General features: G+C 69.5%; 45 protein-coding genes (1 of these 45 running past the window's edge). 24 read left to right on the top strand and 21 right to left on the bottom strand.

The window, feature by feature from the left end; all coding sequences use genetic code 11:
• Positions 1-19, top strand: the end of a protein-coding gene (locus ACWGIC_RS18280) for a DUF6801 domain-containing protein (protein ID WP_452077113.1). Its footprint begins 1,433 nt before the window's first position; the window shows 19 of its 1,452 coding nt (coding positions 1,434-1,452); its start codon lies beyond the left edge, outside the window; it ends in the stop codon at positions 17-19.
• A 263-nt stretch (positions 20-282) separates the two neighbouring features.
• Here the strand turns inward: ACWGIC_RS18280 and ACWGIC_RS18275 are convergent, their stop codons facing one another.
• The gene (locus tag ACWGIC_RS18275; protein WP_452077112.1) at positions 283-1,584 is read right to left on the bottom strand and encodes a PucR family transcriptional regulator; all 1,302 of its coding nucleotides are present in this window, start codon (positions 1,582-1,584) and stop codon (positions 283-285) included.
• A 350-nt stretch (positions 1,585-1,934) separates the two neighbouring features.
• Between ACWGIC_RS18275 and ACWGIC_RS18270 the strand changes: the two genes are divergently transcribed.
• Positions 1,935-2,660, top strand: a complete 726-nt coding sequence (locus ACWGIC_RS18270; protein ID WP_452077111.1) for a hypothetical protein — start codon at positions 1,935-1,937, stop codon at positions 2,658-2,660.
• Positions 2,661-3,047, top strand: coding sequence for a GntR family transcriptional regulator (locus ACWGIC_RS18265; RefSeq protein WP_452077110.1), 387 nt, complete (start codon positions 2,661-2,663; stop codon positions 3,045-3,047). It abuts the gene before it with no gap.
• Between the two features lie 146 nt (positions 3,048-3,193).
• On the opposite strand, the gene ACWGIC_RS18260 is transcribed toward ACWGIC_RS18265, so the two are convergent.
• From ACWGIC_RS18260 to ACWGIC_RS18245, 4 genes are all read right to left on the bottom strand, one after another.
• A complete protein-coding gene (locus tag ACWGIC_RS18260; protein ID WP_452077146.1) occupies positions 3,194-3,985 on the bottom strand; it encodes an arginase family protein in 792 nt (263 codons plus the stop codon).
• A 125-nt stretch (positions 3,986-4,110) separates the two neighbouring features.
• Positions 4,111-7,488 (bottom strand): pyruvate carboxylase, encoded by a 3,378-nt coding sequence (locus ACWGIC_RS18255; protein WP_452077109.1) that lies wholly within the window; start codon positions 7,486-7,488, stop codon positions 4,111-4,113.
• 142 nt (positions 7,489-7,630) lie between these two features.
• Positions 7,631-8,563, bottom strand: coding sequence for a S8 family peptidase (locus ACWGIC_RS18250; RefSeq protein WP_452077108.1), 933 nt, complete (start codon positions 8,561-8,563; stop codon positions 7,631-7,633).
• 173 nt (positions 8,564-8,736) lie between these two features.
• Positions 8,737-9,954, bottom strand: a complete 1,218-nt coding sequence (locus ACWGIC_RS18245; RefSeq protein ID WP_452077107.1) for an erythromycin esterase family protein — start codon at positions 9,952-9,954, stop codon at positions 8,737-8,739.
• Positions 9,955-9,985: 31 nt separating this feature from the next.
• Here ACWGIC_RS18245 and ACWGIC_RS18240 point away from each other — a divergent pair, with 31 nt between their 5' ends.
• Both ACWGIC_RS18240 and ileS read left to right on the top strand, forming a co-directional pair.
• Positions 9,986-10,636, top strand: a complete 651-nt coding sequence (locus ACWGIC_RS18240; RefSeq protein ID WP_452077106.1) for a TetR/AcrR family transcriptional regulator — start codon at positions 9,986-9,988, stop codon at positions 10,634-10,636.
• Positions 10,637-11,414: 778 nt separating this feature from the next.
• Positions 11,415-14,555, top strand: coding sequence for an isoleucine--tRNA ligase (ileS, locus tag ACWGIC_RS18235; protein ID WP_452077105.1), 3,141 nt, complete (start codon positions 11,415-11,417; stop codon positions 14,553-14,555).
• Between the two features lie 132 nt (positions 14,556-14,687).
• On the opposite strand, the gene ACWGIC_RS18230 is transcribed toward ileS, so the two are convergent.
• Entirely contained in the window at positions 14,688-15,665 is a 978-nt protein-coding gene (locus ACWGIC_RS18230) for a LuxR C-terminal-related transcriptional regulator (protein ID WP_452077104.1), read from the bottom strand.
• Between the two features lie 384 nt (positions 15,666-16,049).
• Between ACWGIC_RS18230 and ACWGIC_RS18225 the strand changes: the two genes are divergently transcribed.
• From ACWGIC_RS18225 to ACWGIC_RS18185, 9 genes are all read left to right on the top strand, one after another.
• Positions 16,050-16,181 (top strand): hypothetical protein, encoded by a 132-nt coding sequence (locus ACWGIC_RS18225; protein ID WP_452077103.1) that lies wholly within the window; start codon positions 16,050-16,052, stop codon positions 16,179-16,181.
• Between the two features lie 101 nt (positions 16,182-16,282).
• Complete coding sequence (locus ACWGIC_RS18220) at positions 16,283-17,434, top strand: SagB/ThcOx family dehydrogenase (RefSeq protein WP_452077102.1); 1,152 nt, start codon at positions 16,283-16,285, stop codon at positions 17,432-17,434.
• Positions 17,424-18,425, top strand: a complete 1,002-nt coding sequence (locus ACWGIC_RS18215) for a nitroreductase family protein (RefSeq protein ID WP_452077101.1) — start codon at positions 17,424-17,426, stop codon at positions 18,423-18,425. Before ACWGIC_RS18220 ends, ACWGIC_RS18215 begins: the two co-directional genes overlap by 11 nt.
• Positions 18,426-18,427: 2 nt before the next feature.
• Positions 18,428-19,753: an MATE family efflux transporter gene (locus tag ACWGIC_RS18210; RefSeq protein WP_452077100.1), complete on the top strand. Its 1,326-nt coding sequence runs from the start codon at positions 18,428-18,430 to the stop codon at positions 19,751-19,753.
• Complete coding sequence (locus ACWGIC_RS18205) at positions 19,741-21,147, top strand: hypothetical protein (RefSeq protein WP_452077099.1); 1,407 nt, start codon at positions 19,741-19,743, stop codon at positions 21,145-21,147. The genes ACWGIC_RS18210 and ACWGIC_RS18205 overlap by 13 nt, the downstream gene beginning before the upstream one ends.
• A complete protein-coding gene (locus ACWGIC_RS18200) occupies positions 21,140-23,383 on the top strand; it encodes a TOMM precursor leader peptide-binding protein (protein WP_452077098.1) in 2,244 nt (747 codons plus the stop codon). The genes ACWGIC_RS18205 and ACWGIC_RS18200 overlap by 8 nt, the downstream gene beginning before the upstream one ends.
• Before the next feature lie 14 nt (positions 23,384-23,397).
• Entirely contained in the window at positions 23,398-24,642 is a 1,245-nt protein-coding gene (locus ACWGIC_RS18195) for a SagB/ThcOx family dehydrogenase (RefSeq protein WP_452077097.1), read from the top strand.
• Positions 24,639-25,952, top strand: coding sequence for an amidohydrolase (locus tag ACWGIC_RS18190; RefSeq protein WP_452077096.1), 1,314 nt, complete (start codon positions 24,639-24,641; stop codon positions 25,950-25,952). Before ACWGIC_RS18195 ends, ACWGIC_RS18190 begins: the two co-directional genes overlap by 4 nt.
• A 203-nt stretch (positions 25,953-26,155) precedes the next feature.
• A complete protein-coding gene (locus ACWGIC_RS18185) occupies positions 26,156-31,567 on the top strand; it encodes an RHS repeat-associated core domain-containing protein (RefSeq protein WP_452077095.1) in 5,412 nt (1,803 codons plus the stop codon).
• Positions 31,568-31,668: 101 nt separating this feature from the next.
• Here ACWGIC_RS18185 and recG read toward each other — a convergent pair whose 3' ends face one another.
• Positions 31,669-33,822: an ATP-dependent DNA helicase RecG gene (recG, locus tag ACWGIC_RS18180; RefSeq protein WP_452077094.1), complete on the bottom strand. Its 2,154-nt coding sequence runs from the start codon at positions 33,820-33,822 to the stop codon at positions 31,669-31,671.
• Positions 33,823-33,824: 2 nt separating this feature from the next.
• On the bottom strand, positions 33,825-35,411 hold the full coding sequence (locus ACWGIC_RS18175) for a DAK2 domain-containing protein (protein WP_452077093.1): 1,587 nt from the start codon (positions 35,409-35,411) through the stop codon (positions 33,825-33,827).
• Between the two features lie 134 nt (positions 35,412-35,545).
• Between ACWGIC_RS18175 and rpmB the strand changes: the two genes are divergently transcribed.
• A complete protein-coding gene (rpmB, locus tag ACWGIC_RS18170) occupies positions 35,546-35,737 on the top strand; it encodes a 50S ribosomal protein L28 (RefSeq protein ID WP_009074135.1) in 192 nt (63 codons plus the stop codon).
• Positions 35,738-35,950: 213 nt separating this feature from the next.
• Here the strand turns inward: rpmB and ACWGIC_RS18165 are convergent, their stop codons facing one another.
• The 5 genes from ACWGIC_RS18165 to ACWGIC_RS18145 form a co-directional block, all read right to left on the bottom strand.
• Complete coding sequence (locus ACWGIC_RS18165; RefSeq protein ID WP_452077092.1) at positions 35,951-36,739, bottom strand: alpha/beta fold hydrolase; 789 nt, start codon at positions 36,737-36,739, stop codon at positions 35,951-35,953.
• Positions 36,740-36,812: 73 nt separating this feature from the next.
• A complete protein-coding gene (locus tag ACWGIC_RS18160) occupies positions 36,813-37,490 on the bottom strand; it encodes a uracil-DNA glycosylase (RefSeq protein ID WP_182892179.1) in 678 nt (225 codons plus the stop codon).
• A gap of 117 nt (positions 37,491-37,607) precedes the next feature.
• On the bottom strand, positions 37,608-38,129 hold the full coding sequence (locus ACWGIC_RS18155) for a gamma carbonic anhydrase family protein (RefSeq protein ID WP_452077091.1): 522 nt from the start codon (positions 38,127-38,129) through the stop codon (positions 37,608-37,610).
• Positions 38,130-38,142: 13 nt separating this feature from the next.
• The gene (locus tag ACWGIC_RS18150; protein ID WP_452077090.1) at positions 38,143-38,628 is read right to left on the bottom strand and encodes a GNAT family N-acetyltransferase; all 486 of its coding nucleotides are present in this window, start codon (positions 38,626-38,628) and stop codon (positions 38,143-38,145) included.
• Between the two features lie 20 nt (positions 38,629-38,648).
• A complete protein-coding gene (locus ACWGIC_RS18145) occupies positions 38,649-39,608 on the bottom strand; it encodes a thiamine-phosphate kinase (protein ID WP_452077089.1) in 960 nt (319 codons plus the stop codon).
• A 146-nt stretch (positions 39,609-39,754) separates the two neighbouring features.
• On the opposite strand from ACWGIC_RS18145, the gene ACWGIC_RS18140 reads away from it, so the two are divergent.
• Both ACWGIC_RS18140 and ACWGIC_RS18135 read left to right on the top strand, forming a co-directional pair.
• On the top strand, positions 39,755-39,988 hold the full coding sequence (locus tag ACWGIC_RS18140; RefSeq protein WP_009074118.1) for an Lrp/AsnC ligand binding domain-containing protein: 234 nt from the start codon (positions 39,755-39,757) through the stop codon (positions 39,986-39,988).
• Between the two features lie 19 nt (positions 39,989-40,007).
• Entirely contained in the window at positions 40,008-40,547 is a 540-nt protein-coding gene (locus ACWGIC_RS18135) for a DUF3515 domain-containing protein (RefSeq protein ID WP_452077088.1), read from the top strand.
• On the opposite strand, the gene ACWGIC_RS18130 is transcribed toward ACWGIC_RS18135, so the two are convergent.
• From ACWGIC_RS18130 to pdxR, 3 genes are all read right to left on the bottom strand, one after another.
• Positions 40,528-41,868 (bottom strand): MFS transporter, encoded by a 1,341-nt coding sequence (locus ACWGIC_RS18130; RefSeq protein WP_452077087.1) that lies wholly within the window; start codon positions 41,866-41,868, stop codon positions 40,528-40,530. The two genes, ACWGIC_RS18135 and ACWGIC_RS18130, sit on opposite strands and share 20 nt — an antisense overlap.
• A gap of 25 nt (positions 41,869-41,893) precedes the next feature.
• Positions 41,894-42,991 carry a D-alanine--D-alanine ligase family protein gene (locus ACWGIC_RS18125; RefSeq protein WP_452077086.1) on the bottom strand — a complete coding sequence of 366 codons (1,098 nt, stop codon included), beginning with the start codon at positions 42,989-42,991 and terminating at the stop codon, positions 41,894-41,896.
• A gap of 254 nt (positions 42,992-43,245) precedes the next feature.
• Positions 43,246-44,616 (bottom strand): MocR-like pyridoxine biosynthesis transcription factor PdxR, encoded by a 1,371-nt coding sequence (pdxR, locus tag ACWGIC_RS18120; protein WP_452077085.1) that lies wholly within the window; start codon positions 44,614-44,616, stop codon positions 43,246-43,248.
• A gap of 97 nt (positions 44,617-44,713) precedes the next feature.
• On the opposite strand from pdxR, the gene ACWGIC_RS18115 reads away from it, so the two are divergent.
• The gene (locus tag ACWGIC_RS18115) at positions 44,714-45,388 is read left to right on the top strand and encodes a pyridoxamine 5'-phosphate oxidase family protein (protein ID WP_452077084.1); all 675 of its coding nucleotides are present in this window, start codon (positions 44,714-44,716) and stop codon (positions 45,386-45,388) included.
• Here ACWGIC_RS18115 and ACWGIC_RS18110 read toward each other — a convergent pair.
• Positions 45,360-46,811 carry a sensor histidine kinase gene (locus ACWGIC_RS18110; RefSeq protein WP_452077083.1) on the bottom strand — a complete coding sequence of 484 codons (1,452 nt, stop codon included), beginning with the start codon at positions 46,809-46,811 and terminating at the stop codon, positions 45,360-45,362. The genes ACWGIC_RS18115 and ACWGIC_RS18110 overlap by 29 nt on opposite strands.
• Complete coding sequence (locus ACWGIC_RS18105; RefSeq protein ID WP_452077082.1) at positions 46,808-47,509, bottom strand: response regulator transcription factor; 702 nt, start codon at positions 47,507-47,509, stop codon at positions 46,808-46,810. The genes ACWGIC_RS18110 and ACWGIC_RS18105 overlap by 4 nt, the downstream gene beginning before the upstream one ends.
• Positions 47,510-47,647: 138 nt before the next feature.
• Between ACWGIC_RS18105 and ACWGIC_RS18100 the strand changes: the two genes are divergently transcribed.
• The 3 genes from ACWGIC_RS18100 to ACWGIC_RS18090 are packed head-to-tail and all read left to right on the top strand — an operon-like array spanning position 47,648 to position 49,837.
• The gene (locus ACWGIC_RS18100; RefSeq protein ID WP_452077081.1) at positions 47,648-48,022 is read left to right on the top strand and encodes a VOC family protein; all 375 of its coding nucleotides are present in this window, start codon (positions 47,648-47,650) and stop codon (positions 48,020-48,022) included.
• Positions 48,019-48,840, top strand: a complete 822-nt coding sequence (locus ACWGIC_RS18095) for a class I SAM-dependent methyltransferase (protein WP_452077080.1) — start codon at positions 48,019-48,021, stop codon at positions 48,838-48,840. Before ACWGIC_RS18100 ends, ACWGIC_RS18095 begins: the two co-directional genes overlap by 4 nt.
• A 10-nt stretch (positions 48,841-48,850) precedes the next feature.
• A complete protein-coding gene (locus tag ACWGIC_RS18090) occupies positions 48,851-49,837 on the top strand; it encodes an asparaginase (RefSeq protein ID WP_452077079.1) in 987 nt (328 codons plus the stop codon).
• Positions 49,838-49,870: 33 nt separating this feature from the next.
• Here the strand turns inward: ACWGIC_RS18090 and ACWGIC_RS18085 are convergent, their stop codons facing one another.
• The 3 genes from ACWGIC_RS18085 to ACWGIC_RS18075 form a co-directional block, all read right to left on the bottom strand.
• The gene (locus ACWGIC_RS18085; RefSeq protein ID WP_452077078.1) at positions 49,871-50,353 is read right to left on the bottom strand and encodes a cysteine dioxygenase; all 483 of its coding nucleotides are present in this window, start codon (positions 50,351-50,353) and stop codon (positions 49,871-49,873) included.
• A gap of 280 nt (positions 50,354-50,633) precedes the next feature.
• A complete protein-coding gene (locus ACWGIC_RS18080; protein ID WP_452077077.1) occupies positions 50,634-51,659 on the bottom strand; it encodes an NAD(P)H-dependent glycerol-3-phosphate dehydrogenase in 1,026 nt (341 codons plus the stop codon).
• Positions 51,659-52,396, bottom strand: coding sequence for a lysophospholipid acyltransferase family protein (locus ACWGIC_RS18075; RefSeq protein WP_452077145.1), 738 nt, complete (start codon positions 52,394-52,396; stop codon positions 51,659-51,661). The genes ACWGIC_RS18080 and ACWGIC_RS18075 overlap by 1 nt, the downstream gene beginning before the upstream one ends.
• Positions 52,397-52,572: 176 nt before the next feature.
• Between ACWGIC_RS18075 and cofC the strand changes: the two genes are divergently transcribed.
• Genes cofC through ACWGIC_RS18060 form a run of 3 tightly spaced genes read left to right on the top strand, consistent with a single transcriptional unit; the run spans position 52,573 to position 56,631 of the window.
• Positions 52,573-53,205, top strand: a complete 633-nt coding sequence (gene cofC / locus ACWGIC_RS18070; RefSeq protein WP_452077076.1) for a 2-phospho-L-lactate guanylyltransferase — start codon at positions 52,573-52,575, stop codon at positions 53,203-53,205.
• Positions 53,206-53,260: 55 nt separating this feature from the next.
• Positions 53,261-55,687: an RNA degradosome polyphosphate kinase gene (locus ACWGIC_RS18065; protein WP_452077075.1), complete on the top strand. Its 2,427-nt coding sequence runs from the start codon at positions 53,261-53,263 to the stop codon at positions 55,685-55,687.
• On the top strand, positions 55,684-56,631 hold the full coding sequence (locus ACWGIC_RS18060) for an NUDIX hydrolase (protein ID WP_452077074.1): 948 nt from the start codon (positions 55,684-55,686) through the stop codon (positions 56,629-56,631). The genes ACWGIC_RS18065 and ACWGIC_RS18060 overlap by 4 nt, the downstream gene beginning before the upstream one ends.
• Positions 56,632-57,671: the final 1,040 nt, after the last annotated feature.

Below are 57,671 nucleotides of genomic sequence, written 5' to 3'. Positions count from 1 at the left end.
CGACAAGCCGCCCAACTAAACGCGAACACCGGACGAGCTGCCCGGAACGGCTGGGGGTGCGGGGCAGCGAGCACGCCGGTATTCGTTACGCGTGGCTCCGGTCTTCGCGGGAACAACGGCTTTCGCCGGTTAGCGACGAAGCTCTCGCCAGTCGGCGGCGAGGCATTCGCCGGTCAAGGGCGAAGCTTTCGCCGGTTAGCGACCAAGCTCTCGCCAATCGACGGCGAAGCTCTCGCCGTCAGCGACTAAGCTCTCGCCAGTCAGCGGCGAGGCTTTCGCCGATCAACGGCGACTCGGCGAGTCCTCGCAGGAGGCGGGCCGACGGCTGGCCGGCACCACGTTCGCCCCGGTGAGGTGCTGCGGCGGCCAAGGCACTCTCGAACGTGGCCGGTCGTCCGCGGCCGCGCGCAAGACCAGTTCCATTTCGAACCGCGCGGCCGGATCGCGCAGCAGCTCGCCAAACGTCGCCTGCAATTGGCGCATGCGGTACCGCACAGTCTGCGGATGGACTTGCAGGCGCTCGGCGATTTCGACCACGTTCGCCTGACTGTCGAGCCAGGCGCGCAGGGTTTCGAGCAGCCGGTCCTGTTGTTTGTCGGTCATGTCCGCCAGCGGGGCGAAAAGCCGGGTGCGAAGAAGCTCGGTCAGCGCGCCGTCCGAATGCACCAGCAAAGCAGCGAGGTGTTCCTCCGCGCGGAGCACCCGCCCAGCAGGGATTCGCCCCCTATCGGCGAGAACCAGTGTGCGGCGAGCCCAGCGCAGGGAATCGGCGAGGCTCGCCAGCGGCACACACGGCCCGACGGACAACCGGCAATTCGGCAGCGCGGCCTGGAGGGTCGCGAGCCGCGCGCCGTTGACCTCGCCGGGTACGACGATGCACGGCTCGGCGGAGTCCAGTTCCGCCAGAACGTCCGAGTCCAACGTCGCGTGGCGGCGGGCCCTGCCGTTCAGCGGCGATTGGACGGCGATCGGCGACGCCTGCTCCGGCACCTCCCAGCCGGTGAGCTGCGCCAGCTCCGCGATCGCTTTCGGCGGAGCGGCCGGCACCTCCAGCAAGACGCCGAGCAGCCGTCGCCGCCAAGTGTCCAATGCACCGGCGGTGCGGGCTTTCGCCTCCAAGTAGCCATCCAGCGCGACAGACGCCAATTCGTCCATAAACGCCAACATGGCGTCAGCCAGCTGCGACATCACCGCCGACGAAAGGCCAGCTCGCCGTCCGACGCGCATGATCCGGCGCCACGACACGCGCGCGCCGACCCGGTAGGCCGACTGCAGGGTGTCGAGGCTCCGTCCTTCCCGCATCTCGTTCTGGCCGAGCCGATGGTGCACCTCGTGCGACTGCTCCTTCGACACCCGCGGGTCGGCGATCTGCGCGACGAACAGCGTGATCGCGTACTCGACACCCGCGCGGATCGATCTGCCGTACGGACCGTCGAGCGGCCGCGCGTAGGCGGGAATCGTCGCGCGGATTTCGTCGACGATCTCGGCGGACAGGCTCGCCAGCTCGGGCCGCAGGATCTCGGCGAGTTTGCGCGGCAGCGCAGCCGACGGCACAGCGTGATCGAGTCCCCGCTCCACCGACATCGCAGCTCCTTCGCTCCGCCCCGGTTCCCCGGCCGCGCCACAGCGCGGCCGGAAGCCCCCGCATCCGTTGAGGGGTGACACCCGACACATCGAAAAACCAACGCCAAATGTGTCACCACTCCGCGAAGAAACCGATTTCTTGTCACGTTCGTGACAAGTTCACGAGGTCAGAGCAGCACATCGCGACAACACACCACCAGGCGCGCTACGCCCTGCATACAAACGGGCGAACCCGGATGCCTGCCTTCAGCGGCGGCCCAGCGGGCACCGAAAACGACCACAGAGCGTCACCCGGCAGAGTCGCTCGCCCTCTTGTAGCATGCACTTGATACAAGAGGGAGGGGTCCACGATGCAACTCGACTCGGCGCTCGCCGTCGCGGGCATCACCGGCCTGTTCGGCCTGATCATCCTCGTCGCGTTGTGGCCAGGCGAGAAGCAAGGTGCCCGGCTGCTCGCGAAATGGGGCGTGCGGAACCCGACCGCCGACCAGGTGCCGGTGGCCGTGCGCTACCTGCGCCGTCGGCGATTCTGGTATCCGTGGCTGTTCCTCGGCCTCCCGCTCATCCCGGGCGCGGCGAATCTCGTCGGCGAACGGAACGCGAACTCGCTGGTGTTCGTGGTGCTGCTCGGCGGGCTCGCCGCCGAAATCCTCGCTCAGCGCCCCTCGCGGGAACCCCGCAGGGAAGCCGTGCTCGCACCGCGCGGCGTGCTCGATTTCGCTCCGTTGTGGACGATCGTCGTCTCCGGGCTGGCCACCGTCGCCGCTGTCGTGCATCTCGCCGTTGTGCGGCAATGGGGCCCGCTGGCGGTGACCGTCGGCGCGGCCGCGGTGTCGTGGATCATCGTGCTCCTCGCGGTGCGGCGTCCGGCCGCCGGCGACCCGGAGGTCGACCTGGCGCTGCGCGTTCGCAGCGCCCGCGTCGCACTCGGGCTCGGCACCGGAACGGCTGCCACGCTCGGCTGGACTGTCGGAGACCTCACCTCGTTCCTCGCGTTCGTGGTCACCGTCGCCGCGTTCCTCGCGATCGTCGGCCCGCCGTCGAAGCAGCGCGCGACAACCACGGCAGCGCGGTAGATGCCGCTGCGAGTAGTGGTCGACGCCGAAAGCGGGGTTCCGCCCTGGCGTCAGGTGCACGACCAGATAGTCCGCGCGATCACGACCGGCTCCCTTGCCCGGGACGCCCGTCTGCCGCCGATCCGTCAGCTTTCGAGGGACCTCGGGCTCGCCTCCGGGACCGTCGCCCGCGTGTACCGCGAGCTTGAGGCCGCCGGCTGGGTCACCACCGCACGAGCACGCGGGACCGTCGTGACCGGCCCGGCCGATCGGCCGGATGCGAGCACGCTGCTTCGCAACGCGGCCGCCGAATACGCCCGGCACAGCCGGGAACTCGGGGTCGCGCCAGACGAAGCCGTCGACGCCGTGCGCGTGGCATTGGCGAGCCTGGACGCACCGTCGCAGTGAATCCGGGTTTTCGTCCGGCCGGCGCGGTAATCGCCGTTCTGTGAACCGTCTTCCGCACGGTCTCGGGCACACCTCCTTCTTGCCCGTGCGTTCCCCTGGTCCACTCATCGGACGAGGCGCGGATCTCCCTGCCTCGACGCGGAGGTTCAGCCCTCCATCAGCACCCTCCCCACCGCGGCCAGCACGGGTTCCAGCGCGGCGACTTCCGCGCCGACGCATTCCGTGATGCCCGCACCGACGACCTCCATTCCGGAAAGCCCGTCGATTGCTTCGGCCAATTCTGCGATCGTGAGCCCGCCGGGCTCCGGATAATTCACTCCGGGAAACTCTTCGGGATCAAGAATGTCCAAATCCACATGCAGATAGACGCGGTCGGCTCCCGCGGCGGTCAACGCTCCGGCGACGTCGTCGGAGCGCACGGCGAGACCCGCGGCGATGGCTTCCTCTTCCGCGGGGTCGAGCGAGCGGGCGCCGTACAGCACCGCCCGGCCTCGTTCGATGGCCGGGCTCGCGGCGAAATCCTTGTCGCCCTCGCCGAGCAGCGACCGCAGCACCATGCCGTGAAACGCGCCCGACGGCGAGGAATCCGCCGTGTTCAAGTCCGCGTGCGCGTCGAACCACGCGACCCCAAGCGTTGCGCCGTAACGGAAACGCGCGACGCCGACCGGGACCAGCTCGACGCCGCAGTCGCCGCCGATCGTGAGCACCGGGCCTTCCGGCGCTTCGAGCGCAGCGAGCTGCAGCTGCCGGTTCGTGCCCGTGAGCACGGCCCGGTTGGCTATCCCGGTGACGACGCCGGACGTCGCGGCGTCCTGGCGTACGTGGTGCACCGGCTTGCCGAGCACGTGCCCGGCCAGTTCGGAAAGTGCGCGGCAGCCCTCGACCAGCCCCTTGGCTCGGGGACTGATCGCGCCCTGCCATTGCGGCACCGCGTTTATCCCCCTCCCCCCCCGCCAGCGCGAACCCCCCGGAAAAAGCGAGCAGTAAATAGTGCGAGGGGTCCCCTCGCTCCTATTCGGAGCGAGGGGACCCCTCGTGCGGTAAAAAGTGGCGCGAACGCGGGCTATTCGAGCACGATAAGAAGGTCTCCGCCCTCGACCTGCTGAACGGAGGTGATTGCCAGCCGCCCGACTTTGCCCGCCGCCGAAGCGGTGATCGACGCTTCCATCTTCATGGCCTCGATCGTCGCCACGGTCGCCCCTGCCGCCACCTCGTCGCCCTCGGCCACCTGCAGCGTCACCACGCCCGCGAACGGCGCGGCGATCTGCTTCGGGTTGCCCTTCTCGGCCTTTTCGGTGGCCGGGATGTCCGAGGCGATGGAACGGTCCCGGATCTGGATCGGCCGGAGCTGGCCGTTGAGCGTGGACATGACGGTCCGCATGCCGCGTTCGTCGGCCTCGCCGATGGCTTCCAGCTCGATGAGCAGCCGGACGCCGGGTTCGAGGTCCACCGAGTACTCCTCGCCCGGGCGCAGACCGTAGAAGAAGTCCTTGCTCGGGAGCACGCTGGTGTCGCCGTAGGCGTCGCGGTGCGCGAGGAATTCCTTGGTGGGCCCGGGGAACAGCAGCCGGTTCAGCGCGCCGCGGCGGTTGTCGGCGAGTTCCTTGTGGTCCTCTTCGGACAGTTCGGCGACCGGTTTGGCCGCCGAACGGCCTTCGAGCGCCTTGGTGCGGAACGGTTCCGGCCAGCCGCCGGGCGGGTCGCCCAGTTCGCCGCGCAGGAAGCCGATCACCGAGTCGGGGATGTCGAACTTGTTCGGCTCCGCCTCGAAGTCCTCCGGGGAAACACCGGCGCCGACGAGGTGCAGCGCGAGGTCGCCGACCACTTTGGACGAAGGCGTGACCTTCACGAGGTGGCCGAGGATCTTGTCCGCCGCGGCGTACATGGCCTCGATGTCCTCGAACCGGTCGCCGAGGCCCAGCGCGATCGCCTGCGTGCGCAGGTTGGAAAGCTGGCCGCCGGGGATCTCGTGGTCGTAGACGCGCCCGGTGGGCGACGCGAGACCGGCCTCGAACGGGGCGTAGATCTTGCGAACGCTCTCCCAGTACGGCTCCAGGTCGCCGATCGCGTGCAGGTCGAGACCGGTGCTGCGGTCGGAGTGGTCGGTGGCCGCGACGATCGAGCCGAGCGACGGCTGCGACGTGGTGCCCGCCATCGAGGACACCGCGCCGTCCACCGCGTCGGCGCCGGCCTGGATGGCGGCCAGGTAGGTGGCGAGCTGACCGCCCGCTGTGTCGTGCGTGTGGATGTGCACCGGAAGGTCGAATTCCTTGCGCAGCGCGGTCACCAGCCGAGCCGCGGCGGGCGCACGGAGAAGGCCGGCCATGTCCTTGATCGCGAGGACGTGCGCCCCGGCTCCGACGATCTGCTCGGCGAGCTTGAGGTAGTAGTCGAGCGTGTAGAGCTTTTCGTTCGGATCGGACAGATCGGAGGTGTAGCAGAGCGCGACCTCGGCGACCGCGGTGCCGGTGGCGCGGACGGCTTCGATGGCCGGCCGCATCTGCTCGACGTCGTTGAGCGCGTCGAAAATGCGGAAGATGTCGATGCCGGTCGCGGTGGCCTCCTCGACGAAGGCCGTGGTGACCTCGGTCGGATAAGGCGTGTAGCCCACGGTGTTGCGACCGCGCAGCAGCATCTGCAGGCAGATGTTCGGCACGGCCTTGCGCAGCTGCTCCAGCCGTTCCCACGGGTCCTCGGCGAGGAAGCGCAGCGCGACGTCGTAAGTCGCGCCGCCCCAGCACTCCAGGGACAGCAGCTGCGGCACAGTCGCGGCGACAACCGGGGCGACCGCGAGCAGATCCTTCGTCCGCACCCGCGTCGCGAGCAGCGACTGGTGTGCGTCGCGGAAGGTGGTGTCCGTGACGCCGAGCTGCGGCGTTTCCCGCAGCCAGCGCGCGAATCCCTCCGGGCCGAGTTCGGTCAGCTTCTGCTTGGAGCCGTCCGGAGGAACGAGATCCGCGGGCAGCTTCGGCAGTTTCGTCGCGGCCTCGGGCGTGCGCGGACGCTCGCCGTGCGGACGGTTCACCGTCTGGTCGGCGAGATAGGTGAGCAGGCGCGTGCCGCGGTCGGCGGAGTGGCGCGCGGTCAGCAGATGCGGCCGCTGCTCGATGAACGACGTGGTGACGTTGCCCTCGCGGAAGTCCGGGTCGTCCAGCACCGCCTGGAGGAACGGGATGTTCGTCGCCACCCCGCGGATGCGGAACTCGGCGACCGCGCGGCGGGCGCGGCCGACCGCGGTGCGGAAATCACGGCCGCGGCAGGTGAGTTTCACCAGCAGCGAGTCGAAGTGGGCGCTGATCTCGGTGCCGGAGAACGCGGTTCCGCCGTCGAGCCGGATGCCCGAGCCGCCCGGCGAGCGGTAGGCGCTGATCATGCCGATGTCCGGGCGGAAACCGTTGGCCGGGTCCTCGGTCGTGATGCGGCACTGGAGCGCGGCCCCGCGCAGGTAGATCTTGTCCTGGGAAAGGCCGAGGTCGGCGAGAGTTTCCCCGGAGGCGATCCGCAGCTGGGACTGCACGAGGTCGACGTCGGTGACCTCTTCGGTGACCGTGTGCTCGACCTGGATGCGCGGGTTCATCTCGATGAACACGTGCTTGCCCTCGCGGTCCAGCAGGAATTCGACGGTGCCCGCGTTGCGGTAGCCGATCTGCCGGGCGAATTTCACGGCGTCGGCGCAGATCCGGTCGCGCAGTTCGGGGTCGAGGTTCGGCGCGGGCGCCAGTTCGACGACCTTCTGGTGGCGGCGCTGCACCGAACAGTCGCGCTCGAAGAGGTGGATCACGTTGCCCTCGCCGTCGGCGAGGATCTGGACCTCGATGTGCCGCGGTTCGACGACGGCCTTCTCCAGGAACACTGTCGGGTCGCCGAACGCGGACTCGGCCTCGCGCGCGGCGGCCTCGATCGACTCGCGCAGCGAAGCCGGGTTCTCGACGCGGCGCATGCCGCGGCCGCCGCCGCCGGCGACTGCCTTGACGAACACCGGGAAGCCGAGTTCGTCGGCCGCCGCGACCAGTTCGTCGACGTTGCTGGACGGCTGCGACGAACCGAGCACCGGGACGCCTGCCTCGCGCGCCGCCTTGACCGCGCGCGCCTTGTTGCCGGTCAGTTCGAGGATTTCGGCGCTCGGGCCGACGAAGGTGATCCCCGCTTCTTCGCAGGCCATGGCCAGGTCGGGGTTCTCCGACAGGAAGCCGTAACCCGGATAGACCGCGTCCGCACCCGCCTTCTTGGCGGCCTTGACGATCTCCTCAACCGAGAGGTAGGCGCGGACCGGATGACCCGGTTCGCCGATCTCGTAGGCCTCGTCGGCCTTCAGCCGGTGCAGCGAGTTGCGGTCTTCGTGCGGAAACACGGCGACTGTGCCCGCGCCCAGTTCGTAGCCTGCGCGGAACGCCCGGATCGCGATTTCGCCGCGATTGGCCACCAGCACTTTGCGGAACATGCCCGGTCCTTCCCTTTTCGGATCGGTATCGAAGGCACGTTACCCGGTTCGTCCCGCGGTGCGGGAGCCGTAGTCCAGGTGATGGACATCATGCACGCCGACCTGCATGCATGATGCTGGCCGGGGCATCCTTCCGCAACCGTCAGGGCGTTCCCGCAGGCAGTGTGCACAGCAGCCTATTCGCGGTTCCGGAGGGCGCATTCTTGACCACGTTCTGCGTTGCGTCCTGCACAATTGCTTCGCTGACCGCATTGGGTGCGGTATCGGGGTGCGCGGACCGGTAGAGCGTCGCCGCGCCAGCGGTCACCGCAGCTGCCATCGCGGTGCCCGACAGCGTCCCGACCTCCGCGGTCCCGGCGATCGGCGCGGGGATGTCGACGCCTGGTGCGTACAGGTCGAGCGAAGTGCCGAAGTTCGAGAAGGGCGCGACCTGGTCCTGGACGTCAGTCGCGCCCACGGTGAGCGCTTCGGGAACTCGGGCGGGCGAGGTCTGGCTGGCGTCAGTGCTGCCCTCTCCCGCCGGAATCACGATCGGCATCACCGCGGCGACGCCTTTGACCGCGTTGTCGAGCTGCTCGTTCGGCACCCCGCCGATGCCCAGCACCGCGACCGCCGGCTGGTGCGCGTTCTGGGCGACCCAGTTCAGGCCGGCGATGATCGTGTCGGTCGCGCCGCCGCCGGCTTTGTCGAGCACCCGGACCGGGAAGATCTGCGCGCCTTTGGCGACGCCGTAGCTGTGTCCCGCGACGATTCCCGCGACCCGGGTGCCGTGGCCGTTGGTGTCGGCCGTGTCCGGGCCGGTGGTGAGGAAATCCTTGCCCGGCACCACCCGGCCTTGCAGATCCGGGTGTTTGGCGTCAACGCCGCTGTCGATCACGTAGACGGTGACGCCCGAGCCGTCGGAGTCGTAGTGGTACTTCTGGTCGAGGCCGGTTCGCTGGTCGATCCGGTCGAGCGCCCAGCTCGGCGGATTGGCCTGAATCCCGCTCGCCGCCAGCGCGGCCGGTTGGACACCGGCGACCAGCAGAAATGTCAGTGTTGCCGAAAAAAGACCACGCGCCGCTCGGTTCCGCATGCCTGCGGTCGTATCCCGGTCGCCGAGCAGCGGCAACTCGGCGTCACACGATGGGCTGGTCCCTGTCCCGGTGCGCGGCCATCGGACTCACTAGCAAGCGGCTGGCTAGGAGGACGATGACCTGCACTTTCGATGTTTCGCCACTGCGCGGCCAACCGTTGACCGGCTGACAATTACTTCGCGGCCGGGACGTGCGCGCTCACCGACATCGTCGGCAAGTAGACGAGCGCGTCGAAGGCTTGCACCACGTCGACCTTCGTGAACATGTGCGCGTGCCGGAGGCTCGACGGTCCGGTCAGGCCCTGCTCCCGGTCTCGCCGCAAATCGACCACACACGGATCCGAGCCCGCCAAAGCCGCTTCGACACTGCCCTCGGCGGGCGGCTCCAGCTCCTGTTCGTAGACACGGAACCCGAGCCGCTCGGTCTCGTCCGGTTCGAGGCCGGTGGTCGTGCCGATGCCCGCGGTGAGGCCGAGAGCGAAGTAGTCGTCGCCAAACTCCGCTGCGAGGTGCGTGCCCGCGGAAGGGAACGTCATGGTCGGCAAAGCGGCGAAGGGCACTCGCTGCAGATGTCCGTTGTGGACCATCACCACGATCTTCTCGCCTTCGCCGTACAGCCGGCGAAGCAGCTTCACGGTCGCGGCCATGTACGTGTCGCGAGAGGACCCCTGGAGCGACGGTGCGGTTCCGGACATCATCGCGCTGAGTTCGCGCAAGTACATGTCGACGCGAAGCGCGCCGACAGCGTGGTGCTCGGCGATGGCGTACCGGGCTGGCTCACTCCGTTGCCGATAAACCGGCGAAAGGGAACGAAGGTGCGCTACGAGAGTCGTCAACGCAGCGGTCGCCGCATCCCGTTCCGCGACGGACATCGCCGCATAACGGCCAGGCGCGACCGCGCTGCTGACCGCCGAATACGGCTCGGACGCGGTGATCGCGGCGTCGACCAGCGGAAGAACCTCCGGGTCGGCTTCTTCCACGAAGCTGCGGACGACCCGCAACGCCGGCTGCGGCGAACCGGCCGAGCTGGGCAAGTCGAGTCCGGCGAAGCGGACTCCGCCGTGCTTGCGCATCCAGGTCAGCATTTCGTGCACCTCGGCCGAGTCGCCGAGGGAAAAGGTGAACCCGTCTCGCCCCGCATCGGCGACGGTGCCGGGACCGCCGCTCAGCCACTGCTGCACCAACTCGCCCTCGGCGAACCCGGATTCGAAGCCGACCACCGTGAACCCGTGGTCCTCGACAAGACTGCGGAGCAACCGGGCGCGAAGTTCGCCGAACTCGCGGATGTGGTGGTTGTTCTCGCCGATAGCGACGATGCGCGCGTCGCCGATCAGACCGGTGATCGAGGAGACGTCGCCATCCAGCGGCGAACGGGTGCTCAGCGGTGTCATACTGAGGACACTAATGCAACAGGGGTAGCAATTGGCAACCGAGTCACCAGGGACCAGCCGGCCGGGCGGGCGCACGGAACGCACGCGCGTCGCCGTTTTGCGGGCGACGCTCGATCTCCTCGCGGAGGTCGGGTTCGCCGACCTGACGGTCGAGGCCGTCGCCGAGCGATCCGGCGTGCACAAGACGACGGTCTATCGGCGATGGGAATCGCGCGAAGGACTGGTCGCGGCCGCGTTGAGGTTCGGCACAGCCGAACCGTGGAGCCCGGCGGACACCGGTTCGCTTGTTGCCGATTTGAGGCAACTGGCGTCGGACGTGGTGGAGGCGTTGACTTCTCCGGGGCAACGCGAGCTGCCGACAGCCGCGGTGCTGGCGGCCTTCCATTCGGAACAGGCGGCCGAGGCGCTGCGGGAGTTCTATCAGGACCGGCACGCCCGGGCGGCGGTGATCGTGGAGCGGGCGGTCGCGCGCGGAGAGGTCCCGGCCGGCACCGATCCGGATGAGGTGACGCGGACGGTGTGCGGGCCGGTGTTCTATCGGTTGTTCGTGTCGCGGGAGCCGGTGTCGGAGGAGACGGCGGAGGTCGTGGCGGAGGCGGCGGCTGCGGCGGCACGGGCGGGGGCGTTGCGGCGACGGGTGCCTCCGGAAGGCGACGGGACTCAGGTCGAGTCAGCCCGCTGACTGCACGGGCGAAGCGTGGCGTGACGGAAGAAATCGCGGCAGTCCGTCAGCCGGGCGAACGACCAGCTGACGAGGACCGCACCTGACAATCAGCGAACCGCAACCAGACTGGCACAGATGGCCGACAAGGCGAATTCCTGACGGGCGAGCAGCCGGACTCCGCGATACGCCCCCCAGCACAGACTCACGCAGGCGGCGGGCAAGGCGAATTCCCGACAAGCGAACAGCCGGACTCCGCGATACGCCCCCCAGCACGGCAGGAGACAGCAATCATGCTGGGCGACAGAACAACTCAGCACGCACGAACGACCGCGGGGTCTATCCGGACGGGGCTTCCCGCAACGACCTCAGGGACTAAAGGACACGCAGGCCCGCCCACGCCTCTTTCGCCGCGACGACCGCCAATCTGTTTCCTGTCCAGGTTACAGAACTCAGGCGGATCTCGGACAAGAAGACGAAATCAGACCGCCAAGACACCTCGAACTCGCCGCGGATCCAGCGTCGAATCACGATGATCGGGCATTCCGCTCGGGCAAGCCGCGCTGCGGTATCATGGGCCGCGCAAGGCGTTGACGGGGACAAGTATCGGCGAACGCAGCTGGCAGCGACCTGGGGGCGGTGGGAGCCCGGGAGCGTGCGCGGCGGGAAATCACCCCTGAGCCGTCGGAAGAACAGCCTCCGGCCCAGTAGAACCGACAGCACACAATGAGCGGGTCCGCGGCGTGCCGCTGGCCAAGGAGGGTGGTACCGCGGGGCACAGCCTCGTCCCTCCGTTGAGGTGAAACCCGACGGAGGACAGCTGATGTACAACCCGGTGCCCGCGCAGGTCGACTTGCCTGCCCTCGATCACGAGGTGCTCGACTTCTGGCGGGACAACAACGTCTTCGCGCGCAGTCTGTCCGAGCGCGAGGGCCGCCCGGACTGGATCTTCTACGAGGGACCGCCGACCGCTAACGGCATGCCCGGGACGCACCACATCGAAAGCCGGGTCTTCAAAGACGTTTTCCCGCGCTACAAAACGATGAAGGGCTTCCACGTAGCCCGCAAAGCGGGATGGGACTGCCACGGCCTGCCCGTCGAACTGGCTGTCGAGAAAGAGCTGGGCCTGACCGGCAAACCCGACATCGAGAAGTACGGGATCGCCGAGTTCACCGCCCGCTGCCGGGAGTCGGTCACCCGGCACACCGACGCGTTCGCCGAGCTGACCGAGCGCATGGGCTACTGGGTGGACCTGGATTCCGCTTATCGCACCATGGATCCCGAGTACGTCGAATCCGTGTGGTGGTCGCTCAAGCAGATCTTCGACAAAGGCCTGCTGGTCGAGGACTTCCGGGTCGCACCGTGGTGTCCCCGGGACCAGACCGCGCTGTCGGACCACGAATTGGCGCAGGGCTACGAGCTGGACACCGACCCGTCGGTCTACGTGCGCTTCCCGCTGACGTCCGGACCGCTCGCCGGCACCGCCTCGCTGCTGATCTGGACGACGACCCCGTGGACGCTGGTGTCGAACACCGCGGTCGCGGTGCACCCCGACGTCACCTATGCCGTCGTCAGCGACGGAAACGAACGCCTTGTCGTCGCCGACGAACTCGTCGAACCGGCGCTGGGCGAAGGATGGACGCGCACCGGCGAGACCTTCCTCGGCCGGGAGCTCGAACGCTGGACCTACCGTCGCCCGTTCGACCTGGTCGACGTGCCGGACGCGCACATCGTCATCCTCGCCGACTACGTCACGACACAGAGCGGCACCGGCCTGGTGCACCAGTCCCCCGCTTTCGGCGCCGACGACCTCGCCAGTTGCCGCGCCTACGGACTGCCCATGGTCAACCCGGTCCGTCCGGACGGCACCTTCGATTCCGAAGTGCCGCTGGTCGGCGGGATGTTCTTCAAAACGGCGGACAAGACGCTCGTCGACGACCTGCGCAACCGCGAGCTGTTGTTCCGGGAACAACCCTACGAGCACAGCTACCCGCATTGCTGGCGCTGCCACACAGCGTTGATCTACTACGCCCAGCCTTCGTGGTACGTGCGCACCACCGCGGTGCGGGACAAAATGCTTCGCGAGAACGAACGCACCGCCTGGCATCCGGAGACGATCAAACACGGCCGTTACGGCGACTGGCTGAACAACAACGTCGACTGGGCGCTCTCCCGGTCGCGGTACTGGGGCACCCCGCTGCCCATCTGGCGCTGCGAGGAAAACCATCTGACGTGCGTCGGCTCGCTGGCCGAACTCGGCGAGCACGCCGGTCGCGATCTGTCCGGTCTCGACCCGCACCGGCCTTACATCGACGAAGTCGTTTTCCCGTGCCACTGCGGCAACACTGCCAAGCGGGTGCCGGAGGTCATCGACGCGTGGTACGACTCCGGGTCGATGCCGTTCGCGCAGTTCGGCTACCCCCACCAGAACAAAGACCTGTTCGAGCGCAGCTATCCGGCGCAGTTCATCTGCGAGGCCATCGACCAGACCCGGGGCTGGTTCTACACGCTGATGTCGGTCGGCACGCTGGTGTTCGACCGTTCCTCGTACGAGAACGTCGTGTGTCTCGGGCACATCGTCGCGGAAGACGGCCGCAAGATGTCCAAGCATCTCGGCAACATCCTCGAGCCGATCCCGTTGCTCGAACGGCACGGCGCGGACGCGGTGCGCTGGTTCATGGCGGCAGTGGGCTCGCCGTGGGCGAATCGCCGGGTCGGCGACAACACGCTGCAGGAAGCTGTCCGGAAGACTCTGTTGACGTACTGGAACACAGTCGCGTTCCAAGCCCTCTACGGCCGCACCGCGAATTGGGCTCCTTCCGCCGCTGACCCGGCTCCTGCCGAACGGCCCGTGCTCGACCGCTGGCTGCTCTCGGAACTGCACGACCTCGTCCGGCGGACCGACGCGGCGATGGAAGCGTTCGACTTGCAGGAAGCCGGCAAGCTGCTGGCGTCCTTCGTCGACGACCTGTCCAATTGGTACGTACGACGCAGCCGCCGCCGCTTCTGGCGCGGAGACCCCGCGGCGCTGGCGACGCTCCACGAAGCCGTGCGGACGTTGACCCAGCTGCTCGCACCGATCACGCCGTTCATCACCGAACGCGTGTGGCAGGACCTGGTGGTGCCCGCGGAGCCCGCCGCACCGCTGTCGGTGCATCTGGCCGCCTACCCGACGGCCGACGAAAACCTCATCGACGCCGGGCTGAGCGAGCAAATGGCCCTGGCGCGGCGTTTGGTGGAACTCGGCCGGACCGCACGGGCCGAATCCGGGATGAAGATCCGGCAGCCGCTGTCCCGCGCTCTCGCGTCGGCGCAGGGGTTCGGCGAGCTGAGCCCCGAACTGCTTTCCGAGATCGCTGCCGAGCTGAATGTCGGGGCCGTGCTCAGCGTTACCGAGGCAGGCGGGCCGCTGGTCGACATCACCGCGAAAGCCAACTTCCGGCCGCTCGGCAAGCGTTTCGGCAAAGGCGTCCAGGCAGTCGCCAAGGCGATCGCCGCCGCCGACGCGACTGCGTTGCGGGACGCCCTCGCCCAAGGCACTGCGACCGTGATCGTCGACGGGGAAACCGTGTCGCTGTCGCCGGAAGAGGTCATCGTGACCGAAACTCCGCGAGAGGGCTGGGCTGCGGTCGCCGAAGCGGGAGCGACACTCGCGCTCGACTTGTCTTTGACGCCGGAACTTCGCCGCGCGGGGCTGGCCCGGGACGCGATCCGGCTCATCCAGGATGCCAGGAAGTCCAGTGGTCTGGACATCTCCGACCGGATCGAACTGCGGTATCTGACCTCCGATGACGAGACCGGCGAAGCTCTCGCCGAACACCGAGACCTCGTAGCCGAGGAGGTCTTGGCCACCGTGTTCGAGACCGGCGAACCGGGCTGGGACGCGAAACCGCACAACGAACCCAGCCTCGGTCTCACCTTCTGGCTGCGCCGGAACTGACCCCGCGCCCCGGCGGCCGGAGACACCGGCTGCCGGGGCGCTGTTCCGGCACCACCCGCGGTGCCAGGACGGCATAGTGGTGGCCAGCCGCGCTTTCGCGGACACGACTCCACGGGTTCGCCGCCGCGGCGTTTAGTCGAGCCAGCCCAGTTCGGCGACTCGAAGACCGGCCTCGAAGCGGCTGCGCGCGCCCAGACGGTCCATCAGGTCCGCCATCATCCGGCGCACAGTGCGCAGGGACACGCCGAGGCGTTTCGCCACGGCGTCATCGGTCGTTCCGCGCGCGAGCAGCTTGAGCATTTCCCGTTCCTGACCGCTCAGCCCGCGGCTGTCGACGGGAAGCCGGGCGCAGAACGGCACTGCTCCCGACCACAGCTGCTCGAAAAACGCAATGAGCGCGGACACCACAGCCGCGCCGCTGAGATACACCGCGCTGGACCACGACAGCTCAGGGTTGGACGAGACGAGCGCGGCACGACGATCGCCGACGACCATCCGGACCGGCACCACCGGAGCCGTGCGGAGTTCGGCTCCGATTTCCGTCAGTTCGGCCGCGTGCGCGGCGGTCGGCTGGTCGTTGCGTGCGCTGTCGATGTAGATGCTGCGCACCTTCGTGCCCCTGGCCAGCGCCTCCTGGCACAGTTCCGCTCCCGCCACGATCGCCGCCGGAGTTCCCATCCTGCCCGGAATGAGGGAAAGGCACTCTTCCTCTGACTCCCGGGCCACGATGGCGAGCCGATGGTGCACTTCGTCCAGCCCGGTCAGCTGCTCGACCTCGGCCCGGTGCCCGGTCGGAGGCAGGTCCGCCAGCAGCCCGGCCACCGCCGCCTGCGTCGCGAGGAACTCCTCCTGCTTTTTCAGCAGGAGCTCCTGCTGCGACCGCAAAAGCGAATGCAATCCGATCTCCGGATCGACGATGCGGAGCGAACCCGGTGTTTCTTTCGACCTGCGGACGAGGTCGAGCCGCTCAAGCTTGCCGATCGCGACCGCGACGTCCGCACGAGGCAATTCGAGGTTTCCGCTCAGCTCGTTCATGCCCCAGTCGCGGTTTTCGACCATGGAGCGATAGATACGCTCGGACACGGCGTCCAGCCCGAGTTGCCTCAGCACGATCCCCCCTCGGAATCCTCAGTGCTGTGCACGCCATGCGTCGCCACACGGCATCACCATACGTGCACTCAGAGTACGCTAGCACGCCCGCAGGCCGTCGCCAAGCTCGACAAGTACCCAGCTCACGGCGCTTTCCCAGGCGACGGGCACCCCTGGCGCGAAGGGTCGGCAAGACGGTCCTCCTCCGATCGCGGACCCCTCGGAGCCCGGCATGAAGGTGCCAGACACTTTGCTGCCAGCCGCTCCCCCTTCCCGGCGGCCCGCTTTCCCGACAAGATCGTCCTTGTTCCGGAAAATCAGTCCGGAATCCCGGGGAAATAACCCCGGAAACAATCGGAACTCGTCGGCCGACATCCGAATGGCAAAAAACAAGAGGGGAAACATATGAACGAGGAGATCGACATCGAAAAGGAAGCGCTGGAGAACGCGGCGCCGAGCATCGACGCTTTCACCGTGGTGGAAGCCGAGGAACTGCCCGCCGCCCTGATCCAGTACTCGGGCCAGATGAGCTACTGACCGGATGAGTCCGCCGGTGGCGCCGGCGGGACCGCCGGCGCCACCGGTCATCCGGGCAGCGAAAGCACCTTCCGCGAACGATCTCGGCGACTGGACATCCCATGACTGACCCTGACCTGCTCGAAAGCAGCTGGCGGATCAACCCTCTTCTGCGACTGACCCCGCCGGGAGCGATGGGCGACGCGCACTGGGCGGCCGTTCACCTGCTCCGCAAGAAGAAACTCGTCCTCGGCAAGCACGGAGCCGCCATGTGCTTGCTGGCGACGAACCCGGTCACCGGCGGCGAGCTGGTGAACCTGATCCATCACCGCAGCGGCGCCGACAAGCACCGTCTCGAAGAACAGCTCCGCGGTCTGGTCGGCCAGGACGCGCTCGTCGAAGCCGGCGCGGCCTGCGGATGGGCGGAAGAGCTCCTGACGCGGTGGCGCGACCGCGGCTGGATCGAAGCCGCGGACCACCACCTCATGACCTTCGATTACGACTTCTTCGACTACAGCACGGTGGGGTGGAAGAAGGACCTCGAGATCATGCGGGAGTACCGGGCGGAGCAACCGGACCTGATGCGGTTCAAGCCTCCTTCGGCCGGATGCCGGACGATCCGCGGACCGGCCACGCTCACCGCGCTGGCCGGTCTCGATGCCGATTTCGAAGCCTCCGTCCGCGGCCCGGTGGCCGCGCGGCAGCTTGACCGGGCAGCACTTCTCAACGTCCTCGCGGCGGTCTTCGGCGTCACGATGACCGTTCGTGGCAACGACCGCTACGCGCCGCCGATCAGGCGGACCAGTCCTTCCGGCGGCTCCCGGCACCCCTCCGAAGGCTACGTCTGCGTCTTCGACGTTCCCGGCCTCGACGCGGGCTGGTACCACTTCTCGTGCGGAAGCAATGTCCTCGCCAAGACGGCGGGCCTGGACTCAGACGAGGCGGCCGCGGCACTCTACGGCGCGTTTCGGGCCGGCTTCCCCGTCGGCGCGGTCATCGTGATCACAAGCCAGTTCGAGCGAAACATGTACCGGTACCGCGAACCCCGTACGTTCCGGACGCTCTTCATGGACGTCGGGCACCTGCTCGCGACCACTGAACTGGTCGCCCGTTCGCTCGGGCTCGAGCTGTACGGCCAGCACGGCATCGACGACACCTACGTCGAACACGTCTTGGGCCTCAACGAATTCGAAGAAGGCGTCTTGTATTCGATCGCACTGGGCGACGGCGTCGCCGCCCCCGCCGCGGAAGGAGCGGTAAGCCGTGCCAGCTGACCTGACGATCGTCCGCGGGGTTCCGCCTCGCGCGCGCGACTACGACCGGACCGTACCCGTCGAACTGGTCCAACCCGCGCGGGGAAAACGCCTGCGGCTTTCCCGCACCGCCGTGCTCGACTACATCTACGGCGGCGGCAACGAGGACGTCCTGAACGAAGCTCTGAGCGCCGAAACACCGCCGGACAGCCGGATCCAGCACTGGTTGGAACGCAACTGGAGCTGGGCGGCCCCGTACTATCTCGCGTCCAAACGCGTTCGCGTCGCCGACCGCGACGACCCGGACGGCACGACCCGGCGCGAAACGCTGAAGAACTACCTCGAGGAATCGGCCCCGCCCGCTCCCCGGCTGCCGGACGGCGACCGCATTCCGCTCCCCGCGGCGTCCGCGAAGGGAACGCGATCCGTCGGCGATGTGCTGGTGAGCCGGCGAACCGGTCCGCGCCCGGGACTCCGGACGCTCAAGCTGAGCGAACTCGGAGAGGTTCTCGACACCGGGACAGACCTGCTCCGGCGATCGGTGCGGTACGCCTCCGAATACGAGGAGGAACCCCTCCGTTTGCTGAACAGCCTCGGCTGCGCGCTGGACGTCTACGTCGTCGCCTACGACGTCGAGGGGGTGCCTTCCGGTCTGCACCGGTACCTGCTCGGCGACCACGCGCTCGTCACGATGCGCGCCCACGAGGACACCGATGCGCTGCGCGAGGAGATGCAGCGCATCCTGGTCGGGCAACCGGCGCCGCGCACCGCGGCGGCGACGATCGTCCTCGTCGCCGATTTCGACCGCTACCAGTGGCGATACCGCCACGAACGGGCGATGCGCCACCTGTATGTCGACGCCGGCCACGTCGCGGGCTATTTGCTGCTGGCCGCGACTTCGCGGAACAAGCAAGCGCACATCAGCCCGGCGTCCTCGGACACCCGCGGGCTGCGGTTCCTCGAGCGTGACCCGGCGAAGGACCAGATCGTGTACTCGATCAGCTTCTCGTGACGATGACCGGCGCCGAAACGAGCGTGCGGTCGGTCGTCCGGCTGGCGATCCCAGTGGTCCTCAGCGGGATCACCGCGATGCTGTCCAGCGCGATCGATTTGGCCGTGATCAGCCACTACAGCGAAGCCGGGGTCACCTCGGTGGCCGCGGGCGGAGCGATCGTCGACGTCGCCGCCAACGTCCTCGGAGCGGGCCTGGTGGGGTTCCGGATCCTCTGCAACCGCGCGGTGGGCGCGGGCGACGACGCGGAAGCGGCCACGCTGACGAGGGTGACGGCCCGGGCGAGCGCAGTCGTCGCCCTCGCGGTCAGCGCAGCGCTCATCGCCGGCGGTCACGGGCTGCTGACCTTGACGACAGGTTCCGCGGAAGCCGCCGGCGAGGCGTACGGCTACCTCGTTTTGCGGGCGGTCACGCTCGTTCCGCTTCTGCTGACCGGGATCATCACGTCGGCCGCCGCGGCTCGCCGCCGGACGTCGCTTGGGCTGGCAGCGGCCACGACGACGGCCGGGTTGAACCTCGCGCTCGACTGGGTGCTCGTTTTCGGCGTCGGCCCGGCTCCTCGGCTCGGCGTGCTCGGCGACGGGATCTCCACGCTGATCGCTACCAGCGCCGGTTTGGCCGTCGCGTACGTCTTGTCGAGGAAATGGCTGCCCGGGCTGCGAGCGACCCGGCCGGCCACCGCCCGCACCTCCCGCACCGCGGGGGCGATCGCGCGGCTGTCCTGGCCGCCGGCGCTTTCGGCCCTGCTCGACTACGTGGTCAGCCTGGTCCTGGTCGCGCTGGTCGCCCGGCTCGGCACCGCCGAACTCGCCGCTGTCCGCGTGACGCTCGAGGTGCACAACATCGTGTTCACTCTGTTGACCGGTTTCTCTGTCGCGGCCATGGTCACGCTCGGCCGCCTTTCCGGAAACGGCGGACTGTCCGCGGTCGCCGCGGCGCGTGCCTCGACACTCCGCGTCTTGGCGCTCGCCGGACTGCTGCTCGCGGCACTGGTCTTCGCGGCCTCGAAGCCGCTCTCCGAACTCTTTCTCGGCGATCTTCCCTCCGCGGGCCCCGCGGCTGCCGGGATCCGCTGGATCGCCCTCGCTTGCCCGATCGCAGGACTGACGCTGTTCTGGACCGCCCGCCTGCGGGTCGCGAAAGGAACGCGGCACGAGATGGCCGCGAACCTGACGGCCATCGTCCTCGTCCAACTGCCTCTCGGCGTCCTCGGGTACGCGTTCGACCAGATCGGCTTCTTCTTCACCGGCATCTGCGGCTATTGGCTGTGCCGATGCGTGCTCACCGTTTTCTTCGCGAGGAGGGTTGAAGCGCTGTGCCCGACCTGATCGTGCATCCCCAGGTGCTCGTCCTCGCACAGCAGTGCCTGGACTGGCTCATGCGCTTCCGCCCGTTCGAGGCGTGGTTTGAAGGAGCCGAACCGGACGAGCGCGCGACGCAAGGCTGGTCCCGCGACGACGGAAGCATTGCGCTCCAACCTCTTATCGGCGGCATTGCCCACTTGGCGGTCAGGCCCGTCCTCTCCTCGCGCGACCGGGCCGTGCTCGGACAGCTCTCCGACTGGTGCGCCAGGCAACAACGTTGGACAACCCAAGTGCGGAGTTCGCCGCGCGTCTTCGCTCAAACTGTGCTTCAAGCCTGTGTCTACCTGGAGGAGGCCGACGACGGACTGAGCGCGCACACGGTCGACCGGATCCTCCGTGATCTCCACGCTGCTGCTTCTTTCGACCCGGTATCCGAACGCGAGCATCTGAGCCATTCGGCAGAGTTGAGGCACCTGCTCAAGACAAACCGTCTCACCTCGTTCTCCGCCGCCCTGGACAACGCGCAACCATGCTCGGCACGACCTGCGAACCGCGAGCACGCAGCCGAGGCAGCGTCGCTGGTTTCCCCGGAGACGGCAGAGCGAGCTTTGCTGGCCGCCGCCCGGGAATACGAGTCCAGCGTCCGGCAAGAGCTGCCTTCCGCTCTCGACGCCAGGTGGTGCGCGACGAGCGTCGAAGCGATCGTAGAAGACCTCGTGGGCTGCTTCGGCAGCGCAGTGTCCACAATGGAATTCACGGCACCGGTGATCCGGCGCAGTGGTTCAGCGGCAGCGCGCCTTGGCCCGCACGCGTTCTTTCGGCCGGGCAGCGGCGGCGGAGAACTCTTTTGCGGACCGCTGGTTCTGGCTCCGGCAGACTCGCCCGACCCCAGCGAAACGCTGGCCAGGGTGCTGGCGATCGCGCACGAAACGGTCCCCGGGCACAGCTTCCACCATTGTGCCGCCGACCCGGCACTGCGTCCTGTCGCTCCGGTGCTCAAGGACCGCCTCGGCGCCGAGGGGTGGGCAGTGTGGGCGGAAGGTCTGTTGCCCGCGCTGCACCCTGGGCTGACGGCGACGAGCCTGTGGTTCCGGATCAAGCGGCTGCTCCCGTTCTCGATCGCCCGCGTCAAACGCGACGACGGACCCGAGGCGGCACAACGCCTGCTCGACGACGTGTTCGCCGCCGCGCCCTCGCTGGCCGGAGCAGGACCCGCCAGTCATCAACTCCGAACAGTCAACCGCGCCTACGCGGAGGGCTATCTCGAAACTGTGGCCGCGATCGGAGCCGAGCCGGGAGCCGGACACGACTGGCAGCAGGTAGCGGCACCGTATCTCGCAGCCACAGCGATGAGACCGCATCGCGCAGCTTTGTTCGCGACCGCGGTCGTCAGGGGCGAAGGGAATGATCATGACTGAACCCGTCCTCAGGTTCAGGGCGAATTGCCGGCCGTCGGTCGTCGAGGGCGACGCCGTGTATTTGCACGCCGAAGCCGCTCCGGTAGTGCGTCTGACGGGACAGCTGGCTGCTCGCCTCGCCGATGAAGTCGGAACGGGGCGGGCCAAGGCCGACGTGCTGGATCGCTTGTCTGGCGATTTCGGCGAACAACCCGTCCTCGATGCGCTCGACAAGCTCGTCAAGGCCGGATTCCTCGTCGAAGCCGACCTTGACGAGGACAGTTTCGCTGCCGGGTATTGGGAAAGCGCCGGGCTCTCCGCCGCGACGGTGGCCGAAACCTTGCTGGCGAACCCCGTCGAGGTCCGCGCGGCGGGCGAAATCGACGCGCGGCAATTCGTCTCCGCCGCGGAACGCCTCGGACTGCGGATCACCACCTCCGACGCGGCGCTGACGGTCCTGCTCACCGACGACTACCTGCGGCCTGAGGTCGGCGAGTTCAACGCCGAAGCAGTGCGAGACAAGCGGCCTTGGTTCCTGTGCCGGCCGATCGGGACGACGCTGTGGCTGGGCCCGCGGTACTCGCCTGGTTCCAGCGCCTGCCACGCGTGCCTGACGAGCCGGCTCTCCCGCAAAGATCCGGTGGCTTCGTACTTGCGGGCGAACGGCGTCCCCGGAGACTCCTCGCTGGGCGCGACGGCCTGGCTCCCGGCAGCTGCCGAAATCGGCTTCCGGCTCGCGGCGATCGAAGTGGCCCGCTGGATCGCGGGGATCGGAAACGGCCCGGCGGAGTCTCCTCCGGAGCAGGCGATCGAAGTGCGCACACTCGACACCCTGGACTTGCGGGTCCGCCGCCATCGGCTGGAACCCCGCCCGCAGTGCCCGGTCTGCGGCACGCCCTCCCGCCAGACTCGCCGGGCGGCTCGGCCGGTACGGCTGTCTTCGGCCTCGGAGGCCGCGAACCCGGCGGAGTCTCCGGAGGAATTCGTCGCCCGCAATAAGCATTTGGTCAGCCCGGTCACCGGGATCGTCAACCGGCTGGAACGAGTTGTCGCCGAGGACGGCGCGCAGGTGTACCTCGCGGACCAGAACTTCGCGATGCCGATGAGTTCGCGGGCCGACCTGCAGACCGCATTGCGGAGCATCAGCACCGGCAAGGGAAGGACCCGCGGGGAAGCCAAAGCAAGCGCTTTGGGGGAAGCGATCGAACGCTACTCCGGGATGTTCCACGGGGACGAACCTCGGGTCATGGCCTCGTTCGAGGAACTCGACGAACAAGCGATCGACCCCAACGACGTCCATTTGTACAGCGAGCGGCAAATCGTCCGCCGCGCCGAGCACAACGCCCGGGGAATCCGCTCGCAGGCGGTCGACGAACCGCTGGACCCCCTCGCCAGGCTGGAGTGGACGCCGGTCTGGTCGATGACCAGGGGCTGCCGCCGATACCTCCCCACTTCCATCCTTTACTACGGCTACGACGGCGGTCGTCTCTACCGCGGCCACGCGAACTCCAACGGCTGCGCGGCCGGGGCCACTTTGGCGGATGCCGTGCTCCGAGGATTCTTCGAACTGGTCGAGCGAGACGCCGTAGCCGTGTGGTGGTACAACCGCGTCCGCCGGCCCGCCGTCGACCTCGACAGCTTTCAAGAACCCGGGTTCAGCCGCTGGCGAGCAGTCCACGAGGCGCGGGGACGACGCGTAGCTGTTCTCGACCTCACCAACGACCTCGAAGTGCCGGTAATGGCCGCGGTCTCGTGGCGCGGCGACAGCCGGTCCGAAATCGCGATGGGATTCGGCGCTCATTTCGACATTCGCACCGCGCTGGAACGAGCGATGTCGGAATCGAACCAATTCCTCCACGCGGCGGCCCCTATCCGGCCCGGCGGCAGCAGGCCCGTCGGAGATCCGCTCCAGGAGGAGTGGCTTCGGTCGGCCACGCTGCGCACCGAATCCCACCTGGTCCCCGCACCCGGCCCGGCGCGCACCGCAGCGGAATTTCCCGCGCCCGGGAGCAGCGACGTGCTCGACCAAGTGCGGCGCGCGCAGCGTGTGGTGGAGAAACAGGGACTCGAGATGCTCGTACTCGACCAGACCCGGCTCGATGTCGGCGTACCGGTCGCCCGGGTCGTGGTGCCGGGTCTCCGGCACTTCTGGCCGAGATTCGCGCCGGGACGGTTGTACGACGTTCCGGTCAAGCTGGGGTGGCTCGACGCCCGGACCCCCGAACGACGCCTGAACCCCCAGCCGATGTTCCTCTGATCCGGAGGCAGTTCATGTCCTTTCGAAAGACGTTCCTCGTCAACGGGAACCGGCTGCTCACGCGGGTGGGCCCGGCCGACGCGCCGGCCGGAGGCGCCGCGTTCGCGGGAAAAGCACGGTTGTCGCCGGAAGTATTGCTGAGAGTGGAGGACGGGGAATGGCTCGTCGAGTCCTCCCGGAGCCCTTGGCGCGTAGTGCTCCACGACCATCGTCTGATTCAGCTGGTCGGGTTGCTCTCGACCGGGCGAACCGCCGGCGATCTGGTCTCGGATCTCCTTTCCCCGGAACTCGTGGAGACTGTGCTGGGCGTCCTGCACGAAGCGGGATTCCTTTCCCCGGACGCCGTGCTCGCCACTCCGCCCGGACCCCGGTGGGAGGTCCACGACCGGTACTTCCACGCTCGAAGCCGAGGCGGGTGCACGCCGGACCACGTCGGCGGCACCTTCCGCGGCAGTCTCGGCCGCACCCCGTTACCCGCCAGCAAATCCCCGCTGCCGGGCGAGCGCATCCCGCTCGCGCGACCGACCTGGGAAGCGATGGCGCGGGAGGACCCCACTCTCGCAGTGGCGATGGAAGCCCGCACCTCCGTCCGAGGAAAGGCCCCGGTGCCGCTGAGCGCCGACGAGATCGGCGAGTTCCTTTACCGGGTCGCACGGATCCGGAGCCGCCAGCCGGAACCGACCGGCCCGGGACTCGGCTACGCCCGGTCGGACCGCCCTTTCCCTTCGGGCGGGGCGACGTACGAACTCGAGATCTACCTCACCGTGGCGCGTTGCCGCGGCCTCGATCCGGGCAGCTACCACTACGACGCCGCGGAACACGTGCTCCGGCCGATCGACGCGGACCCGGACGACCGCTCGGCGCTGCTGCACGTCGCGAGATCCGCGACCGGGGGCCAAGCCGACCCCGACGTCCTGTTCACGATCGCCGCCCGATTCGGGCGCGTCACCTGGAAGTACGAGTCGATGGCCTATGCACTGACCCTGAAGCACGTCGGCGTGCTCTACCAGACGATGTACTTGGTGGCCACCGCGATGAGGCTCTCGCCGTGCGCTCTCGGGAGCGGGGACAGCGTTGTCGCGGCCCAAGCTCTCCAGCTGGATCCGATCAAAGAGCCGACGGTAGGCGAATTTCTCCTGAGCGGATCGCCCGCGGCGGCGCCAGAGGCCCGGCGCGGCGACGAGTGGGAACCAGCGCAGGATCTCCAGTGGAAAGAGGCCGCGTTGCAAGCGCTCTGGTCGCCTCCGGTCGCCGGATGAGCGCCGAAACAACGCACACCGACCTGGCTTTCCTGAGGCAGGGGCGGGCAGCGCGTGCCGTGCTGACCGGATTGAGCGGCGCGGTGCGGTCGGCGGTCGCGTTCTACAAGGAGCTTCACCGCGACCCGGAACTCTCCGGGGAAGAGGAGATCACTGCCGCGCGTTTCGCTCGCCGTCTGCACGACTGCGGATTCGCCGTGACAACGGGGCTCGGCGGCCACGGAGTCGCCGGGCTGCTGCGCAACGGGCCGGGGCCGATGGTCGGGTTCCGGGCCGAGCTCGACGGGCTGCCGATCGAAGAGCGAACTGGGCTGAGCTACGCGTGCCCGCCTCATCGGTCCCGGATGCACGCGTGCGGGCACGACGCGCACCTGGCCGCCGCTGCGGGAAGCGCGGCGTTGCTCGCCGGAGCGAAAGAACGCTGGCAAGGTTCCCTGCTGGTGATCGGCCAACCGGCCGAGGAGACGCTGAGCGGAGCGCGGGCGATGCTCGACGACGGCCTCTACCGCCGTCTGGGCACTCCGGATGTCCTGCTGGCCCAGCACGTCGGGCCGTTGCCCTGCGGCACTGTCGCCCACAGCGGCACCGAGGTGATGGCTGCCGTCGCGGAATTGCGGATCACCATCCGCGGCCCGGGAGGCCACGGCGGCAGCCGTTCTTTGGCGAACGACGTTCTTTCCGCCGCGGCACGGCTCGTCCTGCTGGTCGAGGCCGCGCGAAGTCTCGGCACGGAACCGAATGCGCCCCTTGTTTCCGTCGGTGCCGTGCTCGCAGGCGAATCCGCCAACGTCATCCCCGCCGAAGCCGAGCTCAAGCTCAGCGTCCGCGCGCGTTCCGCGGCGGAGGTCGACCGCTGCGTCAACCGGGTCCGAGAGCTCGTGCACACGGCATGCGGAAAGCACGACGGCTCTCTTTCCGCCGAGTGCACAGTGGTCCGTCGTGGACCTGCTCTCCTCAACGATCCCGCAGCCGCCCTGCGGGTCCGTCGCTTGCACCGCTCGATGCTCGGCGATCGACGGGTCTTGTCCGTGCTCCCCGCGACTTCCGGAGAAGATTTCGGGCATTTCTCCTCATTCGCACGGAATCCGCGTCCCTCCGCGGGCGTTTCGACTGTCTACTGGTTCGTGGGCGCGACCGGCGCGGAACGATGGCGCGGCGCCCCCGGGTCCACATCCGACAAGCTGGCCGCGCTTCCCGGGTGCCACTCCCCGTACTTCGCGCCGGATCCGGAGCCGACCCTGGCCACCGCGATCACCGCGCTCGTTTCCGGAGCTTTCGCCTATCTCGAACCACGCGACGCTTCGGGCTGACGCCGGGCGAAAGGATCCTGCGACACCATCCCCGGCCGTCTCGCCGAAGCCGCGAAGTGCGTTCGGGCAAGGGTTCCGGGAGTTCAGGCAGCACGGCGGCTCCGCGGCGGCACCGCGCGGACCCAGTCGATAATCTCGGCGGACCGGCGGATCAGGCTCCGCTTTTTCGTCCTGCCCGTGCGCACCAGGAAATGGGACAACCGATGACCAACCCGTTGATCGCCCCGGTGAAGGAAACCTCGGCGATGGCCGGGGTTCCGTTGCTGGAGGACGCGACGGGGCTCAAGGAAGCGATCGAGAGCAAGAACTGGGCGGCCGTCGCGATCGGCGCGGTCGGGACCGCGATCGACGTGCTCACCGCGGTGATGGATCCGTTCGGCGCGATCTTCGCCGCCGGGGTCGGCTGGCTGATGGAGCACGTCGGGCCGCTCAAGGAGGCTCTCGACGCGCTCACCGGCAACGCCGACGAGATCAAAGCGCAGGCCGAGACCTGGACGAATGTCGCCAAGGAACTCGAGGGCGTCTCGGCGGAGCTGACCCAGCTGGTCAAAAAGGATCTGCAGGACTGGCACGGCGAAGCGGCCGATTCGTACCGGAAGAAAGCGGACGACACCTCGGCGCTGATCGCCAGTGCGCAGAAGGGTTCCGAGGGCGCGGCCAGCGGGGTCAAGACCGCGGGCGAGATCGTGGCGGCCGTCCGGTCGCTGGTGCGGGACACCATCGCGGATCTGGTGGGGCACCTGATCTCGTGGGCGTTGCAGGTGCTGTTCACCGCCGGGATCGGGATGGCCTGGGTGGTGCCGCAGGTCGTGTCGGCGGTGGCGAAAACCGCTTCGAAGATCACGCAGGTCACGACGAGGCTCGTCAAGGCGCTCAAGGCGCTGATCCCGTTGCTGAAGAAGGCCGGGACGCTGTTCGGGGACGCCGGCAAGGCGTTGAAGGGGCTCAAGAGCGGCAAATCGGCCCCGACGCACACTCCCAAGGACATCAACGTCAAATCCGGGGGCGGCACCAGGTCTCACCCCGGCGGTGACGACGGCACGCACACCTCCGGCGCGGAAGGCGGCGGCGGGCACCACGGCGACACCGGGAACACCCCCAAGAGCGGCAGCCCGGACGGCGGCGGCAACCACGGCGGCGAGCATCCGGGCGGCGGGCAGGACGGCCACACGTCGGCCTCCGGCAGTTCGTCGCCGGACAAGCCAAGGGGCAACAGCGACACCTCCCGCTCGCTGGACAAACAGGGCGAGAATTCGCGCACCCTCGACAACATCTGCACCACCGGCGACCCGATCGACGTCGCGAGCGGCCAGATGGTGCTGACCGAGATCGACGCGACCTTCCGCAGCTCGCTGCCGATGGTCTTCGAGCGCACGCACTTCTCGTCGTTCCGCGCGGGCGGCTGGCTCGGCTCCGCCTGGGTGTCCACATTGGACGAGCGGGTCGAGGTGCACCGCGACCAGGTGTGGTTCGCCGGTGCGGACGGGATCGTCCAGGTCTTCCCCCGGCCGGCCGGCGACCAGTGGGTCGCGGCCGAGCACGGGCCCGCGCGGTACCTGGCCGAGGAACCCGGCGGCGGGTTCGTCATCGAGGACCGCGAACGCGAGCGGGTGCTGACCTTCGAACGCGGCACCGGCACGGTCCGGCCGATCCGGTCGATCAGCGACCGCGGCGAGGAGCACATCCACTTCCAGCGCGACCAGCACGGCACGCCGACCGCGATCCGGCACAGCGGCGGCCAGATCATCCGGATCACCGCCGAAAACGGCCTCGTGACCGGGCTGTCCACCGTCACCGGGGACGGCACCGAGGTGCCGCTGGTCCGCTACGGCTACACGAACGGCGAACTGACCGAGATCACGAACGAATCCGGTCTCCCGTTCCGCTACGCCTACGACGCCATGGGCCGGATCGTCGAGTGGACCGACCGCAACGGCGAGTGGTACCGCTTCCACTACGACCGCGAGGGCCGGGTCGTGCGCACCGAAGGCTCCGGCGACTGCCTCACCGTCACCATGGAATACGGCGACCGGGTCACCCACGTCGTCGACTCGCTGGGCCGCCGCAGCGCCTACCACCTGAACGAAACCGGCAGGGTCGTGCGCGAGGTCGACCCTGCCGGTGCGACGCGCTCCTACGAATGGGACGCACTGGACCGGCTGGTCCGCGAAACCGACGAACTCGGCAGGCAGCGGGCCTACCGCTACGACGAGATGAACAACCTGGTCGCCCTCCGGCGGCCGGACGGCACCGAACTGACCATCGAGCGCAACGACTTCGGCCAGGCGGTCCGCATGGTCGAGGCTCCGGGCGTCGAAACCCGGTGGGAATACGACGACCGCGGCAATCTGACCCGCGTCGTGGAACCGGGCGGCGGGGCCACCGACTACACCTACGACGAGTGGGGGCACGTCGCGTCGGTCCGCGATCCGAACGGCTTGACGCTGACCGTGGTGTCCGACGACTCCGGCAACCCGATCACCGTCACCGACTCCCGCGGCGCGACGACTGCCTACACCTACGACTGCTTCGGCAGGCTCGCCACCATCGTCGATCCGAACGGCGCGGCCGAGGAATTCGGCTACACCGTCGACGGCGCGCTCGCCTGGCACCGCCGTCCGGACGGGTCGCTGGAGGAATGGCGCTACGACGGCGAAGGCAACAACCGCCTGCACGCCGACGCCTCCTCGGCGATCACCCAGCACGAAGTGACGCACTTCGACCTGGTCTCGGCCGAGATCCGGCCGGACGGCACCCGGCTCGAATACGCCTACGACACCGAACTGCGGCTCATCGCGGTGACCAACGAGCAGGGCCAGGTCTGGCGCTACGAGTACGACCTGGCGGGCAACCTCGCGCGGGAGACCGATTTCGGCGGGGCTTCCTCGTCCTACGGCTACAACGCCGCCGGGCAACTGACCGAAATCCGCAACGAGGCGGGCGACGTCGTCACCCTGCGCCGCGACGTCCGCGGCAACATCGTCGAGGAGATCGTCGATGGACCGTCCGGGACGCTGCGCACCCGCTTCGAGTACGACGTCCTCGGCGAACTCATCGCCCTCGACGACGGGACGACCCGCATCGAGTACACCAGGGACGCGGCGAGCCGGATCGTCGGCGAAACGGTCAACGGGCGGACCGTCCGCTCCGAATTCGACGCCGCGGGCAACCAGATCCGGCGGCAGACGCCGTCCGGGGCGGAAAGCGCCTGGGAATACGGCGAAGCTGGCGTCCCGGCCGCGATGCGCGCCGCGGGCCGCACCACCCGGTTCGAGTACGACCGGGCCGGCCGCGAAACCCTCCGCACGTTCGGGCAAGGCGCGGCGATCGCCCGCGGCTGGAACCCGGCGGGACGGCTCGCCAGGCAGGCGGTGCGGTCGGCGACCGGCGAACTGGGCCAGGACCGGCAGTACCACTACCGGCCCGACGGCCTGCCCGCCCGGATCGACGACGGGTCGGCCGGATCGCGCTGGCTCGCCATGGACGTCCGCGGCCGGGTGATCTCGGTGCGCGCCAAGGGCTGGAACGAGCAGTACGCCTACGACCCGACCGGACGGCTCGTCGACGCCGACTGGCCGGCTCCCGAGGAAGAGGACCGGCGCGGCAGGCGATCCGGACCCGCGTCGGTGATCACCGAGGCGGGCGGGGCCCGCTACACCTACGACCAGGCCGGCCGGATGCGCACCCGCCAGCACGAGGACGGGCGGACCTGGACCTACACCTGGGGTCCGCTGAACCGGCTCGCCGCGGTCGAGGTCCCGGACGGCACGACCTGGCGCTACACCTACGACCCGCTGGGCCGCCGGATCCGCAAGGAACACTTCGCCGCCGACGGGACGACGTCGCTCGAACGCGTCGACTTCGCGTGGGACGGCGAAACCCTGGCCGAGGCGACCCGTTCCGGCCCCGGCGCCGCCGAAACCACGGTCTGGGACTACGAACCGGGCACTTTCGTGCCGCTGCTGCAGCGTCGGCGCACTGGTTCCGCCGACCAGGACCGGATCGACGAGCAGTTCTTCGCCATCGTCGCCGAACCGTCCGGCACGCCGACCGAACTGATCGACGACCGCGGCGAAATCGCCTGGCAGGCCCGCAGCAGCCTGTTCGGCGTCGTGGTCGACGAGTCCGGCGGCGAGGGGACGCCGCTGCGGTTCCAGGGCCAGTATTTCGACGAGGAAACCGGGCTGCACTACAACTTCCACCGGTACTACGACCCGGTGCTCGCCCGGTACCTCAGCCCGGACCCGCTCGGGCTCGGCGGCGGACTGGACCCGCACGCCTACGTCAGCAACCCGCACGTCTCGGTCGACCCGCTCGGCCTTGTCGGGGGCTCCTGCAGCAAACCCCGGGGCTCCGGCGACGGGCATGGCTCCGGCGGCTCCCAGCGCGGCCGGGGCCGCACCCGCTCGCCCAGCCCCGGCCCGAACGGGGAACGGCGGATGCGTTCCCCCGGCGGCCGGGTCTACCAGGAGGGCCCGCCCACGGTCGCGGCCGGGGCGCGCAGGCGCGAGCACTACGGCTACAAGAACCTGTCGCACCAGCACTCCAAGATGCGGCCGCTGTTCGAGCGGAACGCGGTTTCGCCGCCGCCGAAGTTCCGCAAGCGCGGCGAAGACACGAAGTGGTACATGGACCCGAAGCGGCGCTACCAGACGCACGACTACCTGGGCAATCCCACCGGCATCGTCCGCGGCCACAGCAATGTCGTGATGGGCCACAACCCGTCGGCCGGAACCCACTTCAACCGGACCGGCATCCACCAGACGCCCGACCAGAACTTCGCGCACAACTCCGACGTCAGCATCTTCAAGCACCTCGAACCGAAGAAAGCGTCCGCCGCGAGCGGATCCCAGGAACCCAGGTTCGACGCCCCGACCCCGAAGCGCGGCAACCGGGTCTACTGGGACCCGAACCATCCCGGCTACGTCGGCAACCCGGACGCCGACTGGAACCTGGTGCCTCCGAAGCCGAGCAGGTCCTCCGGCGGACACGGCGGCAGTTACGGCGGCGGTTCCAGCAGTTACGGCGGCGGATACAGCGGTGGTTCCAGCAGCCACGGCGGCGGGTACGGCGGCGGATACGGCGGCGGCTCCAGCAGCCACAGCGGTGGCTACGGCAGCGGCGGTTACAGCAGCCACAGTGGCGGCTACAGCGGCGGCGGGTACAGCAGCGGCGGATACGGCGGCAGCAGCCACGGCGGATACAGCGGCGGCAGTTACGGCGGCAGCAGCAGCCACGGCGGCGGTTACAGCGGCAGCCATGGCGGCGGGTACAGCAGCCATGGCGGCGGGTACAGCGGCGGATACGGGGGCAGCAGCAGCCACGGCGGCGGCTATAGCGGCAGCTACGGCAGCGGCGGATACAGCAGCCACGGTGGCGGGTACAGCGGCAGCTATGGCAGCGGCGGCTACAGCGGCGGTGGTTACGGCGGAGGCAGCAGCAGCCACGGCGGCGGATACAGCGGCGGATACGGCGGCAGCAGTAGCCACGGTGGCGGGTACAGCGGCAGCTACGGCGGCGGCGGTTACAGCGGCGGCGGCAGCTACGGCGGCGGACACAGCGGCAGTGGCAGGAACCACGGCTACGACTCCGACGACGACATCTACGACGCCTGACCCCGCAAGGAAACCCGCAGCGGCGACTCAGCAAGAAAGGCGTGGGCCGGAAAACACCCGGGCCACGCCTCCCAAGGGCACCACGCCAAGCAGAACGCCGCTCAGCTCTTCTCGAGGTACTCCGCGCGTTCCAGGTCCACCACGTCGGCCACCATCTGCTTCAACCCGCCGGACGAGGCCAGCGACGGATCCCGCTCCACGATCTCCTGAGCCTGCGCCCGCGCCGTCGTGATCACGTCCTCGTCGCGCAGCAGCGACAACAACTTCAGCCCGGACCGCTTGCCGGACTGGGCCGCACCAAGAATGTCGCCTTCCCGGCGCAGTTCCAAGTCCAACCGGGACAGTTCGAAACCGTCCGTTGTGGACTCGACGGCCGCCAGCCGTTCCCGGGTGGAGGTGCCGTCCAAGGTTTCCGTGACCAGCAAGCACAATCCGGGCACGCTTCCCCGCCCGACGCGGCCGCGCAGCTGGTGCAGCTGGCTCACGCCGAAGCGGTCGGCGTCGAGGATGACCATCGCCGTCGCGTTGGGGACGTTCACGCCGACCTCGACCACGGTCGTCGCGACCAATACGTCGATCTTCCCGTCGCCGAACGCCCGCATGACGGCGTCCTTCTCGTCGGTCGGCATCCGGCCGTGCAGTGCGGCGATCTTCAACCCCTTCAACGCGCCGTTGGCGAGATCCGGCGCGACGTCCAGCACCGCGAGCGGCGGCCGTTTGTCGCTCTTGTCCGAGGGCGGTTCGTCGCCGATCCGCGGGCACACGACGTAGGCCTGGTGTCCCTTGCCGACTTCCTCGCTGACCCGCTGCCACACCCGGTCGAACCACGCGGGTTTCTCCGCGACCGGCACGACCGTCGTCTTGATCGGCGAGCGGCCGACTGGCATTTCGCGCAGCGCTGAGATTTCCAGGTCGCCGTAGACCGTCATGGCGACCGTGCGCGGGATCGGCGTCGCCGTCATGACCAGGACGTGCGGGCTGGTCGAGTCGGAGCCGCGCGAGCGCAGCGCGTCCCGTTGCTCGACGCCGAACCGGTGCTGCTCGTCCACGACCACCAGGCCAAGATCGGCGAACTGCACGGTGTCCTGGATCAGCGCGTGCGTGCCGACGACGATGCCCGCCTCGCCGCTTACCGTCTCCAGCAACGCTTTCTTGCGTTCTTTCGCGCCCATCGACCCGGTCAGCAGGGTGATCCGCGTGGCGTTCTCGGCCGCGCCCAGTTCGCCCGCCATCCCAATGTCGCCGAGCATTTCGCGCAGCGAGCGCGCGTGCTGTGCGGCCAGTACCTCGGTGGGCGCGAGCATCGCCGCCTGCCGCCCGGAATCGACGATCTGCAGCATCGCCCGCAGCGCGACCACCGTCTTGCCGGACCCGACTTCGCCCTGCAGCAACCGGTTCATCGGGTGCTCGGTCGAGAGGTCAGCCGCGATCTCGTCGCCGATCGCGCGCTGGCCAGCGGTGAGGTCGAACGGCAGCCGCTTGTCGAACGCGTCGAGCAGACCGCCGTCGACGTGCGGGCTCGCCTTCGCCGGACGCGACACCGCGGAATGCCGTCGCTGCGCGAAAATCAGCTGCACGGCCATCGCTTCGTCCCACTTGAGCCGGTGCCTCGACGTCTCCAGGTGCGCCCAGTCCTCCGGGCGGTGGATGCCGCGCAGCGCGCGTTCGAGACCGGGCAGCCCGTGCCGCTTGCGCAGTTCCTCGGGCATCGGGTCCTCGCCGACCTCCAGCACGTCCAGCACCTGCCGCACGCATTTGGCGATCGACCAGGTCGGCATGCCTTGCGCCGCCGGGTAAACCGGGATGATCTCGGCGAGGAAGCTGTCGACCGCCTCGGCCTCGCGTTCGGCGTCGAGCAGCTCGTACTCCGGGTTGGCCAGCTGCAGCGTGTCCCGGAACGCGGTGACCTTGCCCGCGAACAGCCCGGTCTTGCCGGGGACCAGTTCCTTCTCGCGCCACGCCTGGTTGAAGAACGCGCACGCGAGCCGTCGTTTGCCGTCGGTGATCACCATGTCGAGGATGGTGCCGTTGCGGGATTTCATCCGGCGCTTGCTGATCTTCTCGATCCGCGCGAGCACGGTCGCGTGCTCGCCGAGCTCCAGCCCGGCGATGTCGGTCAGCTCGCCGCGTTCGGCGTAGCGGCGCGGGTAGTGGCGCAGCAGATCGGAAACCGTCTCGATGTCGAGCGCGCTCGAGAGCGCCTTCGCGGTTTTCGCGCCCAGCAGCAGCGGGAGTTTGTCGCGAAGCCCGGCCATGATTATTCGACCCCCATCAGCAGCACAGCGTCGCTTTGACCGCCGGCGTAACTCGTCAACTCCACCTCGGGGTGCTCCAGCCGCAGTTGCTCGGCGAGTTCCGCGGCCACCCTCGGCGGGGCGTCCGCGCCGCTCAGTACGGTGACCAGCTCGCCGCCGAGCGCCAGCATCCGGTTCAGCACGCTGACCGCGGCCGCGACGAGGTTCGTCGCCGACGCCGGGGCGGGTTCGATCAGCACCACCTCGTCGTCGACCAGACCGATCACGTCGCCGGACTGGGCCCGGCCCACCCAGGTTAGCGACTCCTCGCGGGCGATCCGCAGCTCGCCACGCCTGGTCGCGGCCGCCGCCTCGGCCATCGCGACGACGTCGTCGTTGACCCGGCGGCCGCCGTCGTGCACCGCGAGCGCGGCCAGCACCTGCACCGGCGACGAGCACGGGATCACCACGACGTCGCGCTCGCCCGCCATCGGATGCCCGGCCGCGGTGTCGGCGGCCGCGGTGAGGTCCGGCCCGCCCGGCAGCACGCTCAGATGCTGGCCCGCCGCCTCGTTGAACAGCCCGATCATGTCCTCGACGCTGGGCAACTCGCCGTCCGGCACCGCCAGCACGGCGACGCCCTCCGCCCGCAGCAGCTCGGCGAGCCCGCCGCCGCGCACCACCGCGACCACGGACCGGTCGATGCCGCCACCGGGTTCGATCGGCGTCGGCGTGATCAGCGGTTCGACCCGGATCCGCCGCGGCCTGCCCAGCTGCAGCCCGGCCTCGATGGCCGCGCCGATGTCCGCGCAATGAACATGCACCGCGTGACTGCCCGAACCGTCGCCGGCCACGGTCACGCTGTCGCCGAACCCGCTCAGCTCCTTCCGCAACGCGGGCAACCGGGCCTCGTCGACCTCGTCCAGCAGGTACATGACCTCCCACGCGTACGGCACCTGCTCCGGCAGCGAAGCCACGGCCTGCAGGTCATGCCCGGGTTCCTCGGTTTCGCCGGTGATCACGCCAGCCAGCGCGTCGAGCACCGCGACCAGACCCCGGCCCCCAGCGTCGACGACTCCAGCCTTGGCCAGCGCGGGCAGCTGCTTGGGCGTCTCCTCCAGCGCTGCCGCCGCCACGGTGACGACCTCGCGCGCGACCTCAGACAACGTCCGCTTCGTCCCTCGGACGGCTGCGGCGACGGTGTGCAGGACGGTCAGCATCGTCCCGGCGACCGGCCTGCTGACCGCGCCCGTCGCGACCTGGTCCGCCCGCCCGAGCGCGGCAGCGAGACCGGCGCCGTCGAGGTCGCCGCCGTCTCCCGCCCAGTCCGCCATCCCCCGCACGACCTGGGACAGGATCACGCCCGAGTTGCCCCGCGCGTGCGCCACCGCCCCGCGCGCCAGGACGGCCAGCGCCTCAGCCGCGTCCGCCGGTTCCGCCCCGGCGAGCGCCTCGTGCGCGCCGGTCATCGTGTACAGCAGGTTGGAGCCGGTATCGGAGTCCGCGACCGGGTAGACGTTGATGCCGTCGATAGCCGTGCGCAGCCTGTCCAAGCTGCGCACAGAAGCCGCCGCCCAGCCCGACACCGCCGCCGCGTCCAGCACCCGCACCCCGTAACCTCCTAGCCGGTCCCCGCGAGGGTAACGACCCCGCGGCAAGGCCCCCGAAACCACTCGTTACTATGGTCGAGTTGCCCGGCACGTTCGGGCGCGCATTCTTTGTCCCATATCCAGAGGAGTTCGACGTGGCTGCCGTGTGCGACGTCTGTGGCAAGGGACCCGGCTTCGGCAAGTCGGTCTCGCACTCCCACCGGCGTACCAACCGCCGGTGGAACCCGAACATCCAGGTTGTGCACGCGAAGGTCGGCGTGTCCCAGCGCAAGCGCCTCAACGCCTGCACCTCGTGCATCAAGGCTGGCAAGGTCGTCCGCGGGTAGCGACAACTTTAAGGTGGCGAGTGCTCGTGGAGAGCACTCGCCATTTTTTTGTCGCTATGTGCCTTCTGGGGGTCGAACCCCCGGGCCCCCGCCAGGGGGCAAGCCCCCTGGACCCCCGCGTTGGGTCGCCTCGGGCCTTGCCCCTCGGGTTTGGCCTGGGACTTGGCCCTCGGAGCTAAAGGGGCGAGTGCTTCGGCACCCGCCCCTTTTTCGTCACCTCAGGAAGTTCGCCAGCACGTCCCGCAGGGTCTCCGGCGCGTTCAGCACCCCGTGGTCCTGCCCCGGGATCTCCTCGTACCGCCCGTGCGCGACAGCAGCCGCCACAGCCTTCGCCGACGACGTCATCCACGCCTCCCCGGCACCGCCCGACAGGGACAGCACCGGCACGGTGACCGCGGCCAGCCGGTCCGTCGGCAGGTGGTTGCCGCGACCGCAGATCGTCAGGTCGTACGGCAGCGTGTGCGCCAGGCCGACGAACCAGCCCCACACCGGCGCGGACTTCATCGACTCCACGATCTCCGCCGGGGTTCCGGTCCCCTCGACCAGGAACAGCTCGACCGCGCCGTCCCGGTCGCCGTCGGCGAGGCGGGCGCTCACCCGGTCGACCAGATCCTCGGCGGGACGCGGGCGGTCGTCGCCGACGAACGGCGGTTCGTACACCGCCACCTTCGTGACCGGCAGGCCGCGCGCCGCCGCTTCCAGGGCCAGGATCGCGCCGGACGAATGGCCGAACAGCGCGGCCGAACCGCCGACAGCCTCGATCAGCACCTCAAGGTCGTCGATCTCGCGCTCGACCGCGTAGACCTGCGCGTCGCCGCTGTCGCCGCGGCCTCTCCGGTCGTAAGCGACCGCGGTGAAGCCCGCGTCGGCCAGCACCGCGGCGAGCCCGGCGACGGTCGTCCGGTCGTTCACCGCGCCGCCGACCAGCAGCACCGGCGAACCCGAGCCGTAAGTGTCGAAGGCGATCGGGGTGCCGTCGGCGGACGTGATGGTGGCGGTCATGGCTTTCCTCCAGGGTTTTCGGTCGTTCTCACCCTGGTGGTCGGAGCGGGCCGCCGGAACTGGACACGCCGCGTCAGGGAAGTTTCCAGTCGAGCGGTTCCGCGCCCTGCTGGACCAGCAGCTGGTTCGCCCGGCTGAACGGACGCGACCCGAAGAAGCCGTTGCGCGCCGAGAGCGGGCTCGGATGCGCCGATTCGATGCACGGCACGTCGCCGAGCATCGGCCGCAGGTTCCGCGCGTTGCGGCCCCACAGGATCGCCACCAGCGGCCCGCCGCGCGCGGCGAGTGCCTTGATCGCCTGCTCGGTGACCTGTTCCCAGCCCTTGCCCTGGTGCGAGTTGGACTTGTGCGGCTGCACGGTGAGCGACCGGTTCAGCAGCAGCACGCCCTGTTCGGCCCACGGCGTCAGGTCGCCGTTGGACGGCGTCGGGTGGCCGAGGTCCTCGCAGTACTCCTGGTAGATGTTGATCAGGCTCTTCGGGATCGGCCGCACGTCCGGGGCCACCGAGAAGCTCAGGCCGACCGCGTGCCCGGGAGTCGGGTACGGGTCCTGGCCGACGATCAGCACGCGGACGTCGTCGAACGGCTGCTTGAACGCGCGCAGCACGTGCTCGCCCGCGGGAAGATAGGTGCGGCCCGCGGCGATCTCGGCGCGGAGGAACTCCCCCATCGCGGCGACCTGCGGGGCCACTGGTTCAAGGGCTTTCGCCCAGCCGGCTTCGACGATTTCGTCCAGCGGTCGTCCAGTCACGGCCCGCGAGCCTAGCGGCACGTGCCCGGGGTCACTGTGGCGGGTCCACCCTCTGGCGAGATGTCCGTGAAGGGCTCCTTGAGGGAATCTGATTCCCTCAAGGAGCCCTTCACGGACTTAGTCCAGCCTGCGCAGCTCGGCCCGGAACCGCGCCCCGCGCCGGACGTAGGAATCCACCACCGCGGCGATCTGGTCTTCCGAAAACGACTTGTTCGGCCGCGTTTTCGCCGGAACCCCGAGCGCGATCTCGCCGGTGCCGACCCTCGATTCGTACGACAGCACCGCGCCCGCGCCGACCATCCCGCCGTCCTCGATCACGCTTCCGTTCAGCACCACCGAACCCGAGGCGATCAGGCAGCCGGTGCCGATCGTCGCGCCCTCGACGTGCACCGCGTGCCCGACCGCCGACGACGGGCCCAGGATCGTCGGATGCCGCGCGGTGCAGTGGACGACGCAGCCGTCCTGCACGTTCGAACGTTCGCCGATCTCGATGTACCCGTGGTCGCCGCGCAGCACCGTCTGCGGCCAGACCGACGCGCGCGCCCCGATCCGGACGTCGCCGATCACGGTGGCGTCGGGATGGACGTAGGCGTCCGGGTGGATGGTCGGGACCAGGTCGCCGAGCGCGTAGATGGCCAATGCCGCCTCCGGGTCAGGGTCGGTCGTGGGCGAGATCCTTGCCGTAATACCGGCTTTCGGGCATATCGCCGTAATAACCGAAGGCCGGGACCTCGACGTAACCCGACGAACGGTAGAGGGCGATCGCTTCCGGTTGTTCGGTGCCCGTCTCCAGCACGACCCGGCGCCGTCCGGCGGCGATCGCGGTGCGTTCCAGTTCGGCGAGCATCGCGCGGGCGAAACCGCGGCCCCGCGCGGATTCGACCACGTACATCCGTTTCAGCTCGACGTCGCCGGGCCGGAACGTCGGCTCGGGACCGTCGTGCGCGCGCCACGCGCCGGACGCCACCGGCACGTTGTCCAGGTACCCGACCAGAAACAGGCCCCGCGGCGGTGCGAACTCCGCGGGGTCCATCGGGGTCTCGTCCTCGGAGCCGTAGCGGCGCACGTACTCCAGCTGCACCTCGGCCATCAGCTTCACGGCGTCGGGATGGTCGAAGGCGACGACACGGATGTCCACGCCGTCAGCCTAATAAAGGATTACTGCTGCCAGTGCTCCCAGCCGCCTTGCTGGTCGTACTCGCTGCCGTCCACAGTGACCCCGGAGCCGGGCATGGTGACCACGCCGATTTTGCGCCAGCCATCGGGCAGGTCGTCGAACGGCGGGAACGTCGCGACCAGCGCGTGGTCCTCGCCGCCGGTCAGCACCCACTGCAGCGGGTCCGCGCCCAGCGCGCTGCCGACCTCCTTCAGCCGCGTCGAAACCTCCAGCAACGCGGTCTGCACGTCGAGCCCGACGTCGGACGCGGCGGCCAGGTGCGCGAGATCGGCGAGCAGCCCGTCGGAGACGTCCATCATCGCCGTCGCGCCGGCGCGCGCGGCTTGCGGACCGGCCGCGTACGGCGGTTCCGGGCAGCGCTGCGCGTTCACCACTCCGACCGGCGACCGGAATCCCCGGCGCAGCACCGCGAGCCCGGCCGCGGCCCAGCCGAGCCGTCCGCACACCGCGAGCACGTCGCCGGGGCGCGCGCCGGACCGGGTCACCGGTTCGCGATCTTCGAGATCGCCTAACGCGGTGACGCTGATCACGAGCTGATCCGCGCTCACGAGATCCCCGCCGGACACGCCGATGCCCGCCGTGCCCGCCTCGGCCCACATGCCGTCCATGATCTCGGTCACGACCCGCGACGGGGTGTCGGCCGGGCAGGCGAGCCCGACGACCACCGAAGTCGGTTTCGCTCCCATCGCGGCGATGTCGGACAGATTCACCGCGACCGCCTTGCGCCCCGCCTGCTCCGGGCTCGACCAGTCGAGCCGGAAGTGCACGCCGTGGACCAGCACGTCGGTCGTCACGACCACGCGGCCGTCCGGCGCGGCGAGAACCGCCGCGTCGTCGCCCGGGCCCAGCAGTGTCGACGGCGGCTGCGCGCGTCCTTCGGTGACCCGCCGGATCAGGCCGAACTCGCCTGTCGCGGCCACCGAGTGCTCTTCCGGTGACACCGGTCACCTCCTGTTTCCCTCGCCTGTGTCGGATCGGCCACCGACAATCGGATCCCCTAGGTTTTTCCCAGGGCTGGCGCTACGTTTCCTACACCGTCTACACCGTTCCTACCTCGACTAGACCGCCACCGACGAAAGGGCACGCCGTGGTCCACGCATACATCCTCATCCAGACCGAGGTCGGCAAGGCCGCCGCGGTGGCTGCGGAGATCGCCGGGGTCCCGGGCGTGACCAGCTCCGAGGACGTCACCGGCCCCTACGACGTGATCGTGCGCGCCGCCGCGGACACTGTGGACCAGCTCGGCCAGCTCGTCGTCGCCCGCGTGCAGAACGTGGAAGGGATCACGCGCACGCTGACCTGCCCGGTCGTCCATCTCTGAGCCGTGGTCCACTGAGGCGGTGGCAGACACCGACACCGGGGCTCCTCCGAAGGTCGTCCTCGTCACCGCGTCGTTGCTCGTGGCCGCGCTGGCGGTCGCGGTCGCGGTCGTCGCGCTGACGAAAAGCTCCTCCGGACAATCCGACCCGAACCAGCCGCTCGCGCTCGTTTCCGTTCCCGCGCCGCAGGCCGGGTCGCCCGACTGCGCGAAGCTGATCGCCGGGGTCCCGGGCACCCTCACGTCGAACGGCAAGGAACTTTCGCCGCGCACGCTCGCCGAGCCCGCGCCGAAGGCCACCGTCGCGTGGGGCGAACCGGATCCGGTCGTGCTGCGCTGCGGCCTCGAACGCCCGCCGGAGCTCACCCAGACCTCACCGCTGCGCGTGGTCGACAAGGTGCAGTGGCTGCAGATCGAGCAGGGCGGTTCGGCCACCTGGTACGCGGTCGACCGGCCGGTCTACGTCGCGCTGACCGTCCCGGCGAGCGCCGGAACGGGCCCGCTGCAGGCCATTTCGGACGTGATCGCGGCGAAGCTGCCGGTCAAACCGCTGAAGTTCTAGCCGCGATCTTCTCCAGCGATTCGCCGGTGGTGCGCGGCCCGAGCACGGCCACGTCGACCATCAGCAGCACCATCGCGCCCGCGACCACGGCGAACATCGTCGTCGCGCCCGCCGAATGCAGGATCGGCAGCAGCACGAACGGCATCGCGGCCGTCGCGAGCCGGGACAGCGCGTAAGCCGAACCGGCCGCGGTGCCGCGCAACGACGTCGGGAACAGCTCACCCTGATAGGTGTGGAACGCGTTGGAGAACACGTTGCTCACGGCGGTGTAGCAGAACCCGAACACCGCGATCAGCACGCCGGACGTCGCGTAGCCGAAGGCCAGGCCGAACACCGCCATCGCCGCCGCGCTCGCGACGATCAGCCATTTGCGTTCCAGCCGTTCGATGATCGGAATGGACAGCGCGGAGCCGATCGGATAGCCGAGGAAGGTGAGCGCGCTGAACGTCAGCGACGTGACGAGGCTGAAACCCTTGGCAGCGAGCACAATCGGCACCAGCGAGCCGAAACCGTAGTAGCCGAACGACTGCAACAGCTGGAAGACGTACAGCATCGCCGTGCGGCGGAACCACGGCGGACGCAGCAACGCCGACGCGCGTACCGGTTCCGGCGCGGGCGGTTCCGGCTCCGGCTCGGGCAACGGCTGCGGCGCGCTCTCTTCGAGCTTGCGCACGACCTCGTCCGCTTCGCCGAGTCTTCCTTGTGCTGCAAGCCAACGCGGTGATTCCGGCAGCGTGAACCGCAGCGCCCACACGACCGCCGCGCCCAGCGCGCCGATCACGAACAGCCAGCGCCAGCCGTCGATGCCCAGCGGCGCGTGCCCGACGAGCGCGCGGGCAAGAAAACCAGCGGCCGGGACGCCGCAGAAGCCGATCGTGTAAGCCCAGGCTGTCGCGCGGCCGCGAGAGCGGGCGGGCAGCAGGTCGGCCAGATAGGCGTCGGCCACCGGCAGTTCCGCGCCGATGCCGATCCCGGCGATGAAGCGGCAGATCACCAGCATCCACACGTCGGTGCTGAACGCGCCGAGCAGCGTGAACACCGAGTACAGGCCCAGCGTGAGCAGGAAAGCGCGCCGCCTGCCGAGGCGGTCGGCCAGCCTGCCGAGGAACACCGCGCCCACGAACGCGCCGACGAACGCCGACGCCAGGACGTACTTCAGCGTCGTCGGGGTGACGCCGAACTCCTTGGTGAGGACGGTGCTGATGGTCGCGGCGAGGAACAGGTCGTAGAGGTCGAAGAAGGTGGCGATGCCGACCACTGCGACGAAGTACCGGTGCCGCCGGGTGACCGGGAGCCGGTCGAGCCGGGACGCGATCTGCACGCGCGGGGGTTCCTTCCGGTCGCGGTCAGCGCAGGCCGGTGCCCCGGGCGAGCGCGGTGTCGATCAGCGTCGACAGCAGCGTCGGGTAGTCCACCCCGGTCACCTCCCACATCTTCGGGTAGGCGGACTTCGTGGTGAAGCCGGGCATCGTGTTGACCTCGTTGATCACCAGGTCGCCCTCCTCGGTCACGAAGAAGTCGACGCGGGCGAGGCCCTGGCAGTCGAGCGCGCGGAACGCCTCGACGGCCATCGCGCGCAGCCGGTCGCTGAGCGCGTCGTCCAGTTTGGCCGGGATGTCCAGCTCGGCGTCCTCGCCGAGGTATTTGGTTTCGAAGTCGTACCAGGCGTCCTCGCCCTCGGCGAGCACCCGGATCTCCGCCGGGAGCGACGCCTCGACGCGGCCGTCCGGGAATTCCAGCACGCCGCATTCGACCTCGCGCCCGCGCACGGCGGCCTCCACGAGCACCTTCGGATCGGTGCGGCGGGCCAGCTCGATCGCGTCGTCCAGCCGCGCCCAGTCGGCGACCCGGGAGATCCCGACCGACGAACCGGCGCGGGAGGGCTTCACGAACACCGGCAGGCCAAGGCGTTCGCGGTCCTGTTCGGCCAATGTGGACTGTCCGCGGCGCAGCGCGGCGTAGGTGCCGACCGGCAGTCCTTCCGCGGCGAGCAGCTTCTTCGCGTATTCCTTGTCCATCGCCGCCGCGCTGGCGAACACGCCGGGGCCGACGTACGGGATGTCGGCGAGTTCGAGCAGGCCCTGGATGGTGCCGTCCTCGCCGAAGGCCCCGTGCAGCACCGGGAAGACGACGTCGACAGTGCCGAGCACCTCGGTGGCCTCGCCCGGGTCGACCGTGCGCAGCTCGCGGCTGGTCGGGTCGCCGGCGAGCACGAGCGCGCGGCCGGACTCGACCGAGGGCAGCTCGCGGCCCCGGATGCTGAGCTGTTCCGGGTCGCCGGTGCCGAGCACCCAGCCGCCGCTCGGCGTGACGCCGACCGGGAGCACCTCGAAGCGGTCCGGATCCAGGTTCGAGATCACGCTGCCCGCGGACAGGCACGAGATGGTGTGCTCGCTGCTGCGCCCGCCGAACACGACCGCGACCCGGATCTTTTCAGCACTCATAGCCGGTCACCGTACCGGGTGAGCATCGCCGGCAGCGCGCGCCGGGGGTGTCTGCGCTGGTCGCCGCGGGGGTGCAGGCGAGCGCCGCCTGCCACCCGCCGCCCGCTTCGGCCGGGAACGCCCCAATGCCACATTGGGTGCATCTCACGCACCCAATGTGGCGTTCGGTGCGTCCCACGCACCCAATGTGGCATTGGGGCGCTAGCGGCGGCACGGACTAGAGGCGAGTGCCCGGCGGCGAGACCTCAGCGGAGTCAGCGGAGGAGATCGACCAGCGTCGGCACCGCGGCCATCAACGCTTCCCGCGAGCAGCCCGCGTACCCCAGCGCGATCCCGTGCACCGTCGGCGTTCCGGCGAAATGGCGCGCCAGCCCGTCGAGCCGGATCGCGTGCCGTTCCGCGGCGGCGATCAGCTGCGCCTCGGCCTCGGCGCTTTCCGCGGGCACCACCAGGTGCGCACCGGCGTCGTCGCCGACGAACGGGATCCCGGCGTTCGACAGCGCGGCCACCAGGACCGATCGCCGTTCGGCCATTTCCCGGCGCAGTTTCCGCAGGTGCCGGCCCAGATCGCCGGTCCGGGCCAGTTCGACCAGCACCCGCTGTCCCGCCGGGGACGGCCGGGTGCCGGTGAGATCCCGGTACGCCAGCACGGAATCCGCGACCGCGGCGGGTGCGACGAGCCAGCCCGCGCCGAGTGTCGGGGTGAGGATTTTGCTGGTGGTCCCGAGGTGCACGACGACGTCCGGGGCGAGCGCGGCCAGCATCGGCAGCGGGGCGACGTCGAAGCGCAGTTCGCCGTCGTAGTCGTCTTCGATGACCAGCATGCTTTCCGCGCGAGCGCGTTCCACGAGCTGCACGCGCCGGGCCGCGCTCATCCGGCTGCCCATCGGGTATTGGTGCGCGGGCGAGCAGTAAACCGCGCGCGCCCCCGCGGGAATCGCGTCGGGACGTAGTCCTTCCTCGTCCACCGGCACGCCCACGACGGTGAGCCCGGCTTGCCGGAAGGCTTGCACCGCACGCTGATAACCCGGTTCCTCGAAGGCGACGACCGCACCTCGGCGCAACACCGCGGCGGCGAGTTCCACGACCGCTGCGGTGGTACCGCCGGTCGCGAGCACCGAGCCCGCGGCCAGACCACGGTGGCGCAGCAGGTGTTCCGAGACAGTCGCGCGGTACTCGGGCAGCCCGGCGCGGTGTGCGCGAGTGAGCGGCTCGGGATCGGCAGCCGCCCGCCACGCACGCCGCCACGCCGCGCGGTCGAGCCCGCCCGCCCACGGCGCGCCTGGCGTGAGGTCGAGCACCGGGGCCGATTCCGTCTCGGCGAGCAGCGAACCGGGCACGGTGACGGACGCGGCGGCGCGGGTCGGCGGGGTGGTCACGTAGGTGCCGGAGCCGTGCCGTCCGGCGATCCAGCCCTCCGCGTGAAGTTGCTCGTACGCGGCGGAAGTGACCGTGCGCGAGACGCCGAGCCGTTCGGCCAGCGCGCGTGTGGACGGCAGCCGGTCGCCGCCGCGGAGGTGTCCGCCGGCCGCGGCTTCGCGCAGCGCGTCGGCCAGCTGCACGGCCAGCGGAGTGGCCGCTTCGCGGTCGAGACTGACCGGCAGGGCGGTGTCGGCGTAGGACACGGCAGACCTCCATCACGGCACAGCAGCCAAGTGGACTTCTCAAGTGTAGAAGAAGTGGACATTCAACGTAGCCACTTGCCCGCCGCACACTGAACGCATGAGCAGCCTTTCGCCCACCGAACGCACCACGCTCGGCCGCAAACGCCACCGCGCCGCCAGCGAGCGCGAGGCGCTGTACGCCGTGCTCGACGAGGCGCTGATCTGCCACCTCGGCGTGGTCCGCGACGGCGTCCCGCTGGTGCTGCCCACCGGATACGGCCGCGACGGCGACACCCTCTACTTGCATGGTTCCACGGGCGCGGCCAGTCTGCGAGCCGCTGCCGGGGAAACCGACGTCTGCGTGACGGTCACCCTGCTCGACGGGATCGTCTATTGCCGCTCAGTGAACAACCACTCGGTGAACTACCGCAGCGCGGTCATCCTCGGCCGGGCCCGGCTGGTGACCGACCCGGACGAGAAGATGCGCGGCCTGCACGTGCTCACAGACCACCTCTCCCCCGGTTCGTGGGAGCACGCCCGCCCGGTGAACAAGAAGGAGTTCGCCGCCGTTTCGGTGATCGCGCTCGACCTCGCCGAAGCGTCCGTGAAGCTCCGCGCCGAAGGGCCGGACGACGAACCCGAAGATGTCGCCGCGAACGCCGCCTGGGCCGGAGTGCTGCCGGTGCGCACGATCTTCGGCGAGCCGGAGCCGTCCGCCGACCTGCCCTCGGACTGGACCGTGCCCGAGCACGTCGCGGAGCGGGTCACGAAGACAACGGCAACCGCACGGTGAACACCGTCCGCCCGGGGCGGCTGTCCAGCGAGACCGTTCCGCCGTGTTCGACCACCAGCGAATGCACCACCGACAACCCCAGCCCGGTGCCGCCGGCGGCCCGGGTGCGGGAGTTGTCGACGCGATAAAACCGGTCGAAAATCCGCTGCTGGTCTTCGCCGGAAATCCCCGGCCCGGCATCAGCGACAGTGGTGACCGCCATGCCGTCCGCAACCGTCACCGCCAGCTCCACCGGAGTTCCCTCCGCGGTGTGCACGGCCGCGTTCGCGAGCAGGTTGTCCAAGACTTGCCGCAGCCGCGCCGGATCCGCGTGCAGCAGCACCGGTTCCTCCGGAATCGACACCGTCAGCGGATATCCGGGACGACCGGCGCGGAACGCGTCCGCGGCAGCCGCGGCGATCTCGGTGAGATCCATTCGCTGCGGACGCACCGGCGGTTCGACGTCGCGCGCGTCGAGGCGGGCGAGCAGCAGAAGATCGTCTACCAGCACGCTCATCCGCGCGGTCTCGGCCCGGATTTTCTCCAGGTGCGCCTCGCGTTCCCCAGGCTCGTTCGCGGCGGCGTAACGGAAAAGATCGGCGTAGCCGCGAATCGACGTCAACGGGGTGCGCAGTTCGTGCGAAGCGTCGGCGACAAACCGGCGCAGCCGATCGTTCGCTTCGGTGCGCGCGGCCAGCGAGGATTCGATGTGGCTCAACATCAAGTTGAATGCCGTCCGCAGCTCCTCGACCTCCGCACCGCCGCCAGTACCGGACGCGCGCACCGGCAAATTCGCAGTGGCGGTGAGATCGTGCGAAGCGATGTCGTGCGCTGTGCCCGCCATGTCCGACAGCGGCCGCAATCCGCGCCGCAGCACGACCCGGCCGGCGACGACAAGAATCGCCAACGCGATCAGGAAGGCGATCACCTCGATCAACATCAGCTGCTGCACCGTGTTGTCGAGGTCGGACTGCGGGGCGGCACTCAACAGCACGGTGCCGGTCCCGTTCGGCGAAGTCTCCACCGGACACGCCCGCACGCGGTAGGAACCCTGGCCGGGCAAGGCGATCGTGCGGAAAAGGTCGCCGCCGGACGCCTCTTCGGCGACCCGCGCCAGCGGCCGCACGTCGTCCGGCAACGTGCTGCCCGGCTGCGGCGTGGCGTGTCCCTCCCGCACCTCGAAGACCGCGGAATACCAGGAGTAGACGGTTTCCGGATTGTCCTTCGACTCGCGCAGATGCGGCACCTGCGCGACCTGGCTGCTCCTGAGCTGTTCGTCGAGCCGCCGGTTGAGGTAGTCGTGCATCAGCTCGACGGTCAGCGCGCCGACGATCGCGAACACCACCAGCGACAGCGCGCCCAGCCCGAACGCCAGCCGCGTGCCCAGCCTGGATGCGCGCCAAGCCCGGTACCACCGGCGAGCCCAGCGTCCGATCCGGTTCACCGGTCCGCCTGCCGCACCGAGTACCCGACGCCGCGCACGGTGTGGATCAGCGGTTCGGCCTCGGTGTCGAGCTTGCGCCGCAACCGCGAGACCGCGAGTTCGACCACATTGGACCGGCCGCCGAAGTCGTACTCCCACACGTGGTCGAGAATCTGTGCCTTCGTGAGCACCGCCGGGGAGCGCCGCATCAGGTAGCGCAGCAGTTCGTACTCGGTCGGCGTCAGTTCGGCGAGCTGGCCGCCGCGGCGGACTTCGTGCGTCTCCTCGTCCAGTGTGAGGTCGCCCACCTGCAGCACGACCGAGCGGGCGTCCGGCTTTTCCGACGTCCTCCTCAGCACCGCGCGCAGCCGCGCCATCAACTCCTCGACGGAGAACGGTTTGACGAGGTAGTCGTCACCCCCGCGGGTGAGGCCGGCGATGCGGTCGGCGGTCGCGTCCTTCGCGGTCAGGAAAACCACCGGCACCGCGTCGTGCTTCTCGCGCAATTTGTCGAGCACGGTGAAACCGTCGAAATCAGGCAGCATGAGGTCGAGCACGACGATGTCGGGAGCGAACTCCGCGGCGCGCGCGAGAGCGTCGGCGCCGCATCCGGCTGTCACGGCCTGCCAGCCCTCGTAACGGGCGACGGTCGCGACCAGGTCGGCGATGTGCGGCTCGTCGTCCACGACGAGCAGGCGCACCGGGTTCGGGTTCTCCACCCTGCCATCCTCCGCGACATCCGCGCGGGCGCGCGAGCCGAACCCCCGGCTGACAGCCACTCGACAGGAAACCGCTCGCGCGCACCGGGCGTTCCGAGCACACTCGGGACGGAATCAACCCTCAGCACAAGGAGCCCGATGAGTTCTGTCGTGGACAACATCACCGTCGACTGCGCGGACCCGTGGGAACTGGCCCAGTTCTGGACCAAGGTGACCGGCCGCCCGATCGGCGAGGAAGACGAACAGGGCGATCCGGAGGTCGGCATCCTGCTCGACTCCGGCGTCACGCTTCTGTTCATCGGCGTCCCGGAACCCAAGGCGGGCAAGAACCGGCTGCACGTCTGCCTGAAGCCGGACAACCTGACCCGTGACGAAGAAGTGGAGCGGCTGCTCGAACTGGGCGCGAAGCTGCATTCCGACCACCGCCGTGAGGACGGCGGCGGCTGGGTCGTCCTGCAGGACCCGGAAGGCAACGAGTTCTGCGTCCAGCGCAGCGCGGCGGAGATGTCGTGACGGATTCGTTCGAGATCAACCGAGCCAACTGGGACGACCGCGCGCCGATCCACGCGCGCTCGGCGTACTACGAGTTCGACAAGTTCAAGGCCGATCCCGCGCATCTGAGCCAGGTCGTGCGCTTCGACCAGCCGCGCCTCGGCGACGTTTCCGGGCTGCGCACCGTGCACCTGCAATGCCACATCGGCACGGACACGCTGTCGCTGCACCGGCTCGGAGCCAAGATCTCTGGTCTGGACCTTTCCCCGGCGTCGCTCGCCGAGGCGCGCAAGCTCGCGGAGGCCACCGGCGCGGAGATCGACTATCACGAAGCGAATGTCTACGACGCGGTGGAAGTCTTCGGCGAAAACGCCTTCGACCTGGTGTACACCGGAGTCGGCGCGCTTTGCTGGCTGCCGAAGATCGTGCCGTGGGCGGAGGTCGTCGCGCGCTTGCTGCGTCCGGGCGGACGGTTGTTCCTGCGCGAGGGCCACCCGATGCTGTGGACGCTCGACGAGGAATCCGAACGCGCGTGGCCGAAATACGACTATTTCGAGCACGACGAACCGCTCGTGTTCAGCGACGACACCACCTACGTCGAGACCGACGAACCGGTGCGCACCACGACCACGCACAGCTGGAACCATTCGCTCGGCGAGATCGTCACCGCGCTGCTCGGCCAGGGCCTGGTCCTGACCGGGCTGACCGAACACGAAACCGCGGCGTGGAACGCGTTGCCGCACGAGATGGAAGAGGCCGGGGACGGCGAATGGCGGCTGCGCGACAACCCGCGCCGGATCGCCGCGAGCTACACCCTGCAGGCGCGCCGCCCCGCATAGAGTGCGGGGCATGACTCGCATCGCCGTCGCCGCGCTGGGCGGCACCATCTCGATGGCCCCCGGACGTTCGCTCGAAGACGGCGTCGTGCCGCGGCTGAGCGCCGAGGACCTGCTGGGAGAACTCGGTTCCCGGCTGCCGATGGAGGTCACCGCGGCGACGCTGGCCGGACTGTCGAGTTCGTCGATGGACTACGCGACGCTCGCGCGGACCCGGCAGTGGGGCGTCGAGCAGATCGAGGCGGGCGCGGACGGTCTCGTGGTGGTGCAGGGCACGGACACGCTGGAAGAAACGGCGTATCTGTTCGACCTCACGTGGCCGTCCGACGCGCCGGTGGTGATCACCGGCGCGATGCGGAATCCGAGCCTGCCCAGCCCGGACGGCCAGGCGAACATCCTCGCCGCGCTCGCCGTCGCCGCCGATCCGCGCAGCCGGGGCCGGGGCGCGCTGGTGGCGTTCAACGACGACGTGCACGCGGCGCGGTGGGTGCGGAAAACGCATTCCAGCCACGTCGAAACGTTTTCGTCGCGGCCGGCCGGCCCGCTCGGCATGGTCGCCGAGGGAGCGGTGCACTACTTCCATCCGTCGCCGCCGCGGCTGCCCGTGCTGCCGGGCGCCGAGGCAGTCGATCTCGTTCCGCTGCTGGAATCGGGGCTCGAAGATTCGGGCGAATTGCTTTCGCTGGTGCTCAAGGGCGGCGCGCGCGGCGTAGTGGTGGCCGCCAACGGCGTCGGGCATGTGTCGACAGCGACGGCGGACGTGATCGCGGCCGCGGAAGCACCGGTCGTCGTCGCGTCCCGGACCGGGGCGGGCCCGACTTTCCGCAGCACATACGGGTTTCACGGGTCCGAATCGAGCCTGATCCGGATGGGCGCGACGATGGCCGGATGGCTGTGCCCGCGGAAATCGCGGATCCTGCTGCAGGTTCTGCTGGCGGCGGGGGTGAGCCGGGAGGAGATCGAACGGCAGTTCAGGCTGCGCGGCGACCTCGACTCGTGAGTGTTCGTCCCGGTTCTCACCGGGGACGAACACTTACGAGCGCAGTACCGGCCCGTCCACCGGATTCGCCTGGTACGACCGCATCTGCCGGCCGCCCTGGCGGTAGACGTGCACGCTGATCGCCGGGTCCGGGCCGTCGTTGCGCACCTCGTGCACGTAGCCCGGCCCGAACACCCGCGACTGCCCGGCGGACAGCCCGTGCACCTCGGTCACCGCGCGCCCGTCCGGGGCGCGCCGCGCGACGGTTTCGGTCAGCCGCCCGGACACGACGGTGAACGCACCGCTGGAGAAGGCGTGGTCGTGCAGGTCGGTGTGCTGGCCGGGGAGCCAGCTGAGCAGCCAGATCTCCTGGTCCTCAGTGCGTTCGACGAGGGCGGAGAACCGCTCGTCGGGGTCGTAGCGCAGCAGGCCGCCCCAGCGTTCCCGGTCGGCGGCCACGTCGACGGCGACGCGGACCGGGTGGCGCAGGGCGGGGTTCTCGGGACGCAGCAGGGTGTTGTCCGGAACGGCGAACATGAAAAGAAGTCCTCACGGGAAGAAGATGGGTGTCGAGCTGGGCCGGGGCGGGTTCACCGACAACAGTGACACGACATGCCCATGACGGGGCGGAGGTCGTCGGACCCCGGCCGCATCGTCATCGCGCACGTCAGCATGCCGTACAGCGAACCAGCCCCGGGACGCCCGGTCAACCCGTCCCACCCCCTGGACCGCCCTCGTGAGCGCGGGTTCACACCTGCGGACACTCACGCTCGTGAGCGGCGTTCCCGGTTCTCACCGGGATTGCCAGTCACGAGGTTCAGCGCCACTCCGGCTTCCGCGACCGCCCGAGCAGCTCCGCGCCCGCCTGCCGCGGGTCGACGCCCTCGTGGCACACCCGGTACATCGCGTCCGTGATCGGCATGTCGGCCCCGTGCCGCTGCGCCAGCTCGCGGATCGACGAGCACGACGCGACCCCCTCGGCGACCTGGCCGCCGGTCGCCGCCTGCGCCTCGGCCAGCGTTTCGCCGCGGCCGAGCCGTTCGCCGAAGGTGCGGTTGCGCGACAACGGCGACGAGCACGTCGCCACGAGGTCGCCGAGCCCGGCGAGACCGGCGAAGGTGAGCGGGTCCGCGCCGAGTTTCGCGCCGAGCCGCGCCATTTCGGCGAGACCGCGCGTAATGAGCGTCGCCATCGTGTTCGCGCCCAAGCCCATTCCGGCGGCCATCCCGCAGCTGAGCGCGATCACGTTCTTGCACGCGCCGCCCAGCTCGCAGCCCACCACGTCAGTGTTGGTGTAGGGCCGGAAATACTGGTTCGACGTCGCCTGCTGCACCGCTTTCGCCCGCTCGTGATCAGCGCACGCGAGCACCGCCGCGGCCGGCTGCCCGTCGGCGATCTCGCGGGCCAGGTTCGGCCCGGACACCACCACGATCTCGCCCGGCTCGACGCGAGCGAGTTCGGCGATCACCTCGCTCATCCGCTTGAGCGTGCCCAGTTCCACGCCCTTGGCCAGGCTGACCAGGATCGCGTCGGGCGGCAGCAGCGGCTGCCAGCCGGTGAGGTTCGCGCGCAGGCTCTGGCTCGGCACTCCGAGCACCACCGCCTGCGCGCCGTCCAGCGCCGCGGCCGCGTCGGAGGTCGCGGTGATCCGCTCCGGCAACGACGTTCCCGGCAGATACGACTCGTTGGTGTGCCGCTCCCGGATTTCCTCGGCGACGCTTTCCCGGCGCGCCCACATCGTCACGTCGCGTCCCGCGTCGCCGAGCACCTTCGCGAACGCAGTGCCCCACGAACCCGCGCCGAGCACCGTGACGCGCTGCACGTCGGCGGCGAAACCCGCCATCAGGCACCGTCCTCCGGCTTCTCGGACTCCGCCTTGGGCTCTGCGGTGATCTCTGCCTTGGTTTCTGCCTTAGTTTCCGCCTTGGTTTCCGGAACGGCGTCCGTCTCCGGCTTCTTCGCGGGCGGTTCCTCCTGCCGGATCTCCACCAGCAGCCGGGTCACCTCGTCCATCAGCACCGCGGTGACCTCGCGCAGCGTCGAGGCGCTGCGCGGGTTCCCGCCCCGGTACGCCGACAGGTCGATCGGGTCGCCGACCAGGTGCGTCACCGTCTTGCGCGGGAACGGCGTGAACTTCTTGGTGTAGCCGTTGAAGATCTGGTTGGTGCCCCAGCGCGCGATCGGGATCACCGGCACGTCGTTCTGCAGCGCCAGCCGCGCCGCGCCGCTGTAGGCCTCCTTCGGCCAGCCCAGCGGGTCCTTCGTGATCGTGCCCTCGGGGTAGATCACGATGACCTTGCCCTCTTCGAGCGCCTGGTGCGCGGCCTTGAGGCTGTCGCCGGCCGCGCTCGACCCGCGCGCCACCGGGATCTGCCCGGACCCGGTCACAATCCGGCCGAAGACCGGCACGTTCTTCAGGCTCGCCTTGAGGAAGAACCGCGGCACCCGCTTCTGCCGGTGCACGAACACCGCGTCGACCGGCGGGTCGAGGTGCGAGATGTGGTTCATCACCAGCACCGCGGGCCCTTCTCGGGGGATTTTTTCCGCGCCGAGGTACACCCGCTTGCCGATCGCGGTCATCGGGTAGAACGCGGCGGCGGCCAGCCCCACCCAGAATCCGCCCTTCTCACGCCGTGCCACAGTTCTCCTCCTCGGATCGCCTCTGCTCCGGGTGATCCTGCCGCGCGCCGGTTCGCCCAGTCCAGGGAGGGTGCGCTCACGCACGCGCGCGGCGGGTTTCGGGTAAAGATGGACAGGTGGACGCAGACCTGGTCATCCCGCTGAAACCGCCGGGCACGGGCAAGTCCCGCCTGCGCGGGGCGGTCGCCGCGCACCGGCACGCGGAGCTGGTGCTGGCGCTGGCCTGCGACACGCTGGCCGCGGTCACGTCGGTCGCCGGGGTCCGGCGCGTGCTCGTCGTCACCGCCGATCCGGCCGCGCTGTCCGAATTGGCCGGTCTCGGCGTCGAGGTGATCGCCGAACCGCCGGGCGGCGGGCTCAACGAAGCCTTGCGCCACGGCGCGGAGCTGCTGCGCGCGGACGCGCCGGACGGCATAGCCGGCGCGCTTCAAGCGGATCTTCCCGCGTTGCGCGCGGTGGATCTGGAGCAGGCGCTGTCCGAAGCCGCGGGCCGCCGCGCGGTGGTTTTCGACCGGCAGGGCACCGGGACCACGCTGTTGCTGTCCGCACCGGGAAAACCGCTCGACCCGCGGTTCGGAGCCGGATCCGCGGAACTGCACCGGGCGTCCGGTGCGATTCCGCTCACCCGGGCGTTGCCGTCGCTGCGCAGCGACGTCGACACCGAGGATGATCTCCGCCACGCCGCGAAGCTCGGCCTGGGGAAGCACACCGCGGCATTGTTCCCGGCCGAACGGGCGCAATTGCGCTGACGTGTTCACTCGACCTTCATCGCGGCCTGCGCAAACCGCAGCTTCGTAGTGAACAATGGGCAGCGTGAGCACAGAAGACGGCAGCACTCCGGCCCGGCGGCGCGCCAAGAGCGGCACCAGCGCATCCCCCTCGTCCCCGGCCCCGCGCCCCGCGGCCGGCAAGACGGCTTCGCGCGCGAACGTCGACGGCGCGGCGGCCGGACGGGCGAAATCCAAGGCAGGTTCGGAGGACAACGCCAAACCGGCCAAGCGCAAAACCGCCTCGTCGAGCGCGCTGCGCACCACGGCGAAGAAACCCGCCGCACCGCCTGCCGCCACCAAGCCCGCCGCCGCGCGGCCGCGCCGGACCACGACCGAGAGCGGCGAGGAATTCCGCTCCGTTCCCTCAGCCCCGCCCGCCGTCACCTCCGCGCCCACCGCCGTCGAGACGCTTCCCGACGACCGTTATTTCAACCGCGAGCTGTCCTGGCTCGACTTCAACGCCCGCGTGCTCGCGCTGGCCGAGGACGAATCGCAGCCGCTGCTCGAACGGGCCAAGTTCCTCGCCATTTTCGCGTCCAATTTGGACGAGTTCTACATGGTCCGGGTCGCCGGGCTGAAACGGCGCGACGGCACCGGCCTGTCGGTGCGCAGCGCGGACGGGCTCACGCCGCGCGAGCAGCTGGACTACATCGCCAAGCGCAACCAGGACCTGGTCGAACGGCACACCGCCGCCTTCGAGGAGCATCTGCGCCCGCAGCTGGCCGAACAGGACATCCAGCTCGTCGGCTGGGCCGACCTCGCCGGAGCCGACCAGCTGCGGCTGTCGAGCTACTTCTCCGAGCAGATCTTCCCGGTGCTCACGCCGCTCGCGGTCGACCCGGCGCACCCGTTCCCGTACATCTCGGGGCTGTCGCTCAACCTCGCGGTCACCGTGCGGGACCCGCAAGGCGGGCTCGAACGGTTCGCGCGCGTGAAGGTGCCGAGCAACGTGCCGCGGCTGATGCGCGTGGAAACCGAACGCGGCAGCCGGACGGCCACCTTCCTTCCGCTCGAGGAACTGATCTCCGCGCACCTGAGCGATCTGTTCACCGGCATGGAGGTGACCGAGCACCACGTCTTCCGTGTCACCCGCAACGCCGACTTCGAGGTCGAGGAAGACCGCGACGAGGACCTGTTGCAGGCACTGGAACGCGAGCTGGCGCAGCGCCGGTTCGGCCCGCCGGTGCGGCTCGAAGTGGCGCAGGACATGAGCGAGCACATGCTCGAACTGCTGCTGCGCGAGCTGGAAGTCGACCCCGAGGACGTCGTCGAGGTGCCCGGGCTGCTCGACCTCACCTGTCTCTTCCAGCTGGCCGGGGTCGACCGCAAGGAACTGAAGGACCGGCCGTTCGTGCCCGCGACGCATCCGGCGTTCGGCGAACGCGAGACTCCCAAGAGCGTGTTCGCGACGCTGCGCGAGGGCGACGTCCTGGTGCACCACCCGTACGACTCGTTCTCCACGAGCGTGCAGCGGTTCATCGAACAGGCCGCGGCCGATTCGAAGGTGCTGGCGATCAAACAGACGCTGTACCGGACGTCGGGCGATTCGCCGATCGTGGACGCGCTGATCGACGCCGCCGAAGCGGGCAAGCAGGTCGTGGCGCTGGTGGAGATCAAGGCACGGTTCGACGAGCAGGCCAACATCACCTGGGCGCGCACGCTGGAACGCGCGGGCGTGCACGTGGTGTACGGCTTGGTGGGCCTCAAAACGCACTGCAAGGTGTCGATGGTGGTGCGGCAGGAAGGTTCGACCATCCGCCGCTACTGCCACATCGGCACCGGCAACTACAACCCGAAGACCGCGCGGCTGTACGAAGACCTCGGCCTGCTGACGGCGGACCCGAGCATCGGCGCGGACATCACCGACCTGTTCAACGTCCTCACCGGCTACTCGCGCCAGGACACCTACCGCACGATCCTCACGTCGCCGCACGGCATCCGCCGCGGCATCGTGCGCGCGATCGGCGAGGAGATCGAACTCGCGCGCGCCGGGCTCGAAGCGGGCATCCGGATCAAGTGCAACTCGCTCGTCGACGAGCAGGTGATCGACGCGCTGTACCACGCTTCGCAGGCCGGTGTTCCGGTCGACGTCGTGGTGCGCGGGATCTGCTCGCTGAAGCCGGGCGTCGAAGGGCTGAGCGAGAACATCCGCGTCCGCTCGATCCTCGGCCGGTTCCTCGAGCATTCGCGGGTGTTCCACTTCCGCGCGGGCGGCACGCACTGGATCGGCAGCGCGGACATGATGCACCGCAACCTCGACCGCCGGATCGAGGCGCTGGTGCGGGTCAAGGACCCGAGGCTGACGCGGCAGCTGGACGACGTGTTCGATTCGGCGCTCGACCCGCACACGCGCTGCTGGGTGCTCAGCTCGTCGGGCGAATGGCAGCCGTTCCCGGCCGCCGGTTCGCAGGTGCGCGACCATCAGCTCGAACTCGCGAAGCGGCACGGGGCGGTCGGATGAGCGTGGACGTCCGGGCCGCGGGCGCGGTGCTCTGGCGCCGCGCCGAGGCGGGGATCGAGGTCGCTCTCGTGCACCGTCCCCGCTACGACGATTGGTCGCTGCCGAAGGGAAAGGTCGACGCCGGCGAGACGATCGCGGCCACCGCGGTGCGCGAGATCGCCGAGGAGACCGGGTTCCGTGCGGTGCTGGGCCGCTATGTCGCGCAGACGAAGTACGAGGTGCCCGCGAAGAACGACGGGCGGCCGCTGCGCAAGAGCGTCGACTACTTCAGCGGCGAAGCCGTTTCCGGGGCCTTCGAGCCCAACGAAGAGGTCGACGAACTGCGCTGGCTGGACCCGGTCGCGGCCGAGCAGCTGCTGACGCGCCCGGCGGATGTCCGGGTGCTGCGCGAGTTCTGCGCCCTCCCGCCCGCGCCGACGACGGTGTTGCTGGTACGGCACGCCAAAGCGGGCAAACGCGAAGACTGGACCGGCGACGACGACCTCCGCCCGCTGTCGGAAGCCGGTCAGCGCCAAGCGGCCGCGCTCCGGGACCTGCTGCCGCTCTTCGGCCCCGATCGGGTGTTCTCCGCGCCCCGGCTGCGGTGCGTGCAAACTGTCGGCGGAATCGCGGACGCCCTCGGCGTCGAGGTGCAGCACGAGCCGCTGCTGTCGGAGGAGGGCTACTGGCCCGACCCGCTGCTCGGAATCCGCCGCCTGCTGGCGATCGCGGCCGGCGGGGGCACTCCGCTGATCAGCAGCCAGGGCGGGGTGATCCCGGACCTGGTGAGCGCACTGGCGGACCGGGACGGCCTGGAACTGCCCGCCGCCCGCGACGGGGTGGTGCCGAGCAAGAAGGGCTCGCTGTGGGTCCTGTCGTTCTCTCCCGGCGACGACGGACCGGTTCTGGTGGGCGCGGACTATTACCCGAGTCCGCTGCCCGCTCCGGTGCCTTCAGCGGGCTGATCTTTTACCGGGCCCGGCGTCGCTTCGGCACGCCGGGCCCTTCTCATTAGCGCGTGCCGCCGCCTTTCGGCTGGCCGCGGATTCTATAGAGACCGGTATTGCTCAGCGGCGCTCAGCACTTATCGCCGGTTCCGGCATAAGCGACGTCCGAGACGTCTCGCCGGGTTTAGCGAAGTCCGGGATTACCCCCGGCGGGGATTTCTCTCCGGACGTCGGATTAACTCTCCCGGGCAGTGCTCGGGCGGGAATCCGATTGCCTTCGCGGGGTGTCTCCGCGCCCGGTTCGGCGGACGATTCTGTTGTCTTATCAGCAATCCGGGCGGGTTCTTTTCGCGGCCTTCGCAGGCCGCCGACCTCGGGAAACGCCGTCTTTCCCGCCGCCGCAACCTCTTCGGGAGCGGTGCTGCGACAACCCCAGCGGCGCAGCGAATTTTCCCGCGCCCGTCCCGTCCGGCCGTGCCCCTCCCGCCTGCTCAGTCCGCTCCGGCCCGCCGACCTGGCTCTGACGCCTCACCTGGAAACCCTGCGCCCACAACAGCTCAGCAGCCTCACCGGCCGGCCGCCGTATACCTCGCCAACCCCGGCCGCTTCTCCGCTCTGGAAACCTCAGCCTCCACAACGGCTCAGCCGCTCCAGCCCGACCGCCGCAACACCGCCGACCTCTCCGCGGGGAAACCTCAGCCTCCGCAACGCCTCGGCCACCCGGCCCGCCACACCAGCCCAACCGCCGCGACACCCCAACCGCTCCCGAGCCGGAAACCCAGCCCGCAACGCCTCAGCCCCGCCCGTCGCACCAACCCGGCCGTCTCCCCATCCGGAAACCCAGCCTCCGCAACGCCTCGGCCACCCGGCCCGCCGCACCGACCCGACCGCCGCACCACCCCCGCCGCCTCCCCATCCGGAAACCCAGCCTCCACAACACCTCGCCACTCCCCCATTCCCACCCGGCAACCCCGCCCCACCGCACCGATTTCCGCCCATACAGCCGATCAAGCCCCCGGAAACGCGGCAGGGCCCCGACCTCACCCGAGGTCGGGGCC

It is taken from the genome of Amycolatopsis sp. NPDC054798 (genome assembly GCF_053611505.1).
The sequence above is the reverse complement of the archived record's forward strand: the minus strand, read 5'-3'. Positions and strand labels throughout refer to the sequence as shown.

What these genes read in the sequence shown, in the direction of transcription:
- ACWGIC_RS18275 (WP_452077112.1), bottom strand. Translation starts at nt 1,584, where the DNA reads ATGTCGGTGGAGCGGGGACTCGATCACGCTGTGCCGTCGGCTGCGCTG.
- ACWGIC_RS18270 (WP_452077111.1), top strand. Translation starts at nt 1,935, where the DNA reads ATGCAACTCGACTCGGCGCTCGCCGTCGCGGGCATCACCGGCCTGTTC.
- ACWGIC_RS18265 (WP_452077110.1), top strand. Translation starts at nt 2,661, where the DNA reads ATGCCGCTGCGAGTAGTGGTCGACGCCGAAAGCGGGGTTCCGCCCTGG.
- ACWGIC_RS18255 (WP_452077109.1), bottom strand. Translation starts at nt 7,488, where the DNA reads ATGTTCCGCAAAGTGCTGGTGGCCAATCGCGGCGAAATCGCGATCCGG.
- ACWGIC_RS18250 (WP_452077108.1), bottom strand. Translation starts at nt 8,563, where the DNA reads ATGCGGAACCGAGCGGCGCGTGGTCTTTTTTCGGCAACACTGACATTT.
- ACWGIC_RS18245 (WP_452077107.1), bottom strand. Translation starts at nt 9,954, where the DNA reads ATGACACCGCTGAGCACCCGTTCGCCGCTGGATGGCGACGTCTCCTCG.
- ACWGIC_RS18225 (WP_452077103.1), top strand. Translation starts at nt 16,050, where the DNA reads ATGAACGAGGAGATCGACATCGAAAAGGAAGCGCTGGAGAACGCGGCG.
- ACWGIC_RS18220 (WP_452077102.1), top strand. Translation starts at nt 16,283, where the DNA reads ATGACTGACCCTGACCTGCTCGAAAGCAGCTGGCGGATCAACCCTCTT.
- ACWGIC_RS18210 (WP_452077100.1), top strand. Translation starts at nt 18,428, where the DNA reads ATGACCGGCGCCGAAACGAGCGTGCGGTCGGTCGTCCGGCTGGCGATC.
- ACWGIC_RS18200 (WP_452077098.1), top strand. Translation starts at nt 21,140, where the DNA reads ATGACTGAACCCGTCCTCAGGTTCAGGGCGAATTGCCGGCCGTCGGTC.
- ACWGIC_RS18195 (WP_452077097.1), top strand. Translation starts at nt 23,398, where the DNA reads ATGTCCTTTCGAAAGACGTTCCTCGTCAACGGGAACCGGCTGCTCACG.
- ACWGIC_RS18190 (WP_452077096.1), top strand. Translation starts at nt 24,639, where the DNA reads ATGAGCGCCGAAACAACGCACACCGACCTGGCTTTCCTGAGGCAGGGG.
- ACWGIC_RS18185 (WP_452077095.1), top strand. Translation starts at nt 26,156, where the DNA reads ATGACCAACCCGTTGATCGCCCCGGTGAAGGAAACCTCGGCGATGGCC.
- recG (WP_452077094.1), bottom strand. Translation starts at nt 33,822, where the DNA reads ATGGCCGGGCTTCGCGACAAACTCCCGCTGCTGCTGGGCGCGAAAACC.
- ACWGIC_RS18165 (WP_452077092.1), bottom strand. Translation starts at nt 36,739, where the DNA reads ATGACCGCCACCATCACGTCCGCCGACGGCACCCCGATCGCCTTCGAC.
- ACWGIC_RS18125 (WP_452077086.1), bottom strand. Translation starts at nt 42,991, where the DNA reads ATGAGTGCTGAAAAGATCCGGGTCGCGGTCGTGTTCGGCGGGCGCAGC.
- ACWGIC_RS18115 (WP_452077084.1), top strand. Translation starts at nt 44,714, where the DNA reads ATGAGCAGCCTTTCGCCCACCGAACGCACCACGCTCGGCCGCAAACGC.
- ACWGIC_RS18100 (WP_452077081.1), top strand. Translation starts at nt 47,648, where the DNA reads ATGAGTTCTGTCGTGGACAACATCACCGTCGACTGCGCGGACCCGTGG.
- ACWGIC_RS18090 (WP_452077079.1), top strand. Translation starts at nt 48,851, where the DNA reads ATGACTCGCATCGCCGTCGCCGCGCTGGGCGGCACCATCTCGATGGCC.
- ACWGIC_RS18085 (WP_452077078.1), bottom strand. Translation starts at nt 50,353, where the DNA reads ATGTTCGCCGTTCCGGACAACACCCTGCTGCGTCCCGAGAACCCCGCC.
- ACWGIC_RS18080 (WP_452077077.1), bottom strand. Translation starts at nt 51,659, where the DNA reads ATGGCGGGTTTCGCCGCCGACGTGCAGCGCGTCACGGTGCTCGGCGCG.
- ACWGIC_RS18075 (WP_452077145.1), bottom strand. Translation starts at nt 52,396, where the DNA reads ATGACCGCGATCGGCAAGCGGGTGTACCTCGGCGCGGAAAAAATCCCC.
- ACWGIC_RS18065 (WP_452077075.1), top strand. Translation starts at nt 53,261, where the DNA reads ATGGGCAGCGTGAGCACAGAAGACGGCAGCACTCCGGCCCGGCGGCGC.
- ACWGIC_RS18060 (WP_452077074.1), top strand. Translation starts at nt 55,684, where the DNA reads ATGAGCGTGGACGTCCGGGCCGCGGGCGCGGTGCTCTGGCGCCGCGCC.